This is a genomic window from Mycobacterium intermedium, assembly GCF_002086275.1.
GTDB lineage: Bacteria > Actinomycetota > Actinomycetes > Mycobacteriales > Mycobacteriaceae > Mycobacterium > Mycobacterium intermedium.
Window position 1 is genome coordinate 1 of sequence record NZ_MVHT01000035.1, and the last position, 57,671, is coordinate 57,671.

Annotated in this window: 47 protein-coding genes and 3 pseudogenes (1 of these 50 running past the window's edge); 28 read left to right on the forward strand and 22 right to left on the reverse strand. The window is 65.1% G+C overall.

Translation table 11 applies throughout. The features are described from left to right. Positions 1-488, forward strand: a pseudogene (locus BST27_RS14070) (hypothetical protein); the annotation flags it as partial. Here BST27_RS14070 and BST27_RS14075 read toward each other — a convergent pair. Further along, positions 436-1,014 (reverse strand): annotated as a pseudogene (locus BST27_RS14075) (PE family protein); the annotation flags it as partial. The pseudogenes BST27_RS14070 and BST27_RS14075 sit on opposite strands and share 53 nt — an antisense overlap. A 705-nt stretch (positions 1,015-1,719) precedes the next feature. Continuing rightward, positions 1,720-4,614 carry an ATP-binding protein gene (locus tag BST27_RS14085; protein WP_079220216.1) on the reverse strand — a complete coding sequence of 965 codons (2,895 nt, stop codon included), beginning with the start codon at positions 4,612-4,614 and terminating at the stop codon, positions 1,720-1,722. 417 nt (positions 4,615-5,031) lie between these two features. Between BST27_RS14085 and BST27_RS14090 the strand changes: the two genes are divergently transcribed. Continuing rightward, entirely contained in the window at positions 5,032-6,060 is a 1,029-nt protein-coding gene (locus BST27_RS14090) for a DNA polymerase IV (protein ID WP_170062317.1), read from the forward strand. 77 nt (positions 6,061-6,137) lie between these two features. Next, positions 6,138-6,509 (forward strand): hypothetical protein, encoded by a 372-nt coding sequence (locus tag BST27_RS14095; protein WP_139805157.1) that lies wholly within the window; start codon positions 6,138-6,140, stop codon positions 6,507-6,509. A gap of 55 nt (positions 6,510-6,564) precedes the next feature. On the opposite strand, the gene BST27_RS14100 is transcribed toward BST27_RS14095, so the two are convergent. Continuing rightward, entirely contained in the window at positions 6,565-7,437 is an 873-nt protein-coding gene (locus tag BST27_RS14100) for an SDR family oxidoreductase (RefSeq protein ID WP_069421000.1), read from the reverse strand. Positions 7,438-7,498: 61 nt separating this feature from the next. Beyond that, positions 7,499-8,152 (reverse strand): TetR/AcrR family transcriptional regulator, encoded by a 654-nt coding sequence (locus tag BST27_RS14105; RefSeq protein WP_069420999.1) that lies wholly within the window; start codon positions 8,150-8,152, stop codon positions 7,499-7,501. A 108-nt stretch (positions 8,153-8,260) separates the two neighbouring features. Between BST27_RS14105 and BST27_RS14110 the strand changes: the two genes are divergently transcribed. Then, complete coding sequence (locus BST27_RS14110) at positions 8,261-9,739, forward strand: cytochrome P450 (protein ID WP_069420998.1); 1,479 nt, start codon at positions 8,261-8,263, stop codon at positions 9,737-9,739. A 92-nt stretch (positions 9,740-9,831) separates the two neighbouring features. On the opposite strand, the gene BST27_RS14115 is transcribed toward BST27_RS14110, so the two are convergent. The 4 genes from BST27_RS14115 to BST27_RS14130 all read right to left on the reverse strand — a co-directional run bounded on the left by BST27_RS14115 (position 9,832) and on the right by BST27_RS14130 (position 14,306). Then, positions 9,832-10,326: a homocitrate synthase gene (locus tag BST27_RS14115; RefSeq protein WP_069420990.1), complete on the reverse strand. Its 495-nt coding sequence runs from the start codon at positions 10,324-10,326 to the stop codon at positions 9,832-9,834. A 206-nt stretch (positions 10,327-10,532) separates the two neighbouring features. Then, complete coding sequence (locus tag BST27_RS14120) at positions 10,533-11,501, reverse strand: sensor histidine kinase (protein WP_069420989.1); 969 nt, start codon at positions 11,499-11,501, stop codon at positions 10,533-10,535. A 148-nt stretch (positions 11,502-11,649) separates the two neighbouring features. Beyond that, entirely contained in the window at positions 11,650-13,125 is a 1,476-nt protein-coding gene (locus BST27_RS14125) for a FadR/GntR family transcriptional regulator (RefSeq protein ID WP_069420988.1), read from the reverse strand. After that, complete coding sequence (locus BST27_RS14130; RefSeq protein WP_069420987.1) at positions 13,119-14,306, reverse strand: thiolase family protein; 1,188 nt, start codon at positions 14,304-14,306, stop codon at positions 13,119-13,121. The genes BST27_RS14125 and BST27_RS14130 overlap by 7 nt, the downstream gene beginning before the upstream one ends. Before the next feature lie 52 nt (positions 14,307-14,358). On the opposite strand from BST27_RS14130, the gene BST27_RS14135 reads away from it, so the two are divergent. Then, positions 14,359-14,703, forward strand: coding sequence for a Zn-ribbon domain-containing OB-fold protein (locus BST27_RS14135; RefSeq protein WP_069420986.1), 345 nt, complete (start codon positions 14,359-14,361; stop codon positions 14,701-14,703). An 85-nt stretch (positions 14,704-14,788) separates the two neighbouring features. On the opposite strand, the gene BST27_RS14140 is transcribed toward BST27_RS14135, so the two are convergent. Next, the gene (locus BST27_RS14140) at positions 14,789-16,966 is read right to left on the reverse strand and encodes an acyl-CoA dehydrogenase family protein (protein ID WP_069420985.1); all 2,178 of its coding nucleotides are present in this window, start codon (positions 16,964-16,966) and stop codon (positions 14,789-14,791) included. A 149-nt stretch (positions 16,967-17,115) separates the two neighbouring features. Continuing rightward, positions 17,116-17,874, reverse strand: a complete 759-nt coding sequence (locus BST27_RS14145) for an SDR family NAD(P)-dependent oxidoreductase (protein WP_069420984.1) — start codon at positions 17,872-17,874, stop codon at positions 17,116-17,118. Between the two features lie 98 nt (positions 17,875-17,972). Between BST27_RS14145 and BST27_RS14150 the strand changes: the two genes are divergently transcribed. From BST27_RS14150 to BST27_RS14165, 4 genes are all read left to right on the forward strand, one after another. Next, the gene (locus tag BST27_RS14150; RefSeq protein WP_069420983.1) at positions 17,973-19,502 is read left to right on the forward strand and encodes an ATP-dependent DNA ligase; all 1,530 of its coding nucleotides are present in this window, start codon (positions 17,973-17,975) and stop codon (positions 19,500-19,502) included. Positions 19,503-19,584: 82 nt separating this feature from the next. Beyond that, complete coding sequence (locus BST27_RS14155; RefSeq protein ID WP_069420982.1) at positions 19,585-21,804, forward strand: carbon starvation CstA family protein; 2,220 nt, start codon at positions 19,585-19,587, stop codon at positions 21,802-21,804. Positions 21,805-21,846: 42 nt separating this feature from the next. Continuing rightward, the gene (locus BST27_RS14160; RefSeq protein ID WP_069420981.1) at positions 21,847-23,373 is read left to right on the forward strand and encodes an Hsp70 family protein; all 1,527 of its coding nucleotides are present in this window, start codon (positions 21,847-21,849) and stop codon (positions 23,371-23,373) included. A gap of 5 nt (positions 23,374-23,378) precedes the next feature. Then, positions 23,379-24,044 (forward strand): nitroreductase family protein, encoded by a 666-nt coding sequence (locus tag BST27_RS14165; protein ID WP_197518167.1) that lies wholly within the window; start codon positions 23,379-23,381, stop codon positions 24,042-24,044. 15 nt (positions 24,045-24,059) lie between these two features. On the opposite strand, the gene BST27_RS14170 is transcribed toward BST27_RS14165, so the two are convergent. After that, positions 24,060-25,538: a WS/DGAT/MGAT family O-acyltransferase gene (locus tag BST27_RS14170; RefSeq protein WP_069420980.1), complete on the reverse strand. Its 1,479-nt coding sequence runs from the start codon at positions 25,536-25,538 to the stop codon at positions 24,060-24,062. 291 nt (positions 25,539-25,829) lie between these two features. Between BST27_RS14170 and BST27_RS14175 the strand changes: the two are divergent. Beyond that, positions 25,830-26,198 (forward strand): annotated as a pseudogene (locus BST27_RS14175) (bifunctional acetaldehyde-CoA/alcohol dehydrogenase); the annotation flags it as partial. A gap of 22 nt (positions 26,199-26,220) precedes the next feature. On the opposite strand, the gene BST27_RS14180 reads toward BST27_RS14175, so the two are convergent. Further along, positions 26,221-26,919 carry an MspA family porin gene (locus BST27_RS14180; RefSeq protein WP_069420978.1) on the reverse strand — a complete coding sequence of 233 codons (699 nt, stop codon included), beginning with the start codon at positions 26,917-26,919 and terminating at the stop codon, positions 26,221-26,223. A 197-nt stretch (positions 26,920-27,116) separates the two neighbouring features. Between BST27_RS14180 and BST27_RS14185 the strand changes: the two genes are divergently transcribed. The 3 genes from BST27_RS14185 (at position 27,117) to BST27_RS14195 (ending at position 29,585) form a co-directional block, all read left to right on the forward strand. Continuing rightward, complete coding sequence (locus BST27_RS14185; protein WP_069420977.1) at positions 27,117-27,395, forward strand: hypothetical protein; 279 nt, start codon at positions 27,117-27,119, stop codon at positions 27,393-27,395. Positions 27,396-27,516: 121 nt separating this feature from the next. Further along, positions 27,517-28,293, forward strand: coding sequence for an enoyl-CoA hydratase/isomerase family protein (locus BST27_RS14190; protein ID WP_069420976.1), 777 nt, complete (start codon positions 27,517-27,519; stop codon positions 28,291-28,293). After that, positions 28,290-29,585, forward strand: a complete 1,296-nt coding sequence (locus BST27_RS14195) for an acyl-CoA dehydrogenase family protein (protein ID WP_069420996.1) — start codon at positions 28,290-28,292, stop codon at positions 29,583-29,585. Before BST27_RS14190 ends, BST27_RS14195 begins: the two co-directional genes overlap by 4 nt. Positions 29,586-29,599: 14 nt before the next feature. On the opposite strand, the gene BST27_RS14200 is transcribed toward BST27_RS14195, so the two are convergent. Continuing rightward, on the reverse strand, positions 29,600-30,574 hold the full coding sequence (locus tag BST27_RS14200; protein ID WP_069420975.1) for a phosphotransferase family protein: 975 nt from the start codon (positions 30,572-30,574) through the stop codon (positions 29,600-29,602). Position 30,575: 1 nt separating this feature from the next. Continuing rightward, positions 30,576-31,349 carry an SDR family NAD(P)-dependent oxidoreductase gene (locus tag BST27_RS14205; protein WP_069420974.1) on the reverse strand — a complete coding sequence of 258 codons (774 nt, stop codon included), beginning with the start codon at positions 31,347-31,349 and terminating at the stop codon, positions 30,576-30,578. A gap of 170 nt (positions 31,350-31,519) precedes the next feature. Between BST27_RS14205 and BST27_RS14210 the strand changes: the two genes are divergently transcribed. After that, positions 31,520-32,164, forward strand: a complete 645-nt coding sequence (locus BST27_RS14210; RefSeq protein ID WP_069420995.1) for an HD domain-containing protein — start codon at positions 31,520-31,522, stop codon at positions 32,162-32,164. Here BST27_RS14210 and BST27_RS14215 read toward each other — a convergent pair. After that, positions 32,161-32,607, reverse strand: a complete 447-nt coding sequence (locus BST27_RS14215; protein ID WP_069420973.1) for a DoxX family protein — start codon at positions 32,605-32,607, stop codon at positions 32,161-32,163. The two genes, BST27_RS14210 and BST27_RS14215, sit on opposite strands and share 4 nt — an antisense overlap. 126 nt (positions 32,608-32,733) lie before the next feature. Between BST27_RS14215 and BST27_RS14220 the strand changes: the two genes are divergently transcribed. Then, a complete protein-coding gene (locus BST27_RS14220; protein WP_069420994.1) occupies positions 32,734-33,057 on the forward strand; it encodes a DMT family transporter in 324 nt (107 codons plus the stop codon). A 4-nt stretch (positions 33,058-33,061) separates the two neighbouring features. On the opposite strand, the gene BST27_RS14225 is transcribed toward BST27_RS14220, so the two are convergent. After that, positions 33,062-35,245 (reverse strand): PPE family protein, encoded by a 2,184-nt coding sequence (locus BST27_RS14225; protein ID WP_069420972.1) that lies wholly within the window; start codon positions 35,243-35,245, stop codon positions 33,062-33,064. A gap of 386 nt (positions 35,246-35,631) precedes the next feature. On the opposite strand from BST27_RS14225, the gene BST27_RS14235 reads away from it, so the two are divergent. Continuing rightward, a complete protein-coding gene (locus BST27_RS14235; RefSeq protein WP_372515533.1) occupies positions 35,632-38,067 on the forward strand; it encodes a glycogen/starch/alpha-glucan phosphorylase in 2,436 nt (811 codons plus the stop codon). Positions 38,068-38,076: 9 nt separating this feature from the next. Here BST27_RS14235 and BST27_RS14240 read toward each other — a convergent pair whose 3' ends face one another. The 3 genes from BST27_RS14240 to BST27_RS14250 all read right to left on the reverse strand — a co-directional run bounded on the left by BST27_RS14240 (position 38,077) and on the right by BST27_RS14250 (position 42,305). Then, complete coding sequence (locus BST27_RS14240) at positions 38,077-39,795, reverse strand: serine/threonine-protein kinase PknD (RefSeq protein WP_372515532.1); 1,719 nt, start codon at positions 39,793-39,795, stop codon at positions 38,077-38,079. A 111-nt stretch (positions 39,796-39,906) separates the two neighbouring features. Further along, positions 39,907-41,376, reverse strand: coding sequence for an amidase (locus tag BST27_RS14245; protein WP_083148514.1), 1,470 nt, complete (start codon positions 41,374-41,376; stop codon positions 39,907-39,909). 44 nt (positions 41,377-41,420) lie between these two features. Then, positions 41,421-42,305 (reverse strand): HpcH/HpaI aldolase/citrate lyase family protein, encoded by an 885-nt coding sequence (locus BST27_RS14250; RefSeq protein WP_069420967.1) that lies wholly within the window; start codon positions 42,303-42,305, stop codon positions 41,421-41,423. A gap of 160 nt (positions 42,306-42,465) precedes the next feature. On the opposite strand from BST27_RS14250, the gene BST27_RS14255 reads away from it, so the two are divergent. From BST27_RS14255 to BST27_RS14285, 7 genes are all read left to right on the forward strand, one after another. Continuing rightward, a complete protein-coding gene (locus BST27_RS14255; protein ID WP_069420966.1) occupies positions 42,466-43,212 on the forward strand; it encodes an alpha/beta fold hydrolase in 747 nt (248 codons plus the stop codon). Positions 43,213-43,234: 22 nt separating this feature from the next. After that, positions 43,235-43,603, forward strand: coding sequence for a hypothetical protein (locus BST27_RS31350; protein WP_139805158.1), 369 nt, complete (start codon positions 43,235-43,237; stop codon positions 43,601-43,603). A gap of 5 nt (positions 43,604-43,608) precedes the next feature. Continuing rightward, positions 43,609-44,454, forward strand: coding sequence for an enoyl-CoA hydratase/isomerase family protein (locus BST27_RS14265; RefSeq protein WP_069420964.1), 846 nt, complete (start codon positions 43,609-43,611; stop codon positions 44,452-44,454). Between the two features lie 424 nt (positions 44,455-44,878). Next, positions 44,879-46,204 (forward strand): PE family protein, encoded by a 1,326-nt coding sequence (locus BST27_RS14270; RefSeq protein WP_079219820.1) that lies wholly within the window; start codon positions 44,879-44,881, stop codon positions 46,202-46,204. Positions 46,205-46,380: 176 nt separating this feature from the next. Next, a complete protein-coding gene (locus BST27_RS14275) occupies positions 46,381-47,046 on the forward strand; it encodes a C39 family peptidase (RefSeq protein WP_069420962.1) in 666 nt (221 codons plus the stop codon). Between the two features lie 43 nt (positions 47,047-47,089). Beyond that, positions 47,090-48,097 carry a glycoside hydrolase family 6 protein gene (locus tag BST27_RS14280; protein ID WP_069420961.1) on the forward strand — a complete coding sequence of 336 codons (1,008 nt, stop codon included), beginning with the start codon at positions 47,090-47,092 and terminating at the stop codon, positions 48,095-48,097. Between the two features lie 149 nt (positions 48,098-48,246). Beyond that, on the forward strand, positions 48,247-51,384 hold the full coding sequence (locus BST27_RS14285; protein WP_079219821.1) for an ATP-binding protein: 3,138 nt from the start codon (positions 48,247-48,249) through the stop codon (positions 51,382-51,384). Positions 51,385-51,446: 62 nt separating this feature from the next. Here BST27_RS14285 and BST27_RS14290 read toward each other — a convergent pair whose 3' ends face one another. Further along, positions 51,447-52,661 (reverse strand): cytochrome P450, encoded by a 1,215-nt coding sequence (locus tag BST27_RS14290; protein ID WP_069420959.1) that lies wholly within the window; start codon positions 52,659-52,661, stop codon positions 51,447-51,449. Between the two features lie 194 nt (positions 52,662-52,855). On the opposite strand from BST27_RS14290, the gene BST27_RS14295 reads away from it, so the two are divergent. The 5 genes from BST27_RS14295 to BST27_RS14315 all read left to right on the forward strand — a co-directional run bounded on the left by BST27_RS14295 (position 52,856) and on the right by BST27_RS14315 (position 56,533). After that, positions 52,856-53,404: a TetR/AcrR family transcriptional regulator gene (locus BST27_RS14295; RefSeq protein WP_069420958.1), complete on the forward strand. Its 549-nt coding sequence runs from the start codon at positions 52,856-52,858 to the stop codon at positions 53,402-53,404. A gap of 124 nt (positions 53,405-53,528) precedes the next feature. Continuing rightward, positions 53,529-53,993 carry a ribonuclease HI gene (rnhA, locus tag BST27_RS14300; protein ID WP_069420957.1) on the forward strand — a complete coding sequence of 155 codons (465 nt, stop codon included), beginning with the start codon at positions 53,529-53,531 and terminating at the stop codon, positions 53,991-53,993. A gap of 127 nt (positions 53,994-54,120) precedes the next feature. After that, positions 54,121-54,897, forward strand: a complete 777-nt coding sequence (locus tag BST27_RS14305; RefSeq protein WP_069420956.1) for an SDR family NAD(P)-dependent oxidoreductase — start codon at positions 54,121-54,123, stop codon at positions 54,895-54,897. A 223-nt stretch (positions 54,898-55,120) separates the two neighbouring features. Further along, complete coding sequence (locus BST27_RS14310) at positions 55,121-55,591, forward strand: hypothetical protein (RefSeq protein WP_139805159.1); 471 nt, start codon at positions 55,121-55,123, stop codon at positions 55,589-55,591. Between the two features lie 135 nt (positions 55,592-55,726). Further along, complete coding sequence (locus BST27_RS14315) at positions 55,727-56,533, forward strand: DUF1906 domain-containing protein (RefSeq protein ID WP_069420954.1); 807 nt, start codon at positions 55,727-55,729, stop codon at positions 56,531-56,533. Between the two features lie 80 nt (positions 56,534-56,613). On the opposite strand, the gene BST27_RS14320 is transcribed toward BST27_RS14315, so the two are convergent. Together BST27_RS14320 and BST27_RS14325 are read right to left on the reverse strand one after the other, a co-directional pair. After that, positions 56,614-57,381, reverse strand: a complete 768-nt coding sequence (locus BST27_RS14320; RefSeq protein WP_069420953.1) for an SDR family oxidoreductase — start codon at positions 57,379-57,381, stop codon at positions 56,614-56,616. 23 nt (positions 57,382-57,404) lie between these two features. Then, positions 57,405-57,671 carry the 3' portion of a Rid family hydrolase gene (locus BST27_RS14325; protein ID WP_069420952.1) on the reverse strand. Its footprint extends 162 nt past the window's final position, so 267 of the gene's 429 nt are visible here — the last part of the coding sequence; its start codon lies beyond the right edge, outside the window; the stop codon is at positions 57,405-57,407.

Consider the following 57,671-nt stretch of genomic DNA (forward strand, 5'->3'; position numbering starts at 1 on the left):
GGGTTGATGGCGATATAGAGCGGCTCCTTAATCGACATCCATATCCGGGCACCGGTGGACTCGGGGGCCTGGCCGACGCCTCGGGAAAGGTTGGTCCCGGCGGTCCGGGTGGCACCGGCGGTACCCCAGGCGCGGGCGGCGCGGCCGGACTGTTCGGCAGTCCCGGTCGCGCGGGTGCCACCGGGAACATCGGCGCTAGCGGCACTGGCGGCCCTGGATATTTCCCCGTCGACTTCACCAACAACACCGGTTTCGCCGACAACGAGGTCTATGTGACCGCACTCGGCCAGACGACACCAGGCCAATGGTCATGGCTTGACCAGAACGGCATAGCCCACGCGATCGACCACACCGCGGCCGACGCCCCGGGCCACCTCACGAAGGGGGGAGTGAATTACCCCAACATGTCATTCACTCTCGCCGACGCGCACAACTTCCAGCCCCGCCGGTACCGCCGATCTGCCCGTCGGCGCCGGGCGCGGCGCTGAGCCCAATTCCGCCGGCCCCACCATTTCCGCCGTTACCAAACAATCCCGCCGCCCCACCTGCACCACCGGTTTGCCCAGGTGCCCCGGAGCCGCCGTTGCCGCCGTTACCCCACAAGAGCCCGCCCGCGCCTCCGGCTTGGCCGGTCCCCGGCGCCCCGTCGGCGCCGTTTCCGATCAGCGGACGCCCCAACAGCAGCTGCGTGGGGGCATTGATGAGGTCGAGCAGAGGCTGCAACGGCCCCACGTTGAGCGCCTCGGCGGACGCATACGCACCTGATGCCGCGGCCAAGGACCGTACGAACCGGTCATGAAATGCCGTGGCCTGGGCGCTGATTGCCTGATAGTCCGCCGCGTGCGTGCCGAACAACGTCGCGACGGCCGCCGACACCTCGTCAGCGCCGGCGGTGAGAATCTCCACGGTCGGGGCTAGCGCGGCAGCGTTGGCCGCATTGACCGTCGAACCGATGCCCGTCAACTGCACCGCCGCGGACGCCACCAGTTCTGGTGTCGTGAATACGAATGACATTGTGGATTCCCTTCTGCTGCTGGCCGGTGCGGTTACGGTTACTGACTGAAGTTGTTGAGAGGCGAAAAGATGGACGACGACGCAAGGTCGAGCACGCCGGTGTTCCGTATTCCACTGGGACCGGCGGCGGGGTTGAACAAGGGGAACCAGCTCGGTTGGCTGACCGTCACAGCCTCACCCTCGAGCCGGGGTGGTTGAGGAATTCGCGTACTCACCACTTTCTGTACGCGTGATAGACACGGGACTCACCCGACAATTCGCATCGAAGCAGAAAAGTCTGTGTTGGCCACTCAACGAACCTTTCCGATTCAATTTACGAAAGTGTTAGTAGCATAGATTGTCCGGGCATGGTCCGCACCAGTACGTTCAACAACACTGCGTCAAATAGCCTTACTCGGCCACGACTTGGATAGGGCCATGGCCACTTCCTCGGTTAGGTGCTCGATGTCCCGTTCCGAATGACCTCGATACCTCAGCGTGTAAAGTACTGAGACACAAGACATTTCGTTGTTGCAATCGTTGTTCGGCGCAACAGGCGCGGCGGGGACGGCCCGAGATCGCGACCGTGTCCGCGACAATCTGCTGTCGACCAGATCGCGGAAGGCAACGGATCCAGCATCGACAAGACGACGCTTCGGCGGCAGCGGTCAAAGCACCCTCAGCGACCCTTGCGGCTCGCCTCTGGCTTGTGGGTATTTCTGACACTCAGCCGTCCACCAGGCCGAGCTCCACCGCCAAGAGCGTCAGCTCCGAGCGGCGACGGCAGCCGGTCTTATCCCGTATTCGGTCCAGATAAGAGCGCACCGTACGGATAGTGATGAAGACCGTATCGGCAATCTGCTGATCCGTTTTTCCGCGGGCGAGCAGACCGAGGATTTCCAGCTCGCGAGGACTGAGCGCGCCGGCTCGATCCCGAACCCCGCTCGGCTCCGCAGCCGACCGCCCGTCAGCGATGGCGTCCAGTCGCGCCCGGTACTGCGATGCAAGCTGGCGGTACCCCGCCGTCCAAGCTGCGTCGAGCGCCTCGGTATAGAGGACGACGGCTTCTTGCAGATCGCCTCGGTACGCCGCCAAATCGGCGGCGGCTCCGACGGCCAGCGGGTGGCGATCCGGACCGAGGGCGGCAGCCACCCAGTGATCGGCCTCGTCCTCGTCCTGCGCGGCAAGCAGAGCCGGCACGGCGATACTGGCGACGAAGGGGTCGCTCACGACTGCCGGCAACCGGGTCAGCAGATTTCTAGCCTCGTTGGCGGCGAGTTCCGTATCGCCCCTTGCCATGGCTAGCGCTACCCGGTTGGGACCGAAACTGCGTTGCCACATGCCTTCTCGTGAACCGAGGTCCTCCATCAGCGCCGCAGCATCATCGAGCCGTCCCTGCTCCAGCCAGGCACCGGCCAGGATTTCACGACCTAGAAAGGCGAGCAGGCCGCACCCCAATGCTTCGCCGCCAGCCACCAATGCCCGTGCAGCCATTTCGGTTTCACCAGGATCGCCCAGGAAGCGCACCGCAATCGCCTCGATCAGCGATGCATAGACCTCTGTGGCCGGGCCGGTATGGACGGCGCGCAGCTCTTCGCAAATCTGCGGCAGCTCACGCGCACGCATGGCGAAAGCCCGTTGCTCGGCACTTAACGCAAGGCCCGTTGCCCTCTCCTCGGGCAGGACCAACCGCACCGCTTCGGCGACGCCCCGATCGATCAACGCCAGCCCTTCCTCACGCTGTCCCAACTCACACAGCGCGACGCCGCGGTAGGTAAGTGCCGGCGCGCGGGCCAGCTCCGCGTCGAGCTCCTCCGCCATCGCCAGTGCGCGATCGGCGTACTCCAGGCCGACCTTGCAATCCAGGATGGAGTTGTGCCACATCGCCACCCGCGCATAAGCCGACGCGAGATCCGAACTGGGCGGCATCTCCTCGAGCAGGGCGCGAGCGGCATCGAACGCCTCGTAAGAGGCCCGGTGATCACCGGCAAACCAATGACTAGCGCCAAGGGCGAGCATCACCTTGGGCGTGGAGGGATGTGCGACTCGTTGGAGGAGTTCGACACCTTCTTTCAGCGGCACGACCGCGGTCACCGGCCGACCGCTGGCCGACAGCATGCGCCCCTGTTCACACAGCAACTCGCCTCGCTCGACGGGATCACTGACGCCGGCCAACGCATGTTCGTAGAGTGCGGCCGCCTCGGCGAACGCGCCGCTGCGCGCTGCCATCTCCGCGGCGTCGGCGCAGAGTGGCGCCGCGTCGGAGGTGCGACCCGCCGCAAGTAGATGACGGGCACGATCGATGACGGGCGCGGGTGGCACCACGCGGGATAGCACCTCGGCGGCCCGAGCATGCAGTTCGGTGACGTCCCACGCCGCGATCGCCTTGTATACCGCCTCGTGGATGAGGGGATGGCGGAAGCACAGTCGGCTGCGGTCGGCGGTGTCGGTGTCGAGGAGCTGAGCGTTGACCGAGGCATGCAGCGCGGCCGATACCGTGTCCGCCGGCAACTCGGTGAGCTCTGGAAGCAACCGCGGGTCGAACACCCGTCCCAGCACGGCCGCTGCGGTCACGACGCGCACATGCGCGCTGTCGAGCCGGTCCAGCCGCCGCAGGATTCCCGCCGCCAACGAATCGGGCATGTCGAGCTTGGACAGCGCGGAGTACTGCCACACCCCGTCGCGCACGAACATCTGCCCCGAGTTGATCGCGTGCTCGAGCAGTTGCTCCACCACCAACGGCACGCCCCCAGAACGAGCGAACAGCATGTCCACGAATCCGTGGCTGACCCGGTCAACACCGAGCCGAGCACAGATGAGCCGGCGAACTTCGGGCGCCGTGAGTGGACGCACCGGCAGCGTCGATGCCAGACCCGCACGTCGCCACCCGTCGAGGATGACCCGCAACGAATGCGACGGACTCACCTCATCGGACCGGTACGTCATGACGAGCAGCAACGGAAGTTGGCGGGCGCGGCGGGCGACGAAGTCGAGGAGTTCCCGCGTTGACGCGTCAGCCCACTGCACGTCGTCCACCACGAGGATCACCCCCGACGGTGCCGTGTGGGCCACAGCGCGCAGCATCGCGATGACCGCCTCGAAGAGTTGCAGCCGCGCGCCGCCGTTGGTGAGGTCGAATCGTTGCGGCGTTCCGTTCGACAGTCCCGGAACGATCGCGCTCACCGCTTCGGCCAAGGACCCCAACCGTTCCCGCAGGCAGGCCACGTCAGCGGTTGCGACGTAAGCACCGATCGCTTCGTTGAAGGGCAGGTACGGCAACGAGAAGTCGAGTTCGCTGCAGCCGCCCCACAGAGCCACGGTCCCGTTGGCCTCCGCACGGCGGATGAACTCACGGGCCAGCCGCGTCTTGCCCGCGCCGGCGTCGCCGGCCACCAAAAAGACTTCTCCCCCACCAGTTTTGGCGGACTCTAGCGCGCTCTCCAGGGCCGCGAGATCCGCGTCCCTCCCGATCAGCGGGGTAACCGTTTCACCCGCTGGGGCGGCCTCCGCGACACCGGAGCGACACGACCGCGACGAGCCTCGGCTGTGTCCCCCACCCTTTAGGGAATGCCAATAGGTCGGTAGCGACAGGTCTTGGTGTTCGGTGCATTGACGGGGCACGTGGGGGCTCCTGACGTTGGAACGAGAGTGGAGTCAGACCGCGAGCGCAGTCGCCAGACGGGTTGGCCAGCGCCGGCGAGACGCGAAAGACACGGCCTACTGCGGTGGCCAACTACCACGCGCCTGATCTCGAGCTCTTCGAATGGCGTCGGCTCACCGCATTGGCTTACCGATAGTGGATGCTGAACGCGGACTGATGATCCCAGCGCCATCCCGATTGCTACACCGTCAAACCGCACAGTCGACCCGCCGGAATGTTGCATATTGCACAGTCGCATCCGGCGCCAGCGCCTGGTCAAATCGGACCACGTTCCCCTTATTTCGGGCGGGCTAAAGTGCAGTCGTGGGCGGTGTTCAGCGTCGGGTCGGATTGGTCAAGATGTGCGGCCGGTGAGCGGTCCCGAATACCCGCGACACATCTGGGTCCTGCACGTCGACCTCGACCAGTTCTTGGCGTCGGTGGAACTGCGCCGCCACCCCGAACTGGTCGGGTTACCGGTCATCGTGGGCGGCAGCGGCGATCCCACGGAGCCACGCAAGGTGGTCACCTGCGCCTCGTATGAAGCTCGGGAATTCGGAGTGCGCGCCGGCATGCCGCTGCGCAGCGCCGCCAAACGCTGCCCGGACGCCACCTTCTTACCGTCGGACCCGGCGGCGTACGACGCGGCTTCCGACGAAGTGATGGCCTTGTTGCGCGACCTTGGACATCCCGTCGAGGTATGGGGGTGGGACGAGGCGTACGTCGGCGTGGCCGCGTCGATCGATCCGCAGCAGGTCGCCGAACGGATCCGCTCTGTCGTGCTGTCGCAGACCGGGCTGTCCTGCTCGGTGGGTATCAGCGACAACAAACAGCGGGCCAAGGTCGCCACGGGTTTCGCCAAACCGGCCGGAATCTTCACCCTCACCGACGCCAACTGGATGACATTGATGGCCGACCGCCCGGTCGACTCGCTCTGGGGCGTCGGCCCGAAGACCGCCAAAAAGCTTGCAACGCTTGACATCACGACCGTCCGCCAGTTGGCGCACAGCGATGGCGAGCTACTCACTTCAGCGTTCGGGCCGCGCACCGGCCTCTGGCTGATGCTGCTCGCCAAGGGCGGCGGAGACACGAACGTCAGCGCCGAGCCGTGGGTCCCGCGTTCCCGCAGCCACGTCGTGACGTTCCCGCGCGATCTCACCGACCGAAACGAAATGGATTCGGCCATAACAGAATTGGCCCGGCGAGCGTTGGACGACGTGGTTGCGGAGTCCCGGATCGTCACCCGAGTGGCGGTGACCGTGCGAACCGCAACGTTCTACACCCGCACGAAAATCCGCAAGCTCGACACACCCACCACCGAAGTCGACGTGGTCGTCGACGCCGCCGTACGCATTCTGGGATTGTTCGAGTTGGACCGGCCGGTCCGATTACTCGGCGTCCGACTGGAACTCGAGATGCCCGGCTAGCCAGGTGAGCCTGCGGCGGCCCTGATTACAACCTCGGAGGCGTCGGCCTTGCCTTCACGGGATCGGACTGATTCGCCGTGCGAAGCATTTACCCACGATCGGGGCTCGGCGGCGGCGGTGGTGGCGGCGCCGAGGGCGGCGACGCGGCCGCCGCAACAGGCGGCAAGGGCGGCGGCACCACCGTCGAACTTGCCCCCAATACGCAAGGCGGCGCCGGTGCAACCGCAACGGAGGCGGTAGGTGGTGGTGGCGGCGGCGGGGGGGGCGGCGCCTACAGTTCGGCAGGTAATGGTCAGAACGCCGGCGCCCCGCCGACCGGTGGCGCGGGTATCGGGAGCCTCGGGAATGGCGGAGGCAGTGGCGGCGCGGTCGGCGGGGTCGGCGGCCACGGCGGCTTCGGCAGAACCGGTTTCAACAACAACGGCAGCGACGGGCAGAGCGCGCTCTGACGCCGAAGAACGCTGCTGACACCCCCGCTATCGACGTTCCGGTGAACCGCGAACGTCAGCGCGGCACCGGACTGGGCCGAAGCGCGCGCGTGAAGAACACGTTGACCTTTCGCATCGCCACGCTGTAAGGCCACCAGGCCAGTCGCTTGAACGCATACAGCGCCCGAATATCGGGGGACGTGTAGATCAGGTACCGATTTTTTGCGACCCCGGAAAGGATCTTTTCGGCTGCTTTTTCCGGTGACACGGCGTGCCCGCTGAACCGGTCGACCCATCGACTGACCTTGGGGTCGCTGCGGTCGACCCCGGCGATCTCGACCGTATTGACCAGGGGGGTCTTCACCGCGCCCGGCACCACGACGGACACCCCGATGCGGTGGCGGGCCAAGTCGAAGCGCAACACCTCGGAAAGTCCACGCAATCCGAACTTGCTGGCGCTGTAGGCCGCATGCCATGGCAACGCAACCAACCCGGCCGCCGACGACACGTTGACCACATGCCCGCCCCGGCCCGCCGCCACCATCGCCGGCACGAATGTCTCGATGACGTGGATGGGACCCATCAGGTTGATCGCGACCATCCTGCTCCACTGCTCGTGAGTGAGCCGGTCAACCGTGCCCCACGCCGAAACGCCGGCGATGTTGAACACCGCATCCATACTCGGATGGCTGCTGTGGATGTCCGCCGCGAACGCGGCAACCTCGTCGTAGTCGGAGATGTCCAGTACGCGATGCTCGGGCACCTGCGTGCCCAGCGCGCGAGCGTCGGACACGGTCTGCACCAGACCCTCGTAATCTCGGTCGGTCAGATACAACTCCGCGCCCTGCGCCGCGAGCTGCAGGGCGGTGGCGCGGCCGATGCCGCTGGCCGCACCGGTGACGAAACAGCGTTTGTCAGCGAAGTACGGGCCGGATGCCTTCTGCAACATGGTCGTGACGATACCGGCGGTACCGTCGTCCCCAGCTAGGCCCGCCAACTTGAACCGGTCACTAAGACTTGGCCGAACCGCCCCACAGCGAATTGAGCCACATCTCTTCGAGCACCTGCACTCGCCGCTCCGGATCACTGTCGCCACCGACCATGAAGGGGTCACCGGTGAGCACCAGCGCGGTGGTGGCCGTCAGGGTCCGGATCAACGTCGGGAGATCGTCACTGATGGGATGAACGGTCCCGGCCTTCAGTTCCGCTTCCACCACGCCGAGAATCTGGCGGAGCACCACCTCGAACTGCCGCTCGAGAATCTCGCGGATCTCGAGGTCGGTGTGGCGGGCCCCATTACAGGCAGTTATGACGGGGTCATCGGGCGAGTAGACGGCCGCGGCGCTGCGCACCATGCGTTTGGCGAACTGCTCCGGAGACTCATCGGGTTGGCGGGGCGCGAAGTACTGTGTGAGCTCTTCGAGTTGTTCGACGGCTTCGGCCACGATTTGGGCGAGCACGGCGTACTTGGAATCGAAGTAGAAGTAGAACCCGGAGCGAGCCACGCCGGCCCGAAGGCTGATCGCGCTGACCGACAACTCGTCGAAGGGCTTTTCCTGGAGTAGCTCGCGGGCCGCTTGCAGGATGGCCTGCCGCTGCTTGTCGCCTCTGCGGCGCAAGGCCGGCCCACCCCGTTCGGGCTGGGCGTCTGGTTCGGCGCTCACATTTCGACCTTGCACCACCGCAAGCCAAAACGAAAACTTGACAGCCGTCAAGTTTGACCGAAATATTGGAGCAAAGTGACGGCTGCCACAAACGGCGAAGGAGCGTCAATGACGACGATCAGCACCCCGGCGTACTTGCTTGACCAGGCGAAACGTCGACTCACCCCGTCGTTCAACAACTTCCCCGGCATGGGTCTGCTTGAACGGCGACTGCTGAAGACGGAGTTTCCGCAGCGAATACTTGCCGAGCCACCCGCCGGCAGTGGCCTCAAGCCGGTCACCGGCGATGCCGGGTTACCGATCCTCGGGCACATGATCGAGATGTTGCGCGGTGGCCCGGATTACCTGATGTTCCTGTACGAGAACCAGGGCCCACTGATATTTGGCGACTCTCCGGTCCTGCCGGCTGTAGCGGCGCTGGGGCCCGACGCCGCGCAGGTCATCTATTCCAACCGCAACAAGGACTACTCGCAGCAGGGCTGGGTGCCGGTGATCGGGCCGTTCTTCCGCCGCGGCCTGATGCTGCTCGACTTCGACGAACACATGTTCCACCGGCGGATCATGCAGGAGGCGTTCGTCCGCTCACGCCTCGTCGGGTACGTCGAGCAGATGGACAAGGTCATCTCGCAGGTGATCGCCAACGACTGGGTCGCCAACGACGCCCGCTTCCTGCTGTATCCGGCGATGAAGGAACTGACCCTCGACATCGCCTCGATGGTGTTCATGGGCCACGAACCCGGCACCGACCACGAGTTGGTCACCAAGGTCAACAAGGCGTTCACCATCACCACTCGGGCCGGCAACGCGATCATCCGCACCGGCGTGCCGCCGTTCACCTGGTGGCGCGGCCTCAAGGCGCGCGAGCTGCTGGAGAACTACTTCGCCGAGCGGGTCAAGGAACAGCGCGCCAAGGAAGGCGACGACCTGCTGTCGGTGCTGTGTCGTACCGAGGACGAGGACGGCAACCGGTTCTCCGACGAGGACATCGTCAACCACATGATCTTCTTGATGATGGCCGCGCACGACACATCCACGTCGACCGCCACCACGATGGCCTACAACCTGGCCGCCCACCCGGAATGGCAGCAGCGTTGCCGTGATGAGTCGGACCGCCTCGGCGACGGGCCGGTCGACATCGAGTCGCTGGAGAAGCTGGAGTCCCTCGACCTGGTGCTCAACGAGTCAATCCGGCTGGTGACGCCCGTGCAGTGGGCGATGCGCCGCACGGTGCGCGACACCGAACTGCTGGGCCACTACTTGCCCAAGGGCACCAACGTCGTCGCCTATCCGGGCTTGAACCACCGGCTCCCGGAGTTGTGGACGGATCCGCTGAAGTTCGACCCGGAACGGTTCACCGAGCCGCGCAACGAGCACAAGCGGCACCGGTATGCGTTCTCGCCGTTCGGCGGGGGACCGCACAAGTGCATCGGCATGGTGTTCGGGCAGCTGGAAGTGAAGACGATCATGCACCGGCTGCTGCGCCGCTACCGTCTGGAACTGCCCAAGCCCGGTTACCAGCCGCGCTGGGACTACGCAGGCATGCCCATCCCGATGGACGGAATGCCGATAGTCCTGCGCCCCCTGTAATCCCGGCCGAATCATCCCGGCGAGCAGACGCAAAATCGTACGAACGGCGCCGCTTGAGTACGAGTTTGTGTCTCGAAGGGGTCTCCAATGGGTTAGGTGACCAATCTGTTGACGCAGGCGATGACGGCCCGCAGCGCGGACTCGGTCGGGTCGGCCGCCAAACCCAGCGCCCATTCGCCGCGGTGTCCGTTGCTGCCTCGGATGCAGGTGACGGTGCAGTCCTCGGACTGCATCTGGTGAAAGCTCAATGTTTCCAACGTGATCCCGCGCGAATGGAGCATCGCGGTAAGAGCCGCGACGGGGCCGCCGGCGGCAGCGGCACAGGTGCTGATGTGGTCGCCGACGGCGATCACCGCCCGGAAGTTGCGGGCTTGCGGGCCGAGACGCCCGGCCGGCCGCTGCGGGTCAGTGCAGGCGAAGTGCCGTAGCCGCACCGGACCGGCGCTGTGACTGTAGGCCGCCGCGAAGGTTTCCCATGACATCGCGCCGGCCTGTTCCCGCAGTTCGCGGGGCAGCGGGGCCCCGAAGCGCTCGCGGAACCATGAGTCGGCGACGCAGTGCCGCGGTAAACGAGAGGGGAGAGTCATGGTGTCGGTCTTCTCTAGTCGTGAAAGGCGACCGACGGTAGTAGCTTCCGACCCACAGCGGGGGGTCGGTCTGGATCAGACCCCGCTGCGGGTGCTGGCTACTACGGCAAGAAGACGCACGAGCGGCAACGTTAGACCTCGTCGCGCGTCGATGCAAGTCATTTGGTTCCCATGTATTGAGCAGCCGACCCAGGCGGGGCGCGGCGTCAGCTTGCCTGGCCGCGCGCGGGGTTGAGCCGTAGGTAGGCCTGAATTGTCGTGCCGTTCGCGGTGGTGTGCGTCCGAACCAAGTCCGCGATGGCGTTGACCAGAAACAGCCCACGACTGGCCTTGGCGTTAGGCCCTGGCGGCTGCACGCCGACGAGAAGATTGTTGAACTGTCCGCCGTCTCGTGCCTCGCACACCAGGTGGTCATTTTGACGCCAAAATGCCAGCTGACAGGCTCCGCCGGTGTACTGCAGGCTGTTCGTCGCCAGTTCGGTGGCGATCATCTGCAGATCCTCGATGCCGTCTTGCGACAACCCGACCCACCCCGCGTAGTCCGTCGCGAACGATCGCGCGGGGCGTAGGTCGGTGCTCTTTCGCACCGTGTACGTTACGGCGGACGGGTTGGTCGGCAACGGCTGATTGCACCAGGCCAGCGCGACTTCCGGCGCATACTCCGTGCTGCGGTAGGCCGATCCGCATTTCCACACCAGCGGATGGGTGGTGCGCGCACCGGCCAACACGTCGTCTTCCAGCCGTTCTGCGTCGTAGAGGCACAGACCCAGCACGTTGTGGTTCGTCAGCGCGCCGTTGACCAGCGCCTCATGCTGTACACAGGCCAAGCATTCCTCGTCGGACCGGCCGGGCCATACCAGTTGGCTGACGATCCGCACTTGTTGGTCGCTGTGACGCTCGGCAAATGCCGTCTCCATCGCCAGAAAGCGGCTGGGATTGCAGACGTCGGTGATGTCGACCAGTCGCAACTCCGCGGTGGAACCCGCGCGCGCAGCGGCCAACTCGGCGCGCAACGGCGGCAGTTTCTCGCCCGGTATCGCGACCAGAACCGGTTCGTCTGCGGCCATGCCTTCGGCGACGAAGCGAACCACGAAGTCCAGGTACTCCCGCTGGGAGTGATAGAACAGCGCGGAATGGACAAAGCTGCGCTGCTCTGTCTCCATGCTGGCAGTCATGTATCACTCCCGCTCGACATCACCTTGGTTGCATCACTAAGACCGATCCCCCGCCGAACCGACAGTTACTTGGCCGGTAAATACCCCGAAACCGCGTTTGCTATGCGCGTATGAGGCAAATCTCACCAGTGCGACATCGGGCGTGGATCTAGAGCCACCAGGAGGCCGCCGCATCCAGGTGACGGCGCACGCGATACCGGGCCAAACTGTCATCGCCGGCCCTGATCGCGTCCAGAATGCGCAGGTGAGCGTGTTCGACGGCGACAACATCACTCCAGGTCGGCAACGCCTGCCCGGTGCTTGACCAGTGCCGTCGGAACAACTCGACGATGATCCGCAGGAAGAGGTCCAGGGGCGCATTGCCGGCCAGCCGCGCGAGCCCGACATGGAACCGGAACTCCTCGACGGCGGCCTGGCGAAAGTCGCCGGTGGCCGTTTCCTCGAGATTGGGCCGGTGACTGCCGAGGAAAGCCGCAACCTCAGGCTCGTCGCGACGATCGACGACTTTGGCGACATTGTTGATCTCGATGGCGTCTCGGACGCACCGCAGATCTTCTCGGGTCGGCTCGCGGTACTGCAGATAAAGCGCGATGGTGTCGATGCTGGCCTGGGCTTCGGGTTCGGTGACCACCAGCCCACCGCCCGGTCCTCGACGCATGTGCGCAACCGCGTGGTACTCGAGCAGTCGCACCGCTTCCCGCAGCACGGCGCGGCTCACTCGGTAGCGCTCGAGCAGCGCCTGTTCAGTCCCGAAGACCGAACCGACCTGCCGGCCGGCGGCGGCGATGTCCTCGGCGATCGTCGCTGCCAAGACTTCAGCGCGCTTGTCGCCGGGTGATTCGGCGTTGAGCCGCGCTCGCGGCGCGGACGCGCGTCGACGTCTCGCACCGCCCCGGTGCTCCCGCAGCCAAGTGGTCACCCCTGCCACGTGGCGCTCGCTCAGCGTCTTGGCTCGCGCGGAGTCACCCGCGGTCACCGCCGCGAGGATGTCCGCGTGGTCGCTGTGCAACCGGTCGGCGGCCTGGCTGGCCTCGGCCTCCGAGGCGGTCCGGGAGTCGCGCGCGTATCGCTTGGTCAGCCTCATCAAGACGTCGATGAACAGCCGCAGAACGGGGTTTTTCGACCGCTCCGCCAGGGCGAGGTGAAACTCGTCCCTAGGCGGAGGCAGACCCGGGCGCCACTGCTCCTCCGCGCGCAGCACCGCTCGCAGCGCCTCGATGCCGGCTTCGTCGATGTATTCGGCGGCAAGGGCGGCCGCCAACGGCTCGAGCACCAAACGCGCGTCGAGCAGGTCGTCCAGCGTGGTGTTCAGGTACTCGAGGTAAATGACCACGGCCCGGGTGGCCGGGCCAGCATCGGGTTCGCAGACGATGAGGCCGCCGTTGGGGCCGCGGCGCATCCGGGCGACCTGATGGTGCTCGACCAGCCGAACCGCCTCTCGCAGCACCGATCGGCTTACGCAAAAGCGTTGCTGCAGAGCGCTTTCCGAGCCCAACGTGGCTCCGACGGGCCAGCCGAGGCGGACGATGTCCGCCTCGATCTCTCGGGCAATCCGCGAAGCTCGTTTGTCCTTTCCGGGGGCCGCGGCAGCTGGGGTGGCGGCGTTGGGTGGGCCACTCAGCATGTGAGCAACATGCATCCCGCGACGGGACCCCCGCCCACGGAAACCACCCCCACCTCCGGGCGCTGCGATACCTGGCGCTCTCCCGCGTCCCCGCGTAACTGCAGACACCCTTCGTGCAACGCCCAGTAGCCGTGCATGCGGCCGGCCGACAGCTGTCCCCCGTAGGTGTTGAGCGGCAGAGCGCCGTCGCGGGCGATGCGGGTTCCGCCTTCGACGAACGGGCCCGACTCCCCGTCCGCGCACACCCCGAGCGCCTCCAGCCAAGCCAGCGTGAGGAAGGTGAATCCGTCGTACAGCTGTGCGACTTGCAGGTCGGCGGGTTTGAGGTCGGTGCGCGACCACATCTCCGTCGCCGCATCGGACATCGCCATTTTCGGGTAGTCGGCGCGGTGGTACCAGCCGCCGGAGCCGTCTGATCCGCCGAGCGCTTCCACCCTCACCGCGCGATGCGGGCAATCCCGTGCGTACTCCGCATGCGATACCACCACGGCGATCGAGCCGTCGATGGGAACGTCGCAATCCAGCAGTCCGAACGGCGTGGAAACCGGTCGCGCGCTCAAGTAGTCGGCCATCGTCATGGGTTCGCGGTAGACGGCCCGGGGATTCAACGCCGCGTTCCGCCGGCCGTTGAGCGCGATCCAGCCCAACTGCTCCTTGGTGGTTCCGTACAGTTCCATGTGCCGCCGGCAGTTCAGCGCCAGCCAGTTCGCCGCTGAATAGGCATGCGCAGCAACCAGATCGGTGATGTCGTCCATCGCCCCGACGGCGGGCTTCGGTTCTCCCTTGGGGGTCTCGAACATCCGCGCCAGCGGCGGCGGAGACTTGCTCTCCTGTTGGAGGATCGTGCCGCCCAGCATCTGGATGGTGCGGTAGACCACGACGTGGCGCACGCGGCGCTCGGCAACCGCACGACATGCCGACATCACCGGGCTGAGCAGGCCGCCGGTGCCGAACCCGGCTCCGCAGTCCGCGGCCTCGATCTTGAGTTCGGCGTTGACGTCGGCCGCCGGGGTGTCACCCAGGGTTGCTATGCCGTCGATGTCGGCGGCGACGAGACCCGCGTCGTCGATGGCCGCCCGCACCGCCTCCATGGTGAGCTCCAGGCCGGGGATGCCGGTGCGACGGCCGATGCGCGAAATGCCGATGCCAGACAAGATCGCGTCTTTTTCGAAGTAGCTCATCTGCACCGTCCCGCCGCATGTCGTCAGGTCAATAGAGTGTACTGTATTGCGCGTGTCAGCCGAGTCGACGTCCCCCCTGCTGATCGAACACTGCGGCGAGTGCCAGCGTTGGGTGCATCCCGCGAGCGGCGAATGTCGCGACTGTGGCCGTCCGCTGACCGCTCGCCCGGTGTCCGGGCAGGGCACGGTGTTCACGTACACCGTCAACTATCACCCGTACAACCCGGAAGTCCCGACGCCGTACGTGATCGCTCTCGTCGAATTGAGCGAACAGCGTGACCTACGAGTCGCCGCCAACATTGTTGGCTGCGAACCCGATTCGGTGACAATCGGCATGGCCGTCACATTGCTGCCGGAAAAAGGCACGGGCGGCGCACCGCAATTCTCCCCCGCCTAACTTTCCCTCGCGAGCAGACGCAAACTCGTACGGAATCAACGGTTTTCGTACAAGTTTGCGTCTGCTCGCGGGGCTAAGGTGACCGCTAGTTGATCAGCGGATCACGCGGCATGCCCAGAATCCGCTCGGCGATCTGATTGCGGGTCACCTCGGAAGTGCCACCGGCGATCGCCATGCCGCGCGCGCCCATCATCAGCCGGCCGATCAACCCACCCGGCCCATCGAGGAGCGCGACCTCCGGGCCCAGCAGTGCCGCGGAGAGAGCGCCGCCGTCGATCATGTGCTCGGCGAGCTTGAGCTTGGTGACATTGCCTTCCGGACCGGGACCGGCCCCCTCGACGCTGCGTGCCGCACGGCGCAGGTTCAGCAGCCGCAGCGCATGGTCGTCGGCGATGAACGCCCCAACCCGAGATCGCGCACCGCCCAAGGCATCTGGATAAGTCTGGACCAGCTTCACCAGGTTCTCGGCCAAGCCCGCGTAGTAGCCGCCGCTGCCGCCGATGCTGACGCGTTCGTTACCCAACGTCGCCCGCGCAACGGTCCACCCCGAGTTGGGCGTCCCGACCACGTCCTCGTCGGGGACGAACACGTCGTTGAAGAAGACCTCGTTGAACTCCGACCCGCCGGTGATCTGACGCAGCGGCCGCACCTCGACCCCCGGCGCCTTCATGTCGATGATCACCGTGGTGATGCCGGCGTGCTTAGGAGCATCCGGGTCGGTGCGCACGGTGGCCAGGCCCCGCGCGCAGATGTGCGCGCCACTCGTCCACACCTTCTGCCCGTTGATCTTCCAGCCGCCGTCCACCCGCGTCGCCCGGGTCTTGACCGACGCCGCATCCGACCCCGCCTCGGGCTCGGAGAAGAGCTGGCACCAAATCTCTTCCTGACGCAGTGCCTTTTCCACGAATCTTTCGATCTGCCAATCGGTTCCGTGCTGAATCAGGGTCAGGATCACCCAGCCGGTGATGGAGTAGTCGGGACGCTTGATGCCGAGCCTGCCGAACTCTTCCTCGATCACCAGTTGCTCCACCGCGTCCGCGGCGCGACCCCACGGCTTGGGCCAGTGCGGCATCACATAGCCCGTCTCGATCAGCTTGTCGAGTTGGGCCTCGTTCGGCAGGGCGGCGATCTCCTCGGCGTCCTTACGGATCTGAACACGTAGCTCCTCGGCCTCCGGTGGCAGGTCCAGGCTGTTGGACCGGACCGCCCCGGCGGCGGTGCGCTCGAACGCATCTTCGGCGGGCCCGTCACCGCCGAACAACGCCGTGGTCACCAGCGCCCGTCGCAAATGCAGGTGAGCGTCATGCTCCCAGGTGAAACCGATGCCGCCGTGCACCTGGATGTTGAGTTCGGCGTTTCGCGCATAGGCCGGAAACGCCAGCACCGCCGCGACGGCCGCGATCAACCGGAACTGCGATTCGTCCTCCGACGTGTCTTCGGACGCCGCGCGCGCCGCGTCCCACACCGCCGCGATCGCGGATTCGGTGGCCACCAGCATGTTCGCGCAATGATGTTTCACCGCTTGGAAAGTCGCGATGGTGCGGCCGAATTGCTGACGCACCTTGGCATAGGCGACGGCGGTGTCGACGCAGTCCGCCGCCCCGCCGACCGCCTCGGCCGCCAGCAGGGTCCGAGCACGCGCCAACAACGATTCCCGCGCGCCCGGCAGGATGTCGTCGTCGGACACGCTCACGTTCTGCAGACGCACCCGCCCGGCCCGCCGGGTCGGGTCCAAGTTCTTGGGCACCTCGACCGTCACGCCCTCGCGGTCGCGGTCCAGCACCAGCACGTCGTCGCCCGCGGCTACCAGCAGCAGCCCGGCCAATCCCGCGCCCAACACGATGCCCGCATCTCCGTCGGCGCGACCGTCGGAGACCGAGACACTGCCACCGACGCCGAATCCCGCGGTGACACTGCCGTCGACCAATCCTGGTAGTAGACGGGCCTTTTGGTCCGCACTGCCGTCGCGTGCGATCGTCGCGGAGGCAATGACGGTCGGTACGAACGGCCCTGGCGCCACCGCGCGGCCGAGTTCTTCGACGACCACCACGAGTTCGGGCAGCCCGAAGCCGGAGCCGCCGTATTCCTCGTCGAGATGCAAACCGAGCCAGCCGAGCTCGACCAGGTTCTGCCAGAAGGGTGGCCGATCCTCATCGGCCGCATCGAGCAGTTCGCGCGCCGCCCAGCGCGCCTTCTGCGAGGTCAAGAACCCGCGGGCAACCTCGGCGAGTTCGCGGTGGTCGTCGGTCAGTGCGATACCCATGAGGGCCCTCCTCGCGCCTCTATCCGGCCCGCTTCTTCGCGGGGCCGGTTCCGCTAAAGAGTGTACTTAATGCGGGGAGGGCCCTATGCCCCGGCCACACCAGGGCTACTCCAGGGCTATTCCAGGGCTATTTCACGGCTACTTGGGAGTTACTTCGGCGCGAAGCGCTGTCCCGCGTCCAACCGCAGGCATTGCCCGTTGAGCATCGGGTTTTCGACAATCGCCGCGACCAACTTGGCGTACTCCTCGGGTCGGCCCAGCCGCTTCGGGAAGGCCGCGTCCTTCGTCAACGCCGTTACGTATTCGTCCGGAATACCCTTGGTGAGCCCGGTCGCGAACAGGCTGGGTGCGATGGCAAGCACTCGGATACCCACCGAACCCAGGTCGCGCGCCATGGTCAGGCACATTCCCGCGACACCCGCCTTGGCCGCGGTGTAGGCGACCTGTCCGATTTGCCCTTCGAACGCCGCGATGGAGGCGGTGTTGATGATGACGCCCCGCTCGTCATCCTCGGGTTCGTTCTTGCTCATGTGCGCCGCGGCGAGGCGGCTGATGTTGAAGGTGGCGATGAGGTTCAGATCGATCACGGATTGGAAGGATTCGAGATCGTGGGGGCCGGTCTTGGTCAGGGTGCGCTTGGCGATGCCGCCGCCGGCGGTGGTCACCGTGACGTGCAGACCACCGAGGTCATCGACCGCGGCCTGCAGCGTCTGCTCGGTGCCGGTGAAGTCGGTGACGTCGATCGCATAGAACTTGCCACCGACAGCTTCAGCGACCTCCTTGCCGTCGGAGTTCTCCCGGTCGAGGACCGCGACCTGCGCGCCCCGCTCGTGCAGCAATTCGGCGCTGGCACGTCCCATGCCCGAAGCGCCGCCGATGACGACGACTTTTTTCCCGCTGATCTCCATCCGGCCTCTCCTTTGCGGCTTGTCAGAATCCGTGTGATCTGTAACGCTAGCGTGTCCGCTCGACGGGGTTGTCGGGGAGGCATGCCAAGCTGGCGAACGTGCTCCTTTTCGACGTAGCAAGCACATCGCTTAATGTGGGCGGCACTTCGTCGCGCCTGACGAAGGTCGCGCGCATCGCCGACCTGTTAAGCCAGGCAGCGCCCAACGCCGAACTGGTCGCAATCATCGTGTCGTGGCTTTCCGGTGAGCTTCGCCAGCGCCAGATCGGCGTGGGATGGGCGAGCCTGCGCTCGCTGCCGCCCGCGGCGCCAAACCCGGTCCTGACCGTCCCCGGCGTCGACGCCACCTTCTCCGAGATCAAAGAGGTGTCAGGCAAGGGGTCGCAGGCGCGGCGTGCCGAACTCGTGAGGGATTTGTTCGCCGCCGCCACCGAAGCCGAGCAAACCTTCCTGGTCCGCCTGCTGGGTGGTGAACTGCGGCAGGGCGCGCTGGTCGGCGTCATGACCGACGCGGTGGCCAAGGCCGCCGGGCTTCCCGCCGCAGCGGTACAGCGGGCCGCGATGCTGGGCGGCGATCTGGCGGCGGTGGCCGCCGCGGGCCTTTCCGGCGGTGAGCGTGCGCTCGACCAGTTCACCCTGCGGGTGGGCCGACCGGTCGGCCCGATGCTGGCGCAGACGGCCACCGATGTCGGTGACGCGCTCGAACGTCACGGTGGGACAAGCATTTTCGAAGCGAAGCTGGACGGCGCACGGGTGCAGATCCACCGGTCCGGGGACGAGGTCACGGTCTTTACCCGCAGCCTCGACGACGTCACCGCCCGGCTGCCCGAAGTGGTCGAGGCCACCCTGGCGTTGCCGGTGCGCGAGCTGGTTGCCGACGGCGAGGCGATCGCGCTGCGCCCCGACAACCGCCCGCACCGCTTCCAGGTCACCGCATCGCGGTTCGGCCGCTCCGTGGACGTCGCGGCCGCCCATGCGGCACAACCACTTTCGGTGTTCTTTTTCGACATCCTGCACCACGACGGCGTGGACCTGCTCGACGCCCCGACCACCGAACGGCTGGCGGCGCTGGACGCGCTGGTTCCCGAAGCGCAACGGGTCGATCGGCTACACACCTCGGACGCGGCCGCGGCCGCCGCGTTCCTGGATGCGACGCTGGCCGCCGGCCACGAAGGGGTGATGGCGAAGGCAGCGTCGGCGCCGTATCAAGCGGGCCGCCGCGGCGCGGGTTGGCTGAAGGTCAAACCGGTGCACACCCTGGATCTCGTGGTACTCGCGGTCGAGTGGGGCTCTGGCCGGCGCAAGGGCAAGCTGTCGAACATCCACCTGGGCGCGCGCGATCCGGCCACCGGTGAATTCGTCATGGTGGGAAAGACTTTCAAGGGCATGACCGATGCCATGCTGGACTGGCAGACTGCTCGATTCACCGAACTCGCCGTCGGCGGCACGGACGACTACGTGGTGCACGTGCGCCCCGAACAGGTGGTCGAGATCGCGCTCGACGGGGTGCAAGGTTCGTCGCGCTACCCGGGTGGAGTCGCACTGCGGTTCGCTCGGGTGCTGCGCTATCGCGACGACAAGAGCCCCGCCGAAGCCGACACCATCGACACCGTGCGGGCCATGTACTGATCGGGCAAGAGCGAGCACAGCGAAATCCGTAGACGACGTCTGTAGATTCACACTCGCTGACGACACTGACGAGGGAGCCCGGTTGAAGCCAGACGTCACCTATATCCGCAACGACACCGACCTGCCCCCCGTCGCGATCATCGACCGCTCCCCCATCACCGGCCGGCACAAAGTCGTCTTCGGCGTGATCGCGGTCGTCGGCGCCATCGCCTGGGCGATCATCGCGTTGGCACGCGGCGAGACGGTGAACGCGGTGTGGTTTGTGGTCGCGGCGATCTGCACCTACATCATCGGCTACCGGTTCTATGCGCGGCTGATCGAGTCGAAGATTGTTCGCCCGCGCGACGACCACGCCACTCCGGCCGAGGTTCTGGAAGACGGCACCGACTACGTGCCCACCGACCGGCGCGTGTTGTTCGGCCACCACTTCGCGGCCATCGCCGGAGCCGGACCACTCGTCGGCCCCGTGCTGGCCACCCAGATGGGCTACCTGCCGGGCACCATCTGGATCGTGCTGGGCGCGGTGCTCGGCGGTTGCGTCCAGGACTATCTGGTGCTGTGGATCTCGACGCGGCGCCGGGGCCGCTCCCTGGGCCAAATGGCCCGCGACGAACTGGGCGCCATCGGCGGGGCCGCCGCGCTGATCGGTGTCCTCGTCATCATGGTGATCCTGATCGCGGTTCTCGCGCTCATCGTGGTCAAGGCGCTGGCGCAAAGCCCGTGGGGCGTTTTCTCCATCGCGATGACGATCCCCATCGCCCTGTTCATGGGCTGCTACCTGCGCTTCCTGCGTCCCGGCCGAGTCGGCGAGGTGTCGTTCATCGGCTTCGCGCTGCTGCTGGCCGCCGTGGGATCGGGCAATTGGGTTGCCCAAACATCCTGGGGCGCAGCTTGGTTCACCCTCTCCCCGGTCACTTTGTGTTGGTGCCTCATCAGTTACGGCTTCGCCGCCTCGGTGCTGCCGGTGTGGTTGCTGCTCGCACCCCGCGACTATTTGTCGACATTCATGAAGGTCGGCGCCGTCGGCCTGCTCGCGGTCGGCATCTGCCTTGCCCACCCGACCATGCAGGCACCCGATATCTCTCGATTCGCGACCAACGGCGACGGCCCGGTGTTCGCGGGCTCACTGTTTCCGTTCCTGTTCATCACCATCGCGTGCGGCGCACTGTCCGGCTTTCACTCGCTGATCTCCTCCGGGACAACGCCCAAACTGCTGGAGAAAGAAAGCCAGATGCGGCTGATCGGCTACGGCGGCATGATCACCGAATCGTTCGTCGCGGTCATGGCGCTGATCACGGCGTCGATCCTCAATCAGCACCTTTATTTCGCCATCAACGCACCCGCTGCGCAAACCGGCGGCACCGCCGCCAGCGCCGCCGAATATGTCAACACCCTCGGTCTTTCCGGCGCGCCAGCTACCGCAGACCAAATCAGCCAGGCCGCCGGCAGCGTCGGCGAACACTCCATCGTGTCGCGGACGGGCGGAGCTCCGACCCTCGCATTCGGCATGTCCGAGGTATTGCACCGCGTATTCGGTGGCGCCGATCTCAAGGCGTTCTGGTATCACTTCGCGATCATGTTCGAGGCGCTGTTCATCCTCACCACCCTGGATGCCGGTACCCGAGTCAACCGCTTCATGCTCTCCGATGCGTTGAGCAATTTGGGTGGACCGCTGGCCAAGCTGCGCAATCCCAGTTGGCGCCCCGGCGTGTGGATCTGCAGCCTGGCCGTCGTCGCGGCGTGGGGCAGCATCCTGCTGATGGGCGTGACCGATCCGCTGGGCGGCATCAACACCCTTTTCCCGCTGTTCGGCATCGCCAACCAGCTGCTCGCGGCGATGTCGCTCACCGTCCTGACCGTGGTGGTCATCAAGAAGGGTTTGCTCAAATGGGCCTTCGTCCCTGGCATTCCCCTGCTGTGGGATTTGGCGGTCACTCTGACGGCATCGTGGCAGAAGATTTTCTCTGGGGATCCGGCCATCGGCTACTGGACGCAGCATTACCAGTATCTGGCGGCGAAAGAAGCGGGAAAGACGGCATTCGGTTCGGCCAAGAACGCCTATCAGCTGGACCAGGTGATCAGGAACACGTTCGTGCAGGGGACGTTGTCGATCGTCTTCGCGCTGGTTGTCATCATTGTGGTCGGAGCCGGAATCATCGTCGCTGCCAAGGCAATTCGCGGTGGCGGAAGACCGTTGACCGAGGACGACCCGGTGCCGTCCAGAAGGTTCGCGCCCTCCAGTCTGATTCCCACCCCGGCAGAACGGCAGTTGCAGGAACAGTGGGCTCGGCACGCCGAGTAGCCAGCGCGCCAACTCGCCCCACTCGGCATAAGCTGGTGCCCAATGAGAGTCGGCATCGACTTTGGCACCACCCACACCGTCGTCGCGCTTGTCGACCGAGGTAACTACCCGGTCGTCTCGTTCGACGGGTCCTTGGACCGCACCGACGCGTGGCCGTCCCTGATCGCCGCCAACGCCGCGGGGCAGCTCCGCTTCGGCCCGCATGCGGCCGCCGTCCGCCACGATCGGGAATGGTCGGTGCTGCGGTCATTCAAGCGCCTACTCAACGACGCCGGCCCGACCACCGGGGTCACCCTGGCCGGGCGGGACTACCGACTGGCCGAACTCCTGACCGGGTTTCTGGCCCAGCTGAGGAGCGATCTCTATCACCGCTCCAACGCGGGCATCACGCCCGGCGAGACGATCGAGGCCGCGATCAGCGTGCCGGCCAACGCCTCGAGCGCCCAACGGCTCTTGACGTTGGATGCGTTCGTAGCGGCGGGCTTCCACGTCGTCGCGCTGTTGAACGAGCCGTCGGCCGCGAGCCTCGAATACGCCCACCGGTACCGGTCCACGATCACCGCCAAGCGCGAGTATGTCCTGATCTACGACCTCGGCGGGGGCACCTTCGACGCCTCGCTGCTGAAAATGTCCGGGCACGCCAACGAGGTGACCCGCAGCGAGGGCATCCAGCGACTCGGCGGAGACGACTTCGACGAGGCGATTGTGGATCTCGTGCTCGCCGGTGCACAGCTACCGGCGGTCGACACCGACACCCGTGGCCTGCTCAAGGATGAGTGCGCCGCCCGCAAGGAAGCCGTCGGACCACAGACCCGCCGTTTCCTGGTCGATCTCACGGTCCTCGACCGGCCGCCGTTCTCCTGCGGTATCGACGAGGTCTATTCGGCGTGCGCGCCGTTGGTCGACAGGACGGTCGAACTTCTCGACCGGGTGCTGCGCGATCCCAGCCGCGGGGAGACACCGTGGTCGGACCTGGCCGGCATCTACGTGGTGGGTGGGGCCGGCGGGTTCCCGTTGGTGGCGCGGATGCTCCGCTCCACTTTCGGCGAGAGGCGCGTCAAGCGTTCCCCGCACCCGTTTGCGGCCACGGCCATCGGCCTCGCGGTGTTCCTCGACAAGGAGTCCGGTTTCGAGTTGTCCGAACGCTTTTCGCGACATTTCGGGGTCTTTCGCGAAGCGCAGGCCGGCGCCGACGTCATTTTCGACCCGATCGTGCCCAAGGACGCATCACTTCCCGACGACGGGCGCAGCCCGTTGGTCATCAAACGGACCTACCGGGCCGCACACAACATCGGACATTTCCGGTTCGTGGAGTGCAGCCGCCTGGTCGACGGCCGTCCCGACGGGGACGTCACTCCCTACGACCCGGTCCTGTTCCCGTTCGACCCGGCCCTGCACGATCGCGACGATCTCGGCCGTCAGCCGGTGGGCCGCTGGAATGACGGACCGGACGTGGAGGAACGCTACGTCGTGGCACCAGGCGGGGCGGTGGAAGTAACGCTGACGACGCAGCCGGCCGGTTTCCAGCGCACGTTCCGGCTCGAGCGCCGCACCCCGGTGCGGGTGTAGCGGCCGTGGAACTGTATGACGTGATGCGAACGACGTTCGCCGCCCGGGAATTCACCGACGACCCGCTCCCCGATGACGTGCTGTTGCGCATCTTCGACAATGCCCGGTTCGCGCCCAGCGGCGGCAACCGGCAAGGCGGCCACATCACCGTGGTGCGCGACGCCGCCACCCGCCGTCGACTGGCGGAACTGAGTACCGGCGCGGCCCGCCGGTACTTCGCCCAGCTGACGGCGGGCGAGAATCCGTGGAACCCCCTGCAGCCCACCGAGGTACCGCAGGACGTCATAGCCGCGACGGAAGTCCCGGCCGCGTTCATCGAGCCGATTCTGAAAGCACCCGTGGTGCTGGTCTTTACGGTGAACCTGAGCGTTGTCGCCGCGCTGGATCAGGATCTGGACCGGGTCGGTATCGCCGCTGGAGCATCGGTGTACCCGTTGGTGTGGAACGTGTTGCTGGCCGCCCGCAACGAAGGCTACGGCGGAACCTTCAGCACGATGGCCATCCCCGCGGAGGACCGGGTGCGTGAGCTCCTGGGCATCCCCGAGCAGCACGCCGTCGCCGCGGTGGTGCCCCTGGGTAAACCGACGCGTCAACTGACCAAGCTGCGCCGGCTTGCGGTAGCGGACTTCGTCACCCGCGAGCGCTTCGACGGCGCGGCGTTCGAACGTTGAGCCGGGCTGCGGGGGTCAGTTGGAGGCGGATTTCCTGACCCGCGATCGCTTTGACGCCCCGGCATCAGGCGGCTGATGTGCGGCCTTTTCCAGTCGCGTCAGCGCGGACTCGATTGCGTCGGCCAGCTCGTCGATGTCGTCGGCGACCTCTGGGGTGGTGACGAAGCCGAAGTCGATCGACCCGCGATAGCTGAAGCAGCTGATGTTCAATCCCACCTCCATCGTGAGGGGTCCGATCGGCACCAGGCTTTCAACCACCGCGCCCGCCAGGTACATGGGATGGTCCGGCCCCGGCACATTGGAGATGACCAGGTTTATCGGTGCGACGTGACCGCCGAGATGACTTGCGGTATAGGCCCGAACGGCCAACGCCAGCAAGCCCGGCGGCGTCGTATCCGTCAGGCCCATGATCTGATGAGCGGTGAGTGCCTTCGCCATCTCCTTGGCCCCCTGGGAATTGCGGTAGATGGTTCTCAGCCGCTCCGCGTCGTCGGGTACATCGGTGGCCAGGCTCATCGTCATAGACGAGATCTGATTGCCGGCCGGCGATTTGTCGTGATGGGTCGACACCGGAACCTGAGCGATCAGAGGCCGATCCGGAAGTTCCCCGCGCTCGCCGAGGTAGTCGCGCAGAGCACCCGAAACCATTGCCATCACAACGTCATTCAGCTTCACATCGAAGGCCTGCTTGACAGCCTTGACCCGCTCGAACGGCACTCGGGCTAACGTGATCCGCCGCTCGGGCGTCAGTTCGGCGTTGAACCGGGTGATGGGCGCCTCGAAGAAATGGGGCGGCTTATTGGGGAGCCCCCGCACCGCCAGTTGCTGAACAAGCGTTTGCTGCAGGATCCGCGCCACCCGATAAGGGGTCGCGACCGCGACATTGAACATGGCGCCAAGCGCACGCCGCTCAAAACGCGGCATGCCAGCCACCGGCGACTCGCCGACGGTGGCGACTGGTGGCCGCGGTTCCGGCGTGGCGTCCAGCATGATCTCGCTCAGTCCGCTGCCCGACACTCCGTCGATGACGGCGTGATGGATCTTGGTCAGGACTGCGACCCGACCGCGCTCGAGCCCTTCGATGAACCAGAGCTCCCACAGCGGTCTGTTGCGCTCCAGCGGATAGGACATGAGGCGGCCGACGAGCTCCTCCACTTCGCGGCGTCCGCCCGGCGCGGGCACGGCGATACGTCGGATGTGGTAGTCGATATCGAGCTTGTCGTCCTCGACCCACCAGGGCCGATCCAGGCCGAGGGGGGCGCCGGCCACCCGGCACCGCAGCTCGGGTAATTGCGGAAGGCGCTGCACGATAAGAGTTTTCACCGCATCGAAGGAAAAATCGGGCGCTTCGGCGGGATCGCAGATCGCCAGTCCGCCGATGTGCATGGGACACGTGTGGGTCTCGGCGAACCAGAATGCCGCGTCCAGGCTCGACAACCGCTTGGTGGCGGCACCGTGGCGCGGCCCCAGCAGACCAAGCATCGAGCGGCTCATCACACGACCTCCTCGTGAGAAGAGTTCCGACGCACGCGAAGGCGGGTTGGCACGGACCCTCGCGGCGTTAGTCCAGCATCCCTAATGTCGTCTTCGATGCGATCTTCGCGTCAGGGTCTAAAGTCCCCGCGTTGACTGCCATTCCTCCCCGGATATCGAACCGCCTACGGACGGTGCGCGCGAAGATAGCGGTGGGCTGTGCGGGCAAGCGCTCGAACTGCGCAAAGTCCCTCAACGCGGGGCCTTCGGACCCTCGCTACGTCCCGCGCGCAGTCATAGCGTCGGCCCATTAGTCTGCCAACCAAATTCATGCCCGCACCCGGATATTCGGCCCACATCGCCCCGGACAAATATGCGCAGCTGGGCCAGCTGATCTTCGGGGGCCATGAGCCCGACGAATGCCGCCGCCGGTTGTTCCAGTGGGTGGACGATTTGTTGGTTCGGCTGAACATGCCTCGTTCGCTGCGGGAGTTCGGCGTCGCAGAGGAGGCTTTCCTCGAAGCGCTGCCGACGTTGGCAATGACGGCGTTCGAGGATCTCAGCAACCGGACCAATCCACGGATGCCCTTGGTCAGCGAAATCACTGCAGTACTCCGACTGGGCTACTACGGTGATGCCCGACTCGGGCAGTCACCCGATGGTGTAGATCCCGACGCCTGACGCGCGGTCAGACGGCTCTCGGTCAGACGGCTTTGGTGTTGCCGACGTACGACAACACCACGTCGGATTCATCGGTGATGCGGGTCAGGGTCGCATACGACCGGACGAACGATTGGCCCACGCACCCGTCGATCTTCATGTGGAAGTCGCTGATCATCACCCAGGGATTGGCGCCTTTGAACTCTTTCCTGATCACCGGCACCACCACAACGAACCCGGGCTTGAGTCCCACGCTGACCACTGAGTTGTACTGCGGCGTGATCAGCGGTATCAGGACCGGTGGTTGGCCGGGCCCGAGCGGTAGCTCCGCGCCAATCGATGGCGCGACGCCCCCGCCGTTGGCCATGTTCACGCCGTTGGCGGTGCTCATGTCGATCCCGCAGCCGATCTCGTAGCCCACCTCAAGGACGCCGTGGGGGGGTTCCGGCCCCGCCAGCGAAGCTACGTATGTTCCGCTGGAGAGATATTCCCGAGACGACACCGCGGTGGTCAACGGCTTCACGGGAACATGCCGCTCGTCTTTGCCCCCGAGGGCCAAGGTCCAGCCGTCCGGCGTGACCAGCCTGGCCGGCGTATTGGGCGGTACCGATCCATCATCTGGTGCCGCCGCACCGGGCGGCAGTTGCGGCTCAGGCTCGGCACCCGCCGACGGCGGAATGACCACTACCGCTAGCGATACAGCGAGAACCGCAGCACGACGAACGACTGCGGGAATCGGCATCACGGCCTAAACGGTAGGCACCACCCACGGCGGTTCCGTGTCTTGCTGATCGGTCAACTCACACTTGTTGCGCGTTTGTAGCAGCTTCGCGACGAAGACGTGGTTTTGTTCGGCGACCGGGCCGTCATTGGCGAGTAAGCTCGACAGTTAGCCAGTGATTGCTGGCATCGCCGGTGTTTGGGCAGAGAGGGCGACCAATGAGCCTTCAAAGGTTCGCTCAGTTTCTTGTCGCCGTCCTCATAGGACTGACGGCTCTCCTAGGCGGCACCGGTGTCGCTCGCGCCGACCCAGAAGATGCGACGCCGCCCATCATCGACGATATGCTCGCCATCCCGGGCTTCTTAGCAGGACCGGGGCAGGATCCGCGCTCGCTGGACACACCCAACAACTTCGGCGTACCGGGCCAGAAAGACTGGACCGGCAGCGGAATGTTTTGTCAGAACCGAAATGCCAAGTGCCAAAAGATGGGGTTCTGAAAGTCCGACGCCCCACCGTCGAAAGAGCGCTCACCATCGCGCGCGACCATACCTAACCTAAGCTGGTCACCGGATTGCGGCTACGCGCCGCCGTTGAGGAAGGCGACTTCTCGAGGATTCCGTGACACACACCCTGCAAATAACCCGACCGCGTGACGGTGTTGTCGTCGTGCAGCTCGATCGCCCGGAGCGGCTCAACGCCATCAACCAGACAATGCAAACCGAACTGGCCCAGACACTGGCCGAATTGGGCACCGACCGTTCGGTGCACGCCGTCGTGCTCACCGGGTCCGGACGCGGCTTCTGCTCGGGCATCGACCTGCGCAACTTCGGTCCCGACGTGCCGGAGGACACCGCGCCGGTGCTCGAACGGATGCGCTTCCAGGAACGAATGGCCGCGCTCCCCGAAGCCATCCGCCAGTTGCCGCAGCCCGTCGTCGCCGCCGTCAACGGGCCTTGCGTCGGAGCGGGATTCGCGCTGTTCCTCGCCAGTGACATCCGGATCTGTTCGGCGGCAGCATCATTCGGCAATGCCGCAATTCTGCTCGGGCTCTCCGGCGCCGAGATGGGCATGAGCTATCACCTGCCGCGCATCGTCGGGACCAGCGTCGCCGCCGACTGGATGCTCACCGGCCGGACCGTATCCGCCGACGAGGCCGAACGTCGAGGATTGGTGAGTGAGGTGGTCGAGCCCGATGCGTTGATCGACCGCGCCCTGGAATTGGCCACACTGATCGCCGGCCACGCGCCGTTGGGGGTGCAGCTGACCAAGCGTGCGCTGCAACTCAACACCGACGCCGACAGCCTTTCGTCGGCGCTGGAACTCGAAAATCGCAACCAAGTGATCACGCACGCGACCGATGACGCGGCCGCCCGGCGAAAGAAGTGGTCGTCATGACGTGGGACTTTTCCACCGACCCGGACTGGGCGGAACAGCTGAAGTGGGTCGAGGACTTCGTTCGCTCCGAATGCGAACCAATCGACTTGATCGTCAAGGAATCCCACGATCTCAACGACCCGGTGCGCCAGGCCCTGATACCGCCGCTGCAGCAAATCGTGAAAGAACGCGGACTATGGGCCACCCACCTCGGGCCGCACCTCGGTGGGCCGGGCTACGGCCAGGTGAAACTCGCACTGCTCAACGAGATCTTGGGACGTTCGGAGTGCGCACCGATCGTATTCGGCTCGCAGGCACCCGATTCCGGCAACAGCGAAATCCTTGCTCACTACGGCACGCCCGAACTCAAGGCGCGCTACCTGGAACCGCTGTTGGACAACCGCATCGTGTCGTGCTTTTCGATGACCGAGCCGCAGGGTGGTGCCGACCCGAAGGTGTTCCGCACCACCGCCGTCCCCGACGGGGATCACTGGGTCATCAACGGAGAGAAGTGGTTTTCGTCGTTTGCGTCCCTGGCGTCGTTCATCATCGTGATGGCGATGACGGATCCCGAAGCGCCGCCGTACGAACGCTACTCCATGTTCGTCGTCCCCGCAGACACACCAGGTATCAACGTATTACGCGATGTCGGACTGGGGTACCAGCCATTCGGCGGCGGTCGGGAAGGTTATGTCCGCTATGAGGACGTGCGGGTGCCGGCCGATCACATGCTGGGCCCGCGCGGCGGCGCCTTCGTCGTCGCTCAGACCCGGCTGGGTGGCGGTCGTATCCATCACGCGATGCGCACCGTGGGGCTGGTTCGGCGGATCTTCGACATGCTTTGTGAACGAGCGGTGTCGCGATACACCCAGGGTGAGCCGCTGGCCAACAAACAGCTCGTCCAGGAGATGGTGGCCGACTCGTGGATGGAGATCGAGGCGTTCCGGCTGCTAACCCTGCAGACCGCGTGGAAGATCGATCAATTCAACGACTACAAGGCCGTGCGAGCCGACATCTCCGCGGTCAAGGCGATGATGCAGAAGGTGCTGCACGACGTGTCGGCGCGGGCGCTGCAACTGCACGGCTCGCTGGGAACCACGCACGAGATGCCGTTTGTGCAATACCTGGTGGAGTCGTTCGTGCTCGGCCTGGCCGACGGCCCCACCGAGGTGCACAAGGTGACGTTGGCTCGCCTGTTGCTCAAGGACCGACCCGCCGCACCGGATCTGTTTCCGTCCGAACATCTGCTGCGGTTGCGGGCCGCCGCGGAGGCGAAGTTCGCCGACAAGCTGGCCGGTATTCCCCGCAGCTAGTCCGGTTGGTCCCGCTAGTCCGGCTGGTCCAGCAGCGCGCGAGCGCGCGCCAACAGCCGCGGCAACACGGGCACCATGGCCTCCAATTCGGCTCGCGGAGAACGCTTTCGACGATTGTGTTTGATGATGAGCGACCAGGTGGCCGTGGACTTGAAGCATGCCAGCGCGCGGAACCATGACAGGTCGTCCAGAACCGCAGGGCCGCCACCCAGCTCGTCGGCGTAGATCCGCGCCAGCTCGTCACTCGGCGGCGCGATGCCGGCAGCTTCCGGAACGCGTTGGTACGTGCCGGGATCGCTGTTGATGAGGAACCAGCCGAGGTCGATGCGCGGGTCACCGACCGCCCAGATCTCCCAGTCGATGACCGCGCGGATCTGGGCGCCGACGGCAAGCATGTTCCCCAGCCGGAAGTCACCGTGTATCACGCTGGGGCGCAAGGCCGTTGGCACACTCCGCAGCAGCGCCTCCGGCACGTCCTGCCAGCCGGGCACGAGCGCCGGATCGACGGTCCGCAACGCGTTACACCACCGATGCACCTCTGCGACCGGTTCCAGCACCGGCTCGTCACCGAGCCCGATGTCGCCCGGCAACAAACGGTGCACTGCGGCCATGACGCGACTGGCGTTGCGATAGCGCTCGGTCACGTCGGGCAACGGTGTGTCGTCGGTGACGCCGCTGAAAAGCGGTTCGACGCATTCGCCCTCGACGCGTGACATCACGAAGAGCGGCGGCAGCGCGTCGTCCTCCCAGAGCACTTCGGGCACCGGAACCGATGTCCCGGCGAGCGCTTTGATGACGCGGGCCTGGCGCAGCACATCACGATTCGCGACCGGCTTTACGCCCGCCGGCGCCACCTTGATCACCACGTCCCGTTCATCGCGCACACCGGTGAAGGTGATGCTGGACGCCCCACCCCCGAACGGGATCACCTCGGTGACACCGGCACTGGACAGGCGCCGCCGCAGTACATCGAGGACGATTTCATTCATTTCAGCCGGCCGGATTCGTCCAGCCGACCTCGGCCAGGAAGGTCTGAGTGTGTGCGATGCGCCCGGTCAACGTCTTCGGATCTCCCGTGCACAACCGGTATGCGGTCTCGGTGATCAACTCGATGTCCTCGGTGTCGGTATTGGCCAGGTCGAGCGTGCCCGCTCCGGGGGTCGCCACCGGGTTGGTCGGAGCGGCGGCGTTGACGGCGATGCCGTCGTCGTATAGTTCGGCCGCAAGGCTTTTCGTCAGCCGATTGAGCGCGGCTTTGGCGGTTCCATAGATACCGAACCCGGCGGTCCGGTCGAAATCGGAGAATGGCGGGCCGGGAGGCAGGTCGCCGCCGACCGAGGTGACGTTGAGGATCCAGCCGCGGCCGCGCTCGCGCATCGCCGGAATCGCGAGTTGGCTCAGGTGCAGCGGGCCGAACAGGTGCATCTCCATCATCAGCCGGACCCGCTTGTCCGGGAACCCATCCAGAGGTCGCAGGAAAGTCACCGCGGCATTGTTGACCAGGATGTCGGGGGCGCCGACGGCCGCCGTAATCTCCGCGAAAAGCCGTTCCCGCTCTTCGGGTTTGGAGAGGTCCGCCTGGATCGCGACGGCGCGGCCACCCGACGAGGTGATCTCGTCGCGCGTCTGACTGAGCGAACCCTGGTACTTGGGGTCGGGATCCATGGTTCGGGCCGTGAGCGCCACGGTGGCACCCCGCTCGGCCAGTCGGGCGGCGATGGCCTTGCCCAGCCCGCGGCTACTTCCGGTCACCAGGGCCACCATGCCGTCGCACCGTTGGTCTGCGGTCAATGCCTCTCCAAGACGATCCCTCCGGACGATCCGAAGTATAGGCACGGAGATCGGCGCATGGTGTCGATCGTGTCCTGATTCGTGGGGAGCATGTCATTTTAGCCACTAACCCTGATTGTCGCCCCGCTCCTAGCGTGATCACCATGACGCACACACCGGTAATCCCCGCATTGATCGACACCACCGTCGCGCAGGCCGCCGTCCGCTTGGCTCAATCCACCGAATCCGACTCGGTGTTCAACCACAGCGTCCGCAGCTACCTGTTCGCCGAATTGCTCGCCGCACACGATGGCATGCGCGCGGGCGCCGAATACGACAGTGAAGCCTTGTTTTTGGCCTGTGTACTACACGATCTCGGCGCCGGGTCCGCGGCGCCCGGCAAGGCACGATTCGAGGTCGAAGGCGCTGACCTGGCGGCTACCCTGCTGACCGAACACGGCTATGACCGCACGGCGGTCGACACCGTGTGGGAAGCCATCGCCTTGCACACCTCATTCGGCATCGCCGACCGACGCGGACCCCTCTGCTATCTGGTGAACGGCGGGGTGGGAATGGATTTCGGCCGCAACGCCGAGTTGGTGGATGACCAGACCGCCGATGCGATTCACGCCCGCTACCCGAGGCTGTCTATGGCCACCACGCTGCTGGACGCCATCACCACACACGCACAGCGCAGTCCGGAGGCGGCGCCGCCTTACTCATTCCCCCTCGGCGTGCTGCAGGAACGGCAGGCCAACGGCATCACCGGCGTGGAACAAATGGCGGCGCTGGGGCGCTGGGGCAGCTAAGTCCCCCGCGTCCGGCCGACGTCGCGCGCCCGGAGCACCGCATCGAGCGAGTAGCGCCCGCCGCCCGTGAAGACCAGCAGGAAGAACGCGAAGCAGAAGAGTATTGCCAGCGCTCCCCCATTGCCCTGCGGTGGATCCGCGATGGGTATCAACGCCTTGGGTTGATGCATCCAGAAGTAGGCGACGGCCATTTCGCCGGAGGCGATGAATGCGGCGGCGCGGGTGAACAAGCCGGCCGCGATCAGCAGCCCGGTGGTGACTTCGAAGAGGCCGGCGTACGAGCCGGGCCAGGACCAGAAGCCGACGAAGAACTTGGTGCGCACCGGCCAACCGAAGAGGCTCATCGACCCGTACCCAGCAAAGAGCAAACCATATACCAGCCTGAAGAGGCTCAGCACCGCCGGTGAGTAGCCGGTGAGGCGGGCGTCGAGGCTGCTCGTCATAAACCAACGTTAGCCACCCAGCCACCCGACTTTCCCCGCGAGCGTGCGTGTCAGTGCACGACACGCCGGGGAAGTTCGTACCTACGCGCACGCTCGCCCGGGGCGCCTTGTAGACAAGGGGGCGTGTTGGCTTATCTTTTCCTGCTCGGCGCGATCTTCGCCGAAGTGGTCGCGACCAGTCTGCTCAAGAGCACGGAAGGCTTCACTCGACTGGGGCCGACGGTGGTGTGCCTCTTGGGCTACGGAATCTCGTTTGCTCTGCTTTCGGTGTCGATCTCGCGCGGCATGCAGACCGATGTTGCCTACGCGCTCTGGTCGGCTATTGGTACAGCGGGCATCGTGCTCATCGCCGTGCTGTTCCTGGGCTCGCCCGTTACGGTGGCAAAGATCCTCGGCGTAGGGCTCATCATCGTGGGCGTTGTCACGCTGAACCTGTCCGGGGCGCATTGACCTGTCAGAAGAAGCCGAAGAAACCCGACTGCCCCGGCCGCCAGTTGAACGCCCCGGAGTCGCCGTCACCGGAGTTCCCAAAGCCCGAGCCGCTGCCCGGTACGGAATTGCCGATGCCCGAGCTGTGCTGGCCCGAATTGAAGAATCCGGTGTTGTAATAGCCCGAGTTCAGGAAACCGATATCGTGTCGGCCGGTGTTCAGCACGCCGACGCGAAGGCCCTCGCCGCCCATATTGAAGAAACCGGTGTCGGTGCCGCCGCTGCTCGAGTTGAAGAAGCCGACGTTGTTCGCGCCGGCACCCGAATTCCCGACGCCCGAGTTGTAGCCGCCGCCGGCGATGTTCGCAAATCCCGAATTGAAGTTGCTGGCGTTGAAGAAACCCGAGTTGCCGGTGCCCGAGTTGCCGAAGCCTGAGTTGCCGCTGTAGCTGCCCACACCGCCGACGCCGGTGTTGACGTTGCCTGCATTCAAGAAGCCGGTATTAGTGTTGCCGGAGTTGAACAAACCGGTGTTCGTGAAGCCGGTGTTGAAGAAGCCGGTGTTGCCGGCTTGCGTGGCGACTCCCGGCCCGAAGACCGGGTTGGTGTTGTTGCCGCCTGCGTTGAAGGCGCCGGTGTTGCCGACGCCCGCGTTGGACCACCCCAGGTTGCCGAAACCCGCGTTGAACGAACCCACGTTGTGGTTGCCCGAGTTGAAGAAACCGACGTTATGACCGAACAGTTCCGTGCCGCCGGAATTGATGGCGCCCAGGTTTCCGTTGCCTGCATTCGCCGTGCCCATGTTGGTGCTGCCGGCGTTGAACGAACCGGTGTTGAAACTGCCCGCGTTCCAGAAGCCGGTGTTGGTGTTGCCCGAGTTGCCGACGCCGGTGTTGAAGCTGCCGGAATTGATCGCGCCAAAGTTCGTGCTACCGGTGTTCGCGAATCCCACGTTGCCGCTACCGGAGTTGAAGAAGCCGGAGTTGCCGGTGCCGGAGTTGAAAAAGCCGGTGTTACCGCTACCAGAGTTGAACCCGCCGAAGCCGATCTGGTTGTCGCCCGTGAGTCCGATGCCGATGTTTCCGTTGCCGGTATTGGCCAGGCCGAAGTTACCGATGCCGGTATTGCCCAAACCGATATTGAAGCTGCCGTCGTTCCCGAACCCGAGATTCCAACTGCTGGCGCTGAAACTGAGCCCGCCGATTCCAACCTGGTTGTTGCCGTTGAGTCCGATGCCGATGTTGTTGCTGCCCACGTTGCCGAGGCCGAAGTTGTTGACGCCGAAATTGCCGATCCCGAAGTTGTAGCTGCCTCGGTTGCCGGCACCGACGTTGTACAGGGACGCCACCGGATTGGCGGCAAGGACGCCGGCGAGGTTTCCGTTGCCCAAGCCGATGTTGCCGGTCCCGACGTTGCCAATACCGAAATTGAAATCCCCGATATTCCCGGTACCGAAGTTGAAACGTGCCGCGCCAGGGAATTTCAAGCCGTCGGCCACCATCGCGGCGTTTCCGTTGCCGGCACCGAAGTTGAACGATCCGTAGTTGCCCAAACCGAGGTTGCCTACGCCGCCGCCCGGGCCGCTGTTCCCGGCACCCAGATTGAACGTGCCGAAATTGCCGCCGCCCACGTTCCAGTCGCCGATGTTCCCCAGCCCCAGGTTCGCGCCAATGTTGAACACCGGCAGGTTTCGTAGGGCCTGCTGCCAGGGAATCAACTGCTCAGCCGCCGCGGATACCCCGGCGTGGTAACCGAACATCGCGGCCGCATCCTGGGCCCACATCTGCTCGTAGACGGCTTCGATGGCCGCGATCGCCGGAGCGTTGAAGCCGAACAGATTCGACCGCACCATCGCCACCAGCTCCGAGCGGTTGGCGGCCACCAGCCACGGGTGCACGGTGGCGGCCTGGGCGGCCTCGAATGCCGCGGCAGCGGCTTTGGCCTGACTGGCCGCCACCTCAGTCTGGGTCGCGGCGGCGCTCAACCACCCCGCATAGCGGACGGCCGTCGCTGCCATCGCCTCCGCCGCCGGCCCCTGCCACGTTCCGCCGACCAACCCGGCGGTCACCGACTCGAACGCGGTCGCCGCCGCGTTCAGCTCCTCGGCCAGCCCACCCCACGCCGTCGCGGCGGCCAGCATCGGCCCGGAACCGGCACCGCCGAACATCAGCGCCGAATTGATCTCCGGCGGCAGCACGACAAAACTCATGCGGGCATCGCCCCCTTGTCAGACTCCCTGTGGTTGTCGACATAGGTGTAGAAAGGCCTGCCCGCGCAGCCGGTGTCGACGTCCGAACCCTACCGGCTGCGCCCGTTCGGCACAGGCGGACGGCGAAAGATGCTGCAAAATGATTGGCACGCTGCCGAATACGTGCTGAAGAAACGGCACCGCACAGGATTGTCGCCCGGCGGTGATCTCGCGTTCACGTTTCCGAGAGCGATTACGCGCCTGATGTGCAAACATCGCTGCCAAACCGACGATGAATACAGCAGGGAGCGGGACACGCGATGACCGATGTGGAGCAGACCCCCACCAACGCAACCTCCGCTGGCGCGCCGGTGCGGCCCGACCTGGTCGAGCCCACTCGTACCGGGATGCAGGCACCGGCACTGCAGCGCGCAATCACCGACCATCTCCGTTACTCGATTGGCCGCCCGGCCGCCGCCCTCCGCCCAGAGCACTATTACCGGGCGCTGGCGCTGGCCGTGCGTGACCGCATGCAGGATCGCCGGGTGGCCTCGACTCAGGTCTCGCTCGATCTCGGCCGCAAAGTGACGTGCTATCTGTCGGCCGAGTTTCTGATGGGCCCGCAACTCGGCAACAACCTACTGAACCTGGGCTTGGAGAAGGCCGCCAAGGACGCACTGGCCGCCATGGGCCAACGACTCGACGAGGTCTTGGCGTGCGAGGAGGAACCCGGGTTGGGCAACGGCGGCTTGGGCAGGCTTGCCGCCTGCTACCTGGACTCGCTGGCCACCCTGGAACGGCCGGCGATCGGTTACGGCATCCGCTACGAGTTCGGCATCTTCGACCAGGAGATCCGCGACGGCTGGCAGGTGGAACAGACGGATAACTGGCTGGACAGTGGAAACCCTTGGGAGATAGCCAAACCCGATGTCAACTACCTGGTCAAATGGGGCGGCCACGTCGAGCACTACACCGACGACAGTGGCCGAGACCGGGTCCGCTGGGTGCCGGGCCTGATGCTCAAAGGTGTCGCGTACGACACGCCCATCCAGGGGTACGGGGTCAACACCTGCAACGTACTGACCTTGTGGAGTGCGCGAGCCGTGAAATCGTTTGCGCTGGACGCCTTCAACACCGGCGACTACTACAAGGCCGTCGAGGACGAGGTCACTTCCGAGACGGTCACCAAGGTGCTCTACCCCAATGACGAGCCAGAGGCCGGCAAGCGATTGCGCCTGCTCCAGCAGCACTTCTTTGTTTCCTGCTCGTTGCAGCATGTGCTGCACATCATGGACGACCTTGCCGACGTGTCGGTCAGGGAACTCCCCCAACGGTTTGCCCTGCAACTCAACGACACCCATCCGTCGATCGGGGTCGCCGAACTCATGCGTCTGCTCATCGACGAACGCCACCTGGACTGGGACGAGGCCTGGGACATCACGGTCGCGACGTTCGGCTACACCAACCACACGCTGCTCCCCGAAGCACTGGAGACGTGGCCACTGCAGATGTTTGGCGAGTCGCTGCCCCGCCACCTCGAAATCATCTACGAGATCAACCGCCGCTTCCTCGACGAGGTGCGCACGAAATTCCTCGGCGACGCCGATCGAGTACGCAGGATGTCGCTGATCGGCGAGGAGGGCAATCGGTGCGTCCGGATGGCGCACCTGGCGACCGTCGGCAGCCACGCCATCAACGGTGTCGCCGCGCTCCACTCGGAGCTGTTGAAAGACAGTGTGCTCAAAGACTTTTACGAGATGTGGCCGGAGCGGTTCAGCAACAAGACCAATGGTGTGACGCCACGGCGCTTCCTCGCGCTGGCCAACCCGGGACTGCGCGAGTTGCTGGACCGAACCATCGGGGAGGGCTGGCTGAAGGACCTGGACCGCCTGCGCGGGTTGGAGGAGTTCGTCGACCAACCGTCGTTCCGCGAGCAGTGGCGCGACATCAAACGCGCCAACAAAGCGCGTTTGGCCCAGTTCATCCGCTCGGCGACGGGAGTCGAGCTGAACCCGGAATGGATTTTCGACATCCAGGTCAAGCGCATCCACGAGTACAAGCGCCAGCATCTCAACGTCCTGCACATCATCGCGCTGTACTACCGGCTCAAGCAGAATCCTGACCTCAAGATTCCGCCACGCGCCTTCATTTTCGGCGGCAAGGCGGCACCCGGCTACTTCATGGCCAAGCGAATCATCAAGCTGATCAACGCCGTCGGCGAGACGATCAACTCCGACCCGGAAGTCAACAAGTCCCTCAAGGTCGCCTTCATCCCGAACTTCAACGTGCAGAACGCGCACCTGATCTACCCGGCGGCCAATGTCTCCGAACAGATCTCCACCGCCGGCAAGGAGGCGTCGGGCACCGGGAACATGAAGTTCATGATCAACGGCGCGCTGACCGTCGGCACTCTCGATGGGGCCAACGTCGAGATCCGCGAGGAGGCCGGGCCGGAGAACTTCTTCCTGTTCGGGCTGACGGTGGAGGAAGTGGAGGCGCTCAAGGCGAGCGGCTACCGCCCGGCGGACTACATCGAAGCCAACGAAGAGCTCAGCGCCGTGCTGGATCTGATCGAAGGCGGGACGTTCTCACATGGCGACCCCGAGGTGTTCCGTCCGCTGGTGGACAATCTCCGCTACGACGACCCCTTCCTGGTCTGCGCCGACTTCGCGTCGTACGTCGAGTGCCAGGAACGGGTGAGTGCGGCGTGGCAGGACCGCGATGCGTGGACGAAGATGTCCATTCTCAACACCGCGCGCAGCGGCAAATTCTCCTCCGACCGCGCGATCGCCGAGTACTGCGAAGACATCTGGAAGGTCTGGCCGCTGACCGTCAAGATCTGAGGCGAAAGCTCACATCCGCGCCAGTTCCACCACCCGGTGATTGCCCAAGTCGGCCACATACACCGTGCCGTTGCTGCCGACCGCCACACTGTCGGGTGAATCCAGGCCGGTAAAGGGCAGGATGTCCTGGTCGGTGGAACCGGGCGCCAGCGCCAGCACTCGGTTGTTGCCCGCGTCGGCGACGTACACCGTCCCCTTGCTGTCGACGGCCAAGCCCTCGGGCCGGTTGAGGCCGGTGAAAGGCAGGTTCGTCTGGCGGGTGGATCCCGCCGGCAGCGCCACCACCTGATGTGAGCCGTTGTCGGCCACATAGACGGTCCCTTTGCTGTCAACTGCCACCCCGGTGGGCTCGCCCAGACCGCTGAACGGCAACGTCGATTGGTTGGTGGAATTCGCCGCCAGCTTCACCACCCGGCGGCTGGGTCCGTCGGCCACATAGACGACTCCGCTGTCGTCGACCCACACCCCCCGCGGGCCTTCGAGCCCGGTGAACGGCAGGACAATCTGGCTGGTGGAACCCGCGGCCAGGGCCACGACGCGGTCGTTGCTGAAATCGGCGACGTACACGGTCCCCGCACTGTCTACCGCCACATCGGAGGGAAAGTCGAGGCCCGTGAAAGCCAGCGTCGTCGGGCTGTTGGCACCCTGGGCCAGGGCGAGGACTTGCTGCGAGGTGTCGTCGGCGACGTAGACGGTCCCGTTGCTCTGAACCGCTGCGCCATAAGGAGATTGGACACCCGTGAAGGGCAGCGTCCGTTGATTTCGCGCCAGCTGGGCTTGCGTGCCTTGATGGTGCGTACCGATGGCGTCGTTCTTGACCAGCGCGATCGCACCCGCCACCGCGATTACTGCGACCGCGACGGCGGGCACCAGCACGGCTCTGCGCTGCCACCAGCGGACCGGTGCCGCCGGAGCCGTTTTCGCCCCCTCGGCACGGTTCTGCCCCGTCCTCCCCTTAAGTTGCCGACCCCGCCCCGCAATTGCTTGGCGGGCACCGCGCGCCAACTCCATCGTGGTGGCGTACCGCTCAGCGGGATCCTTGGCCATACCCTTCGCGATGACCGAATCGAAGGCCTTCGGCACGCCAGGGCAGGTGAGCGACGGTTGCGGCGGCGGAGTGTTGAGGTGCGCGGCGATCACTCCGGCCAAACCGGTTGGAGCAAAAGGCGGCTTCCCGGTCAGGCACTCGTACAACACGCATGCCAACGCGTAGACATCACCCCGCGCGTCGTCCTGCGGGTTGTCTTCCAACCGCTCCGGCGCGATGTAAAGCATGGTGCCGACCGTGCTTCCCGTGTTGGTCAGCCGCGACTCATCGAGGGCGCGGGCCAGCCCGAAATCGATCAGGTAAGCAAAGTCGTCCTCGTCGACCAACACATTGGACGGTTTGACGTCGCGGTGCACCAAGCCGACCCGGTGCGCGGCGTTTAGCGCCTTGGCCACCTGATCGATGAGGTGCACTGCCCGCTCCGGATCCAGCGCGCCCTGCGTCAGCAGCTGATGAAGATCACGGCCCTCGATCAGGCGCATGTCCACATACAGCCGTCCATCGATCTCGCCGTAATGATGGATGGGGATGATGTGCGGATTGTTCAAGCGGGCTGCTGCATGGGCCTCGCGTTTAAACCGCGCCGCAAAACTCGCATCCTTGGCCAGATGCGGCGGCAACACCTTGAGTGCCACCACGCGGTCGGTCTCGGAGTCGAAGGCGCGCCACACCTCGCCCATGCCACCGCGACCCAGCAGCTCGACGATGCGGTAGCGCCCAAACGTCTTACCCTCCACGCGGCTCACAATACGCAGCGAAGTGCGTGCCTTCCTGACGTCGACCGACAGGTGCTAGATCGGGGCCACCCGATCGGCCCACGGACTCGCCTGCTCGAGTTGGGCGGCCAGCTCGATGAGCAACGACTCGCCGCCCAGTGGCGCGACAAATTGCACACCCAGCGGCAGCCCGTCTGCGGTCCAGTGCAGAGGCAACGAAATCGCCGGCCTCCCAGTCAGATTGGCCAGCTGGGTGTAGGGAACCCAGCCGAGATTCTGGTCGACCATGTCGTCGATGATCTTGGTGTACCGCAGGAACCGGGCGGTGCGGGTCTTGATCAGTACGTCGGCCCCGCGCTGTAGCACCGCAGGCAGGTCGAACTCGCCGATTCTGGGCGGCGGGGTGGCCAAGGTGGGCGTCAGCAACAGGTCGTAGGACTCGAAGAACGTGGTCAGGCGCCGCGTGTGCTCATGCCGGCGCTGAACGGCATCCACGTAGTCGACCCCGCTCGTCGCCCGCCCGAGCGCGGCCATGATCAGGGTGTCCTGCTCGAAGGCGTCGTCACCGGCGCCGGTGAGTCGTTTCGCCTCGGCGACCTCCCAGGCGACGAAGACAAACCAGGTCAGCAAGAAGTCCCTGGCCAGCGCGGCGTCGTCGTATGGCGCCCGGGGCAACTCTTCGACGTGATGACCGAGTTCGGTCAGGACCCGCGCCGCCGCCTCCACGGCCGCGAACGCCTCGTGGTGCGGCGTCGGGTTGATCGCGGACGGCACCCGAAAGCCAATACGAAGTTTTCCCGGGTCGGCGCCCACCCGTGAAACGAAGGGCGCAGTGGGCAATCCCGGCACGAAAGGCCCGAAAGGCTCACCGCCGCTGATGATGTCGAGCATGGCGGCGGTGTCGCGCCCCGAGCGCGACACGACGCCCTGAACCGCGGCACCGTGCATGGACTCCGCCATTCCTGGACCCGCGGGTGTCAGCCCTCGGCCCGGTTTCAGCCCAACCAGCCCACAGCACGCCGCCGGAATGCGGGTTGACCCGCCACCGTCGTTGGCGCCCGCACACGGCACGATCCCCGCGGCCACTGCCGCCGCCGACCCGCCCGACGAACCGCCCGGCGAGCGGCTGAGGTCCCAAGGGTTTCGCGCGGGCCCCCAGACAACGGGCTCGCTGATCGCCTTCGCACCGAACTCCGGCAGGTTGGTCTTGCCGAAGATGACCAGACCGGCGTCGAGCCAGCGTCGGACAACGGTCGCGTGCTCGGCGACCGGGTGCGACTTCAGCGCGCGGCTCCCCTGCGAAGTGGGCAACCCCGCGTAGTCCTGGGCGATGTCCTTGATCAGGAACGGGACGCCCGCGAAGGGCCCGTCGGGCACGTCTTCGGGCGTTGCGGGCACGTCGCGCACAATCGCGTTGATCCGCGGGTTGACCGCCGCCGCCCGGTCCCGCGCCAACGCGAGCAGCTCTGTCGCCGACACCTCCTTGTCGGCGACCAGCCTCGCCAGACCGGTTGCGTCGTACGTCCGGTACTCGTCGAAGTTCACCCCTCGACCGTACGTCGCCGGTTTCGGCGCCTAACTGCCGTCCGTCACCCGGTATGCGCCTCCAATTCGGAGATGCGGTCAGCCAGCGCAAGAATCCGTTGTGCGTCACGCACATGCAGGCTTTCGATCATGCGGCCGTCGACCGTGATGACGCTTTGACCCGCGGCCTGCGCCTGTTCGTAGGCCCGAACAATCTTGCCGGCGTCGGCGAGCTCCTTTTCCGACGGGCCGAACACCTCATTGGCAGGGGCGACCTGAGAGGGGTGGATCAGGGTCTTGCCGTCGAAACCCATCTCGCGACCCTGGCGAGCCTCGGCGGCGAAACCGTCCGCGTCTTTGATGTCGTTGAAGACTCCGTCCAGGACGGCCTTTCCGGCCACCCGCGCACCCAACACGGCCAGCGCCAACGCGGGAACCACCGGTGCACGTCCAGGTACGTGCAGCGCGTGCAGTTCGTTCACCAGATCGTTGGTGCCGACCACCAGCACGGCCAAACGATCGCTGGCCGAAACGATTTCCTCGATCCGCAGGAACGCCCGGGGTGTCTCGATCATTGCCCAGAGCTGCACGGATTTCGGCGCGCCAAGGCGGTCCAGCCTGGTGACCAACGCCTGGACTTGTTGCCCAGTATCGACTTTCGGCACCAGCACAGCGTCGGCGCCACATTCGGCAACGGCAGCCAGGTCCTCTTCGTGCCAGTCGGTGCCCAACCCGTTGATGCGCACCACGATCTCACGGGGTCGGTAGCCGTCCGACGCAACGGCCTCGCACACCTGCTGTCTGGACTTGGTTTTCGCATCGGGGCCGACGGCGTCCTCGAGGTCGAAGATCAACACATCGGCTGGGAGCGTCTTACCCTTCTCCAACGCCCGGGCGTTGTTGCCCGGAAGGTATAGGGCCGATCGACGTGGTCGCAGCGTCGGCGCCATGACTCCATTCGCTTTCGTCGGTCGTACTCGGGGAGGCTCTCGTTAGCGTAGGGCAACCGTCGAGGCTTCCTGACGCCCTGGCCCATGTCCCCTCGCGGCGTCGGCAACGGCTGTGATGTGCTAACGGAGGCAAACTGCGGCGATTTGAGTGGAGGGCACCATGCCAGTCGTCTTCGTACACGGCAATCCAGAGACCGACGCGATCTGGGGTCCACTGGTGAATGCCCTGGGACATGACGATGTGGTGCGACTCTCCCCACCAGGATTCGGTGCGCCCTTGCCCGACGACTTTCCCGCTACCTACCTCGCCTACCGCGACTGGCTTGAGGACGAGCTCGAACGCATCGACGGGCCGATCGACCTCGTCGGTCACGACTGGGGCGGCGGCCACGTCGTGAACGTGGTGATGCACCGTCCGGAACTGGTGCGCAGCTGGGCCACCGATGTTCTCGGCTTGTTCGACCCCGAATACGTCTGGCACGACCTGGCCCAGGTCTGGCAGACCGACGGGGCCGGCGAGGAGCTGGTTGACACCATGCTCGGTGGAACGATCGAGGACCGCGCCGCCCAGATGTCCGCGCTGGGCATACCCCTGGACATCGCGACCGACATCGCCGCGGCTCAGGGACCCGACATGGGCCGGGCGATCCTGCTGCTGTACCGTTCGGCGCGCCAGCCCGCGGTGGCCGAGGCAGGCCGTGAGCTGGCAAAGGCAGCTGTCCGCCCCGGTCTGTCGATCCTGGCGACCGAGGACCCCTACGTCGGCACCGAGGAGCTGCGACGTCGCGCCGCCGAAAGAGCCGGTGCTCGCACGGAAGTCCTTGATGGGCTTGGGCATTGGTGGATGCTTCAGGACCCTGCCTCGGGCGCGGCGGCCCTGACCCGGTTCTGGGAAACGCTCGGTTGAGCCGTTTAGGGAGGGAAACCCCGTGGCGAAGTATCTTGTGCTCTATTCGTCGAGTCACCGGACCGGCCAAGAACTTCGATGGCGACTAGCCGCTGATGTCGACCTGGAGATCGTGCGGAGGCGGCTCGATCAAGCTGTCCCTGGCGAATTCGTCAAGGTGCCTGTCGTGCTCGAAGACGAACTCGAAACGCTGCAGCTGCGCGTGCAGCCGCACCAATTTGGCGCATGGCTCGTGCTCGACCTGCCCGACCTGAAGGACTCGCCGCCACCGCTGAGCGCCGCACGGGCGCGAATGCCGGACTTCAGCCAGCTGTTCCGCCAAGTACGCGACGTAGCCGACAGCGTCCGTGAATCCAAACAACCGCCAGGTAAAACCCCGAGGTTCCCATAACGGCCATGAGCGACCGATACCAACTTCTCAAGTGCAGCCAAGACGGTGCGCTGCTGACCGTGGTGATCGATAACCCGCCGATAAACCTTTTCACTCCAGCGCTTTTCGGCGAGTTCGCGGAGCTGTTCACCGAGCTCGCGTCGAATCCAACGGTGACGGTCGTGGTGGTCAAGAGCGCGAATCCGGATTTCTTCATCGCGCACTATGACGTATCCGAACTCCTGACGATGGCGGCAGTCCCACGTGCCGACGCAATCGCCGCGATACGCGGGTTTCACTCGCTGTGCCAAGGCATTCCGCAACTGCCTCAGGTTTTCATCGCCCAGGTCGAGGGACGCGTCGGAGGGGGCGGCGCGGAGCTGGTTTCGTGGTTCGACATGCGATTCGGGGTGCGAGGGCGGACCCTGTGGAACCAGATGGAAGTGCCGCTCGGCATCATCCCGGGGGGCTCCGGAACACAGCTGCTGCCCCGGTTGGCGGGTCACGCTCGTGCGCTGGAAATCATTCTCGGCGGACAAGATATCGATGCGGAGACGGCCGAACGCTGGGGACTGCTCAACCGCAGCTATGAGGCCGCGGAGGTCGACGGCGCGGTCGCTGCCCTGGCTCGCCGTATCGCCGCCGCGCCACCGGAGGCGGTCCGCGCGGCCAAGAGCGCTGTTTACCACCGCGGCAGCCTGGCCGAGCGCCTGGAAGCCGATGCAGAGCTGTTCGTCCGAGTGGCCCAGTCCGATGCCGCCCAGCGTCAGATGCGCGCCTTCCTGGACATGGGCGGGCAGACACCGGACGGCGAGAAGCGCGTCGCCGAGCTCACCGAACGCCTGGTCCGGGATTTCGCCGCTCGGGACTGACGGATCGTCATCGCGGCGGATTTCGGAACTTGATGCCAGTTGGTGCGCCGCTCGGCCGTGCGTGGATCACTTCAGAGCCGACCTGGACCGAGCAGACTATTGACACCAGCGTCAAGTGGTCGGTGGTTATCTATTTCCTCTAGCAAATATGTTTCTGTGCACTAAATCGGAGGAACTGCCGTGTTCCTCGCAGCTGCCCGCGGGACGACGGATGGCCGTTATCAGGCATTCTGCCTAGTGATTGACGGAGAAGCTGTGCACTTTGCCCTGGCTGGGTTGGCATTCAAAGCTTCCACATAACAACACTTAGCAAACGCCTAACGCAAAACCCACATTCCCCCGTCGAACCGTCGTTAGGTTGGGGCCATCGCGCGGCAGAAGGGTCGCACGCATTCATGAATTGGCAAATGCCAGGAGGTAAATAATGTCGTTCGTATTCACGGTGCCCGAGTTCGTCCAGGCTGCGGCATCAGACTTGGCGAGTCTCGCGTCGACGATCAGTGAGGCCAACGCTGCTGCGGCGGCTCCGACGACGAGCCTCCTGGCGGCCGGCGCGGACGAGGTGTCGGCAGCGGTGGCGTCGCTGTTCTCCGGTCACGCCCAGCTCTACCAAGAAGTCAGCAAACAGGCGGCACAGTTCCACGCCCAGTTCATCCAGACTTTGACCAGCGCCGGCAATGCGTATGCCACGGCCGAAGCCGCGAGTGTTGAGACGTTGCTGTCAGCCGCCGCGTCGGAGCTGGGGATCAACTACGGCTACGGCAATGTCGGCACCAACAACGTCGGGTTCTTCAACACCGGCGAGTTGAACCTGGGCATCAACAACACCGGCATCGGCAACATCGGGCTCAGCAACATCAGCCCCATCCCCAACAGCCTGATGGCCGGCAACATCGGCGCCTTCAACAACGGCCTGGCCAACATCGGCTTCGCCAACACCGGCAGCGTCAACCTCGGCATCGGCAACACCAGCCCCTTCTTCACCGTCGACCCCGCCAACCCGGCAATGGGCAACTTCGGGCTGTTCAACAACGGCCTGGGCAACTTCGGCATCGCCAACAACGGCATCGGCAACACCGGCCTCCCCATCCCCAACCTCGCCGCACTCGGCGTCGGCAACCAAGGCAACTTCAACCAGGGCCTGTTCAACATCGGCAACCACAACCTGGGCATCGGCCTGATCGGCGACAACCTCATCGGCGTCGGCCCCCTGCACATCAACGCCGCCGCCCTGGGCGGCCTGCCCGCCGCCGCCTCCGACCTCGGAATCAACTACGGCTACGGCAATGTCGGCACCAACAACGTCGGGTTCTTCAACACCGGCGAGCTCAACCTGGGCATCAACAACACCGGCATCGGCAACATCGGGCTCAGCAACATCAGCCCCATCCCCAACAGCCTGATGGCCGGCAACATCGGCGCCTTCAACAACGGCCTGGCCAACATCGGCTTCGCCAACACCGGCAGCGTCAACCTCGGCATCGGCAACACCAGCCCGTTCTTCACCGTCGACCCCGCCAACCCGGCAATGGGCAACTTCGGGCTGTTCAACAACGGCCTGGGCAACTTCGGCATCGCCAACAACGGCATCGGCAACAGCGGCCTACCCATCCCCAACCTCGCCGCACTCGGCGTCGGCAACTACGGCAACTTCAACCAGGGCCTGTTCAACATCGGCAACCACAACCTGGGCATCGGCCTGGTCGGCGACAACCTCATCGGCGTCGGCCCCCTGCACATCAAGAGGTAGCACCTAGCACCGAGATTGCCGTCAGGGTTGTGCTCGCGGTTCCAACCACGACCCTGGCGGAAATCTCGCCGTCCAGGAAGGCGCCCTCCTCCAAGAATCCATTTAGAAAACGCCAAGGTCGACATCCGATCCTTTGCTCTCGCACGACGCCGTACCGCGGAGAGAAAGGGCAATCGATGAGGACGACCAAGATCGCGACCCTCGCCAGGGCCGCCGTCACCGCGGGCGTCGCCGTCGTCGTCGCGCTCGGATCGGCCGGTCCGGCCGTCGCGACGCCGGCCACCATGTACGGTGACCCCGTCGCTGCGGCCAAATACTGGCGCTACCAACAATATTCGGACGACTGCGTGCTCATGTCGAGTGCGGATGTGATCGGCGAAGTGACCGGCGTGGAGCCCTCCGAAGACGCCATCATCAACGTGGCCCAAGCAACCCCCAGTTCGCAGGGCCCCGGACCCATCTACACCAGGCCGGCTGATCCCGACGACCCGGGCGAGGGCGCCTGGTTCAGGGACATCCCCACCATGCTGGCGCGATACAACATCGGCGCCGTGATCTTCAATGGCGACATCGAAGCCATCGAGCAGGCGCTGAGCGCCGGCCACAAGGTGGTGGCCAGCGTCAATGGCGAAATCATCTGGAACAAGCCGGTCGAAGACTGGGACAGCAATGGCAACCCCATGCATAACCACTCGGTGGTGGTGACCGGCGTCGACACGGGTAGCGCGATCGTGCACCTCAACGACAGCGGTAGCGAGCACGGAGCCGACGAGCAGATTCCCCTGGCGGTCTTCCTCCAAGCGTGGGATTCCAGCGGCCGGCTGATGGCGGTCACTACCTGAGGACGGGTTGGCGATCGAAGGCCGGTACGGCTAATTTCTCGGGGTGATGTTCTCAGCTTCTCGTGCGATTGCGCGATGGATCGCCCCGCTGCTCGCGGTCGCGACCATTGTCGGCGTTGGTAGCCTTGCCCACCCCGCGCAGGTCGGCCGCGGCCCGGCGATACGTCTGGCCAGTAGTGACGGCAATCCGCTGGCGGGCCTGCCGTTCTACGTCAACCCCAACTCGGCGGCAATGCGCGCCGCGCAGCAGGCCAATCCGCCAAGTCCGGAGCTGACTCTCATAGCCAATACGCCGCAGGCGTATTGGATCGTCCCAGGCGGTTCGGCCGCCACCGTTGGGAAGTACGCGGGAGATGCGGCGGCGGCCGGCGCTTTGCCGGTGTTCTCGATCTACGGGATCCCGCACCGCGACTGCGGAAGCTACGCCGCGGGAGGTATGGGGTCTGGCGCCGAATACCGGAGCTGGATCGACGGCATCGCCGCGGGGCTGGGCTCCGCACCGGCGGCGGTCATCCTCGAACCGGACGCCCTGGCAATGGCCGACTGCCTACAAGGTGACCAGCGCCAAGAGCGCTACGACCTGATTCGCTACGCCGTCGAGGCGCTGACGCGGGATCCGAACGCTGCCGTGTACATCGACGCTGGCCATTTGCGTTGGCATAGCGCCTCGGACATGGCCGCCCGGCTGAACAACGCCGGTATCGCCCGGGCCCGAGGGTTCAGCGTCAACACGGCGAACTTTTACACGACCGAGGACGAGATCGGCTACGGCGAGGCGATCTCGGGGCTGACCAACGGTTCGCACTACGTGATCGACACGTCGCGTAACGGGGTTGGACCGGCGCCGGACCCCGACAACAGTTGGTGCAACCCCAGCGGCCGGGCGCTGGGCACTCCGCCGACGACGGCCACCGGTGGTGCGCATGCGGACGCTTACCTGTGGATCAAGCGTCCCGGTGAATCCGACGGCACCTGCGGGAAGGGTGACCCGCCGGCGGGCACCTTCGTGAATCAATACGCCATAGATCTGGCCCGCACCGCGGGCCGGTAGCGAGCTGGGTGCTGGCCAATTACTCGCACATTGGCCAGCACGCAGTGACACAATCTTGACGTGGGCGAGGCTCGTGGGGGCACCGCGCCAATTAATGCGGCGACGACGTGAGTGTCGCGAGATTGGCGTGTAAGTCGTGCGGCGCAGAAATGCTGCCGAGAGCGAATTTCTGTAGCGAGTGCGGCACCGCGTTGTCAACAGCCTCGGACCCTGCTGAGTACAAACAGGTGACGGTGCTGTTCGCCGACGTGGTGCGCTCGATGGAAATCGCCGCAGCGCTCGATGTCGAGCGGTTGCGCGAAATCATGACCGAGCTGGTGGAGCGTTCGGCGGCGGTCGTGCGCCGATACGGTGGGACCGCGGAATACAACGGCGACGGGGTGATGGCGCTGTTCGGGGCGCCAGTTGCGTTGGAAGACCACGCTTTTCGCGCATGCCTGGCCGCACTAGAGATCCAGCAGGAGGCCACCCGGTTGGCGGCCGAAGTGGCCCGGCGCGACGGCGTTACGCTGCGGTTGCGGGTGGGCCTGAACTCGGGTCGAGTGATCGCCGGTCAGATCGGTTCGGGATCGCTGGGGTACGCCGCGACCGGCGAGCACGTCGGGCTGGCGCAGCGGATGGAATCAGCGGCGCCCGCGGGTGCGGTGATGCTGTCAGACGCGACCGCGCAGCTGGTTGAGCACCTCGTTGTGCTCGCTGAACCGGAGTGGGTGCGCATCAAGGGGGCCGGCCAACCGGTGCGCGCGCGACGTCTGGTCCAGATCAACCCCCGCGGTGGGCTGGTCAATCGCGTTGAGGCCAGCCTGGTCGGTCGGCGCTGGGAACTGGCGGCCTTGGAGGCCATGGCGGAGCGCGCGATGGGCGCCCGTGGTGGTGTCGTAACGGTGATGGGCCCGCCAGGCATCGGCAAGAGTCGCATGGCCCGGGAGATCGCGGCCCTGACCGCCGATCGAGGCATCGACGTCTTTTGGACTTTCTGCGAGTCGCACGCCCGCGACATCTCCTTCGGCGTCGTCGCGCGACTACTTCGAGCCGGCAACCAGATATCCGACCTCGACGGAGAGGCCGCGCGCACACGGCTGCGGGCGACCGCGCCTTCCGACGCAGAACCGGAGGATCTGCTGCTGCTCGATGACCTGCTCGGCATCGCCGACCCTGACGTTCCGCTCCCCCAGATCGACCCCGACGCCCGACGCCGCCGGCTCACCGCACTGATCAAGTCGATGTCGCTCGCGCGCAACACAGCGGCCCTGTACGTCATCGAGGATGCCCACTGGATTGATGCGGTCAGCGAGTCGATGCTGGCCGACGTCCTCCGGGTTATCCCCCAGACCAAGGTGATGGTGCTGATCACCGCGCGCCCCGAGTACCGCGGCATGTTGGCGCACGTACCCGGCGGCCAGACGATAGCGCTTGCCGCACTGGGCGATTCGGACACCGTGGCCCTGATAAGTGAGTTGCTCGGTTCAGATCCGTCGGTCAGCGAGCTGTCGACGGTCATCGCCGAGCGGGCTGCGGGTAACCCGTTTTTCGCCGAGGAGATGGTGCGCGAGTTGGTGCAGCGCGGCGTGTTGGACGGTGAGCACGGTAGCTACATCTGTCGGACCGATGTCGCCGACGTGACCGTGCCGGCAACCGTGCAAGCGGCCATCGAGGCTCGCCTCGACCGGCTGACCTCTCCGGCCAAGCGAACATTGCACGCGGCATCGGTGATCGGGGCGCGCTTCGACGCTGGACTACTCACCGCGCTCGGGATCGATCCGACGTTCCACGAGCTGCTCACCGCCGAACTGATCGATCAGGTGAAATTCGGCCCAAACCCCGAGTTCGCGTTCCGTCACCCGCTGATCCGCGCGGTGGCCTATGAATCACAGCTGAAATCCGATCGCGCGGATCTGCACCGCCGCCTGGCGGCCGCAATACAAGAGTCTGCGCCCGAGGCGGTGGACGAGCAGGCACCACTGATTGCCGAACACCTTGAGTCCGCAGGCGAACTGCACGCGGCGTACGACTGGCACCTGCGCGCCGCCACATGGTCAACCAACCGCAACATTGCCGCCGCCCGAGTCAGCTGGGAGCGGGCACGCCTGATCGCCGACGCACTACCCGCCGACGACGCCGACCAACTGTCGATGCGCATCGCCCCCCGCGCCATGCTGTGTGCCACTGACTGGCAAGCCCAAGCACTACAGGAAGGCCAAGGCCGATTCGCGGAGTTGCGGCAGTTGTGCGGTGCCGCCGGGGACGACGTCTCACTGGCCATCGGCATGTCCGGGCTGGGATCGGAGCTCCTGCTGGCCGGACGTTCGCGTCAAGGCTCGCGCCTGGCATCCGAACAGATGGCGTTGCTTGAGTCGATCGGCGATCCCAACTCGACCATAGGGTTGGCGTTCATAGCCTTCGTCAACTGGTTCAACACCGGCGAAGTCGACGAGATCCTGCGGTGGTCGCAGTACATCATCGACTTGGCCGGAGGTGATCCGTCAAAGGGCGCCAGTTTCGGCATTGGTTCGCCGCTGGCGATCGCGGTGACATTTCGCGGAATTGCTCGGTGCTGGCGGGGGGTGCCGGGATGGCGGCAAGATCTCGACGACGCCGTCACGATGGCCCGAAACAACGACCCGGCAACCCTCGGCATTGTCATTCCTTGGACCTACGGGCTGGCCATCCGGTACGGGTCGGTTCGGGCCGACGACGCCATGATGCGCACGTTGGAGGAAGCGGTGCAGACCGCCTTACGGGCCAGCAGCGATGTCGCAGTGCTCTTCACTGAATACGCATTGGGTGTTGCGCTGCTGTGTCGCGGCGCCGAAGCCGACCGTCGCCGAGGGCTGGAACTCGCCGTGCAAGCCCTCGATTGGCAGCGCAGCCGGATGCCTTCCCTGGTCCCTACAAACGAATTGTTGATCAACTACGCGCGAGCCCAGTACGACGAACGCGATGCTGCCATTCTCGCCATGCGCAAAGTCCTGGACGAGCTAGACGTCGACGGGCGGGTCGGTTACGGGGTCTGGGGCACGAGCCTCCTGGTGGAGACCCTGCTAGCGCGCGGGACCGATGCCGACCTGGTCGAGGCACAGCAGGCGATCGATCGATGGACGAAAGTGTCGGCCGGTGCGGCATTACCCGAAATCACGCTGCTGCGCCTGCGCGCCTTGCAGGCCCACGCTCACGGGGACGATGTCGGCTACCGGAATTTGGCGAGGCGCTATCTCGCGATGGCCAAATCGCTTGCCTTCGAGGGCCACATCGATTGGGCCGAGGCAATGGTCCGCGAAATACCTTAAACCTGAGCAGGATTCGCCCTGCGCGCTCGCAAACGCGGTCACGGATCGGCCGACCAAGTGGCCTATTGGACCGCCAGCTCCAGACGGCTCAGCCGACGTACCAGGATGCTTGGCAACCACTCGCCGATGTCGGCCACCTCGATCCAGTCGGTGCGGTCCAGGAGCGTGCGAAAGACGATCTGCGCCTCGAGGCGGGCCAGTGCGGCGCCGATGCAGAAGTGCACTCCTTTGCCGAAGGTCACGTGACTCTTGGCGCCCGAGCGGTCGAGGCGAAATTCGTCGGGTGCCTCGAAGTGTGCGGGATCGCGGTTGGCCGCACCCCACATCAGCAACAGGTGCGAGTTCGCCGGCACCGCCACCCCGCCCAGGGTCGTGTCGCGCCAGACGTGGCGGTAGTGGCCGCGGAACGGCGGTTCGTACCGCAGTGCCTCTTCGATGAAGGCGTTGAGCAAATCCGGGTTGTCCCGCACCTGCTGTTGTATGTCGGGTCGATCGGCCAGGATCCACGCGCCGCTGCCCAGCAGCGAGGCGGTCGATTCACCGGCCGCGCTGAAGAGGGTCAGCATGATGCCCATCGCGATCGTCTGGTCGACCTCGCCCGAGGCATAACGAGCGGCCAAGTCCGGGATCAGGCCGGATTCGGCTGAGCTGCTTGACTTTTCAAAGTGTTCCATGACGTAGGTCGACAGCTCGAAGGCGGCCAGACCGGCCGACTCGAGCTGCGCCTGCGTGACGACCCCGTCGAGCAATGTAGTGGTGGCGTAACCCAGTCGAATGAGTCTGTCGACGTCGGTCTCGGGCAGCCCCAGCAGCTTGGCGACCACCATCATCGGGAGGCGATTGGCCAGGGCGCTCATCCATTCGATGTGTCCGTCGCGCAGGTTCTCGGTCCAGAGTTGCTCGGCGACTCGGCCGGCGAACTCCTCGATAATCCGGACGCGCTTGGCGGACAGATGTGGCAACAGGATTTTGCGGTGCAACGCATGACTCGGGTCGTCGGCGGTTGCCAAGGCGTGGCCAGGGCCGCCAGCTTCCATCATGGGGAACGGGGCGACGGTCCCGTCCTCGTGATAGATCATGGTCGCGCTGAGGTTGGAGGAAAAATCGTCGACCCGGTTGACGGCATCAATGACCGCATCCCAACCGCACACCGCATAGAACACCGAATCACCGATCCGATGTACGGGGGCTTCCGCACGCATGCGCTCGTAGAGCGGATACGGGTCCTGCAGCGCCTGCTCGCCAAAGAAGTTCGCGGGATCGTCCAATACCGCCATGAAGTCAGGCTGAATGCCGTCGTTCGTCGCGTCAACGGTTATCGCAAAAGTTGATAACCGCAGCTCAACGGCCGCAGCACCGGTGAAAGCGGTTGCACCGCTTCAGCTGCGCGCTTGTGTGAGAAATTTTCCAAAAATGTCTCATCGTGCGAAACCAGTTGCAGTGGGGTTTCTGGTCGAGGGACCATCGCCATATGCCACAAACGGACTGGCTCGTCGGCGGAGATCGTCATCGCGAGGCCGTAGACCGGATTTACGCGGCGGCGGCGGACCTCATCGCCGAGGTCGGATACGAGGCGTTCTCCGTCGAGGCCTTGGCGAGCAGGGTTCACTGCTCGCCGGCCACGATCTACCGCCGCGCCGGTGGAAAGGCGGCCATTCGTGATGCGGTGGTCAAGATCCAGGCAACGCAGATCGTCGACACGCTGCGCGAAGAGATCAAGGACCTGCATGGGACCGACCGAGTTCTGACCGCTACCGTTGCGGCACTTCGGCGCATGCAGTCTCATCCGCTGACACAACACTTTCGGTCAACGCAGACGAACATCGGCGCCGACTGGCTGACAAATTCACCTGCCGTCACCGGTTTTGCCGCTGAGATGCTGGGCACAGACGACTCGCTGGCCGCACAGTGGCTCATTCGCGTTTTTCTGGCCATGTGGCTGTGGCCGTTGAAAGACCCAAACGCCGAACTGGCCATGCTGCAGCGATTTTTCGCCGCCTCGTTCACCGCGCCAGAATGACCAGCCCCTCGATCAGCACTTGCCGCCTGCTTCTCCCCCGTGCTGCTGCCATGCCGCCGCTATTGCCTCGCGGGTCGCACGGCCGATCGCGCGACCGCATGCCTATCCTCGGCCCATGGGAGTAATGGACGACGACGTCGTTGTCATCCACACCGACGGTGGCTGCAAACCCAACCCCGGGCCTGGCGGCTGGGGGGCCGTGCTGCGTCACCGTCACCACGTCCGCGAGATGTGCGGTGGCGAGTCCAGCCCGACCAGCAACAACCGCATGGAACTGACGGCGCCGATCATGGCGCTCGAGGCACTCACCCGAGCGGTGACGGTGCATCTCTACACCGACAGCACCTATGTCCGGAACGGCATCACGAAGTGGATTCTCGGCTGGGAACGCAACGGCTGGAAGACCGCCGCAAAGCAGCCGGTGAAGAATGTCGACCTCTGGCAGCGGCTGCAAGTGGCCTGTGCGCGGCACCGGGTCGAGTGGTTCTGGGTGAAAGGGCATGCCGGTATCGCCGACAACGTCCTCGCCGACGAACTGGCAACCCGGGGTATGCGAGAAGCGATCGCGCTGTCGAGGGCCCGATCCTGACGGACGGTGGCGAGGCTGGTTCAGCGGTGAATCGGGCCCTGACCGGAACGGTATCTAGCACAGCGCAATTCATGTGTACATCCGGTCGGTTCGCATGGGCTGCAACGGCTAGACCTATGATGCCGGGGTGGATATCAGTGGAGCGAGCGCAGTCGTCACCGGCGGCGCGTCAGGAATCGGTGCGGCTACTGCTCGTCAGTTGGCCGCCAAGGGTGCCCGGGTCGTCGTAGCCGACCTGCAGGCGGAAAAGGGCGAGGCTCTCGCCCAGGAAATCGGCGGCGTGTTCGTCTCCGTCGACGTGACCAACACCGAGCAGATCATCGACGCGGTCAAGACTGCCGCGGACCTGGGTCCGTTGCGTGTCCTGGTCAACTCGGCCGGCATCGGCTGGGCCCAACGCACCATCGGCAAGGATGGCGAATTCTCCTCGGCACACAACCTCGACGCGTACAAGAAGGTGCTCGAAATCAACCTGGTCGGCACCTTCGACTGCATCCGGATCGCCGCGACCCAGATGAGCAAGAACGAACCCACCGAGTCGGGTGAGCGTGGCGCCATCGTGAACATGACCAGTGTTGCCGCTTTCGACGGCCAGATCGGCCAGGCCGCGTACAGCTCGTCCAAGGGCGGCGTCGTGGGTCTGACGCTGCCCGTTGCGCGCGACCTGTCCGCGGTCGGCATCCGCGTCAACACCGTTGCCCCGGGCCTGATCGACACCCCGATCTATGGCGAGGGCGAAGCCTCGGAGGCATTCAAGGCGAAGCTCGGCGAGTCCGTGTTGTTCCCCCGTCGCCTGGGCAAGCCCGAGGAGCTGGCGTCCATGGTTGTTGAGTTGGTCACCAACTCCTACATGAACGCCGAGGTCGTCCGCGTGGACGGTGGCATCCGGATGCCACCGAAGTAGGTCAAGAGCGTCGGACCGCATCGATCGCCGCGACCGCTGAAGAGAGCGGCATAGCCAGACGCGCTCGGCAGACCAAAGTCGGGCAGCGTGGGGGGCCATTGGCGATCGACCACACCGTTTTCGCGCGAACTTTCTCGCTGTTGTTGGCGTAAGAATCGCCGGACGGGGTAAACACACGCCAAATAGACGGATGCAGAACCGGGAGGGCTGCACAATGAGGTGGGTGTTGGGCATTGTCGGCGCCGCAGCGGTGCTCGCCTCACTTCTTGTGCTGCCACTGCCGCTGTCTCTACAGGCTGTCGATCGCACCGGCGTCCCGATCACGTGTGGCACCGGGTTGCACCCTGACTACAACCTCGCCGCGCGGGAAGACGCCCTGAATAAAGACCTGCAGAGCAGCTTTGGCGCCCTCTATGTACCCAGTGACTACGAGAATCAATGCGCCGCAATCATCACTACTCGACGCGGCATCGCGTACTCGGTACTGGTGACCGGCGGCGCTCTGCTCGGTACTGCGTTGTTGCTGTCTCTGCGCGCTGCGGGTTTCATCGACCTGTCCCGCGAAAGCTTCCGAAAGGCGTCGAAACAGCGGGTGGCTCCTGTGCTAATCCCGAAATCCTCACCGCCGCCGATGCGCTATTACGAGGATTTGGATTTGGTTCGGATGAGCCTCGGGATCAGGGTTCAGCACTAGACGGGCACCGCCCGGGATCGGGAACCTATCGCTGGGGACGTAACGGACTCGGGCCGGTCAACCACACAGACCGATTTGATATCAGCTACGACACACCACTTCTGTTAACTGAAATCACATAGTTAACATCGCGCGATGCAGGATGTGTCGTGGGATTCTTGCCTCCGACGGTCACGCCGGATCACCCGGCGTGACGTATTCCGCTATGCCGCAGCTATTTCGGCAATGCCAGGGTGGTATACGGCAACGGCAGGAGCCCTCCCGGCCACCCCTGGCGCCACTCCCAAACTCATCGACTTCGCGATGCGCCAAATTCCCGCAGAGCAGATTCGAGCCGCCGGTTACCACGGGGTCATCAATTACGTCTCACTATCACGTCCCGGTTCCTCATTTGGGGCCAAGCCGATCACCCGGCAGTACGCCGATCAGTTGAAGGCCGCTGGGCTGATGATCGTCAGCAACTACCAGTACGGCAAGCCGGGCGGGACAGCACCGTCGGACTTCAAGCGCGGGTTTGCCGGTGGAGTCGCCGATGCTCGCACCGCCTGGAAGTTGCATACCGCGGCGGGTGGCGGTCAGAGCGCCCCGATCTTCTTCACCATCGACGAGGACATCAGCCACGAGACCTGGAAAACGGTGGCACTGCAGTGGTTTCGCGGAATCAATTCGGTGCTGGGAGTGCAGCGTACCGGCGTCTACGGCGGTATCGACGTATGCAAATGGGCTGCCGCCGATGGCGTCATCGGAAGTTCGCGCACCCCCGGCCGCCGATGGGCCTGGCAGACCAAGGCGTGGTCCGGCGGTCAGGTCTTCCCCGCCGCGGTGCTCTATCAACGCGTGGTGAGCACGGCGTCAAATCCCGGTCCGAAAGTCGGGGGACAAGAAGTCGACGTCAACGACATGCTTGCCGAGGACTGCGGTCAATGGCACCTTCATCCCTGACCCGTGATGCCTTCCGGATCGTTGCAACGAACCCGGTCAACTGTTGACGCGTAGCACCTTACGAGCCTCAAGCTCCCCGGTCAGTTTGTCGCGGCGCTGGGCCCGAAATGGGCGTCGATCCAGTCCGAGTATCGAGTAGTGAAGATGGTGGCGTTCTCGTCGGCAGCCAGGGTGCGATCGTCGATCACCGCACCGAAGTAGCGCGCCTGGGCGTCAGTTACGACCCGACGTCGATCACCATTGGCGGCAAGGCCTATGCGGACAAAGTCATCCATCGCCACTGCTTCGGGTCCAGCGATCTCCGTAACTCCGTTTATAGGGTGCCCGACCGCTGTGCGGGCCACGGCGGTGGCAACATCGTCGGCCGCGATGGGGCGGAACAGCGCGTGCGGCAACCTGACGATGTCCCCGTCTGACGCGGAATCGGCCAAGCCGAGCGCGAATTCGTAAAACGGAGTTGCTCGCACAATTGAATAGGGCCGGCCCGAACGCATGATCAGGTCTTCCTGGGCCGCTTTCGCGGTGTTATATCCGCTATCTGGCATGGCCTGCGCACCCACCACGGTCAACGCGACATGATGCTTTACTCCCGCTTCCCGTTCAGCGGAAAGAAGATTCGTCGTCGTGGTCTTGAAGAAGTGCATTACAGGTTCGTCGTCGAACAAGGGCGAATCGGCGACGTCCACCACGACGTCCGCACCGGCAACGGCGCGGGCGAGACCTGCACCGGTGAGTGAATCGACACCCGATCGGCGTGAGGCCGAAAAGACTTCGTGCCCCTGTCCGTTGAGCTTGGACACTACTTTCGAGCCAATCAGCCCGCTACCGCCGATGACTACGATCTTCATAGCGAACCGTTCACCTCCCACATCTAGTTGTTGTCGCATCCGACGATGGCGACAACCTCGATCTCGACGTGCTGGCCCGGCAGCGCCAGTGCCTTTACCCCAAGCGCGGTCCACAGCGGCAGACTTTCCCCGAACCGCTGGCGGAACTGGTCCACCATCACCGACATGTGTTGATCACCAATGGAATCGTCAGCAGTGGGGACGTGGTAGGAGCGGATGTTGATTACGTCGCGCCAGCTGGCACCCGCCTCAGCGAGGGTCTTTTCGACGTTGTCACATGCCTTGACGAT

Bases quoted from the DNA above. Each gene is read 5' to 3' on its own strand.
- BST27_RS14100 (WP_069421000.1), bottom strand. From the start codon at position 7,437: ATGTTGCAGAAGGCATCCGGCCCGTACTTCGCTGACAAACGCTGTTTC.
- BST27_RS14110 (WP_069420998.1), top strand. From the start codon at position 8,261: ATGACGACGATCAGCACCCCGGCGTACTTGCTTGACCAGGCGAAACGT.
- BST27_RS14115 (WP_069420990.1), bottom strand. From the start codon at position 10,326: ATGACTCTCCCCTCTCGTTTACCGCGGCACTGCGTCGCCGACTCATGG.
- BST27_RS14120 (WP_069420989.1), bottom strand. From the start codon at position 11,501: ATGACTGCCAGCATGGAGACAGAGCAGCGCAGCTTTGTCCATTCCGCG.
- BST27_RS14125 (WP_069420988.1), bottom strand. From the start codon at position 13,125: ATGCTGAGTGGCCCACCCAACGCCGCCACCCCAGCTGCCGCGGCCCCC.
- BST27_RS14130 (WP_069420987.1), bottom strand. From the start codon at position 14,306: ATGAGCTACTTCGAAAAAGACGCGATCTTGTCTGGCATCGGCATTTCG.
- BST27_RS14140 (WP_069420985.1), bottom strand. From the start codon at position 16,966: ATGGGTATCGCACTGACCGACGACCACCGCGAACTCGCCGAGGTTGCC.
- BST27_RS14145 (WP_069420984.1), bottom strand. From the start codon at position 17,874: ATGGAGATCAGCGGGAAAAAAGTCGTCGTCATCGGCGGCGCTTCGGGC.
- BST27_RS14160 (WP_069420981.1), top strand. From the start codon at position 21,847: ATGAGAGTCGGCATCGACTTTGGCACCACCCACACCGTCGTCGCGCTT.
- BST27_RS14170 (WP_069420980.1), bottom strand. From the start codon at position 25,538: ATGAGCCGCTCGATGCTTGGTCTGCTGGGGCCGCGCCACGGTGCCGCC.
- BST27_RS14180 (WP_069420978.1), bottom strand. From the start codon at position 26,919: ATGCCGATTCCCGCAGTCGTTCGTCGTGCTGCGGTTCTCGCTGTATCG.
- BST27_RS14185 (WP_069420977.1), top strand. From the start codon at position 27,117: ATGAGCCTTCAAAGGTTCGCTCAGTTTCTTGTCGCCGTCCTCATAGGA.
- BST27_RS14195 (WP_069420996.1), top strand. From the start codon at position 28,290: ATGACGTGGGACTTTTCCACCGACCCGGACTGGGCGGAACAGCTGAAG.
- BST27_RS14200 (WP_069420975.1), bottom strand. From the start codon at position 30,574: ATGAATGAAATCGTCCTCGATGTACTGCGGCGGCGCCTGTCCAGTGCC.
- BST27_RS14205 (WP_069420974.1), bottom strand. From the start codon at position 31,349: ATGGTGGCCCTGGTGACCGGAAGTAGCCGCGGGCTGGGCAAGGCCATC.
- BST27_RS14210 (WP_069420995.1), top strand. From the start codon at position 31,520: ATGACGCACACACCGGTAATCCCCGCATTGATCGACACCACCGTCGCG.
- BST27_RS14215 (WP_069420973.1), bottom strand. From the start codon at position 32,607: ATGACGAGCAGCCTCGACGCCCGCCTCACCGGCTACTCACCGGCGGTG.
- BST27_RS14225 (WP_069420972.1), bottom strand. From the start codon at position 35,245: ATGAGTTTTGTCGTGCTGCCGCCGGAGATCAATTCGGCGCTGATGTTC.
- BST27_RS14235 (WP_372515533.1), top strand. From the start codon at position 35,632: ATGCAGGCACCGGCACTGCAGCGCGCAATCACCGACCATCTCCGTTAC.
- BST27_RS14240 (WP_372515532.1), bottom strand. From the start codon at position 39,795: ATGGGCGAGGTGTGGCGCGCCTTCGACTCCGAGACCGACCGCGTGGTG.
- BST27_RS14250 (WP_069420967.1), bottom strand. From the start codon at position 42,305: ATGGCGCCGACGCTGCGACCACGTCGATCGGCCCTATACCTTCCGGGC.
- BST27_RS14255 (WP_069420966.1), top strand. From the start codon at position 42,466: ATGCCAGTCGTCTTCGTACACGGCAATCCAGAGACCGACGCGATCTGG.
- BST27_RS14265 (WP_069420964.1), top strand. From the start codon at position 43,609: ATGAGCGACCGATACCAACTTCTCAAGTGCAGCCAAGACGGTGCGCTG.
- BST27_RS14270 (WP_079219820.1), top strand. From the start codon at position 44,879: ATGTCGTTCGTATTCACGGTGCCCGAGTTCGTCCAGGCTGCGGCATCA.
- BST27_RS14275 (WP_069420962.1), top strand. From the start codon at position 46,381: ATGAGGACGACCAAGATCGCGACCCTCGCCAGGGCCGCCGTCACCGCG.
- BST27_RS14285 (WP_079219821.1), top strand. From the start codon at position 48,247: ATGCTGCCGAGAGCGAATTTCTGTAGCGAGTGCGGCACCGCGTTGTCA.
- BST27_RS14290 (WP_069420959.1), bottom strand. From the start codon at position 52,661: ATGGCGGTATTGGACGATCCCGCGAACTTCTTTGGCGAGCAGGCGCTG.
- BST27_RS14295 (WP_069420958.1), top strand. From the start codon at position 52,856: ATGCCACAAACGGACTGGCTCGTCGGCGGAGATCGTCATCGCGAGGCC.
- rnhA (WP_069420957.1), top strand. From the start codon at position 53,529: ATGGACGACGACGTCGTTGTCATCCACACCGACGGTGGCTGCAAACCC.
- BST27_RS14315 (WP_069420954.1), top strand. From the start codon at position 55,727: ATGCAGGATGTGTCGTGGGATTCTTGCCTCCGACGGTCACGCCGGATC.
- BST27_RS14320 (WP_069420953.1), bottom strand. From the start codon at position 57,381: ATGAAGATCGTAGTCATCGGCGGTAGCGGGCTGATTGGCTCGAAAGTA.